The organism is Kitasatospora sp. NPDC057542 (assembly GCF_042801945.1).
Lineage (GTDB): Bacteria > Actinomycetota > Actinomycetes > Streptomycetales > Streptomycetaceae > Kitasatospora.
Genome location: NZ_JBHVFE010000003.1, coordinates 1 through 57,671 on the forward strand (window position 1 = coordinate 1; position 57,671 = coordinate 57,671).

General features: G+C 72.8%; 32 protein-coding genes and 2 pseudogenes (1 of these 34 running past the window's edge). 25 read left to right on the forward strand and 9 right to left on the reverse strand.

Going from position 1 to position 57,671, the window contains the following annotated elements:
* The first annotated feature begins 523 nt into the window (after positions 1–523).
* Entirely contained in the window at positions 524–1,213 is a 690-nt protein-coding gene (locus tag ACFU7Y_RS00805; protein WP_224279167.1) for a pentapeptide repeat-containing protein, read from the forward strand.
* A gap of 99 nt (positions 1,214–1,312) precedes the next feature.
* On the opposite strand, the gene ACFU7Y_RS00810 is transcribed toward ACFU7Y_RS00805, so the two are convergent.
* Complete coding sequence (locus ACFU7Y_RS00810; protein ID WP_224279166.1) at positions 1,313–1,846, reverse strand: hypothetical protein; 534 nt, start codon at positions 1,844–1,846, stop codon at positions 1,313–1,315.
* 298 nt (positions 1,847–2,144) lie between these two features.
* Here ACFU7Y_RS00810 and ACFU7Y_RS00815 point away from each other — a divergent pair, with 298 nt between their 5' ends.
* The 9 genes from ACFU7Y_RS00815 (at position 2,145) to ACFU7Y_RS00855 (ending at position 14,193) form a co-directional block, all read left to right on the forward strand.
* A complete protein-coding gene (locus tag ACFU7Y_RS00815; protein WP_224279164.1) occupies positions 2,145–4,319 on the forward strand; it encodes a UvrD-helicase domain-containing protein in 2,175 nt (724 codons plus the stop codon).
* A gap of 179 nt (positions 4,320–4,498) precedes the next feature.
* The gene (locus ACFU7Y_RS00820; protein WP_224279162.1) at positions 4,499–4,978 is read left to right on the forward strand and encodes a GreA/GreB family elongation factor; all 480 of its coding nucleotides are present in this window, start codon (positions 4,499–4,501) and stop codon (positions 4,976–4,978) included.
* Between the two features lie 349 nt (positions 4,979–5,327).
* Positions 5,328–6,647, forward strand: a complete 1,320-nt coding sequence (locus ACFU7Y_RS00825) for an MFS transporter (protein ID WP_224279160.1) — start codon at positions 5,328–5,330, stop codon at positions 6,645–6,647.
* Entirely contained in the window at positions 6,635–7,471 is an 837-nt protein-coding gene (gene fdhD, locus ACFU7Y_RS00830; RefSeq protein WP_224279151.1) for a formate dehydrogenase accessory sulfurtransferase FdhD, read from the forward strand. Before ACFU7Y_RS00825 ends, fdhD begins: the two co-directional genes overlap by 13 nt.
* Entirely contained in the window at positions 7,472–8,389 is a 918-nt protein-coding gene (locus tag ACFU7Y_RS00835) for a LysR family transcriptional regulator (RefSeq protein WP_224279150.1), read from the forward strand.
* Between the two features lie 461 nt (positions 8,390–8,850).
* Positions 8,851–10,500, forward strand: a complete 1,650-nt coding sequence (locus ACFU7Y_RS00840; RefSeq protein WP_380765820.1) for an NRAMP family divalent metal transporter — start codon at positions 8,851–8,853, stop codon at positions 10,498–10,500.
* Positions 10,501–10,555: 55 nt separating this feature from the next.
* Positions 10,556–10,969 (forward strand): winged helix-turn-helix domain-containing protein, encoded by a 414-nt coding sequence (locus ACFU7Y_RS00845; protein ID WP_380765822.1) that lies wholly within the window; start codon positions 10,556–10,558, stop codon positions 10,967–10,969.
* 90 nt (positions 10,970–11,059) lie between these two features.
* Positions 11,060–12,817 (forward strand): ABC transporter permease subunit, encoded by a 1,758-nt coding sequence (locus ACFU7Y_RS00850; RefSeq protein ID WP_224279146.1) that lies wholly within the window; start codon positions 11,060–11,062, stop codon positions 12,815–12,817.
* Between the two features lie 14 nt (positions 12,818–12,831).
* Positions 12,832–14,193: a nitrate/sulfonate/bicarbonate ABC transporter ATP-binding protein gene (locus tag ACFU7Y_RS00855; protein WP_380765824.1), complete on the forward strand. Its 1,362-nt coding sequence runs from the start codon at positions 12,832–12,834 to the stop codon at positions 14,191–14,193.
* Positions 14,194–14,197: 4 nt separating this feature from the next.
* Here ACFU7Y_RS00855 and ACFU7Y_RS00860 read toward each other — a convergent pair whose 3' ends face one another.
* On the reverse strand, positions 14,198–14,611 hold the full coding sequence (locus tag ACFU7Y_RS00860; protein WP_380765826.1) for an ArsR/SmtB family transcription factor: 414 nt from the start codon (positions 14,609–14,611) through the stop codon (positions 14,198–14,200).
* A 315-nt stretch (positions 14,612–14,926) separates the two neighbouring features.
* Here ACFU7Y_RS00860 and ACFU7Y_RS00865 point away from each other — a divergent pair, with 315 nt between their 5' ends.
* The 3 genes from ACFU7Y_RS00865 (at position 14,927) to ACFU7Y_RS00875 (ending at position 18,007) form a co-directional block, all read left to right on the forward strand.
* On the forward strand, positions 14,927–15,697 hold the full coding sequence (locus ACFU7Y_RS00865; RefSeq protein WP_380765828.1) for a hypothetical protein: 771 nt from the start codon (positions 14,927–14,929) through the stop codon (positions 15,695–15,697).
* A 106-nt stretch (positions 15,698–15,803) separates the two neighbouring features.
* Positions 15,804–17,165 (forward strand): helix-turn-helix domain-containing protein, encoded by a 1,362-nt coding sequence (locus tag ACFU7Y_RS00870; RefSeq protein ID WP_380765830.1) that lies wholly within the window; start codon positions 15,804–15,806, stop codon positions 17,163–17,165.
* 134 nt (positions 17,166–17,299) lie between these two features.
* Positions 17,300–18,007 (forward strand): TetR/AcrR family transcriptional regulator, encoded by a 708-nt coding sequence (locus ACFU7Y_RS00875; RefSeq protein ID WP_224285467.1) that lies wholly within the window; start codon positions 17,300–17,302, stop codon positions 18,005–18,007.
* Between the two features lie 202 nt (positions 18,008–18,209).
* Here the strand turns inward: ACFU7Y_RS00875 and ACFU7Y_RS00880 are convergent, their stop codons facing one another.
* On the reverse strand, positions 18,210–19,847 hold the full coding sequence (locus tag ACFU7Y_RS00880; protein ID WP_224276198.1) for an amidohydrolase: 1,638 nt from the start codon (positions 19,845–19,847) through the stop codon (positions 18,210–18,212).
* A 51-nt stretch (positions 19,848–19,898) separates the two neighbouring features.
* Positions 19,899–21,326: an APC family permease gene (locus ACFU7Y_RS00885; protein WP_224276200.1), complete on the reverse strand. Its 1,428-nt coding sequence runs from the start codon at positions 21,324–21,326 to the stop codon at positions 19,899–19,901.
* Between the two features lie 409 nt (positions 21,327–21,735).
* On the opposite strand from ACFU7Y_RS00885, the gene ACFU7Y_RS00890 reads away from it, so the two are divergent.
* Both ACFU7Y_RS00890 and ACFU7Y_RS00895 read left to right on the forward strand, forming a co-directional pair.
* Entirely contained in the window at positions 21,736–22,212 is a 477-nt protein-coding gene (locus ACFU7Y_RS00890) for a very short patch repair endonuclease (RefSeq protein WP_224276202.1), read from the forward strand.
* Between the two features lie 92 nt (positions 22,213–22,304).
* Positions 22,305–23,477: a DNA cytosine methyltransferase gene (locus tag ACFU7Y_RS00895; RefSeq protein WP_380765833.1), complete on the forward strand. Its 1,173-nt coding sequence runs from the start codon at positions 22,305–22,307 to the stop codon at positions 23,475–23,477.
* Positions 23,478–23,479: 2 nt separating this feature from the next.
* Here the strand turns inward: ACFU7Y_RS00895 and ACFU7Y_RS00900 are convergent, their stop codons facing one another.
* Genes ACFU7Y_RS00900 through ACFU7Y_RS00910 form a run of 3 tightly spaced genes read right to left on the reverse strand, consistent with a single transcriptional unit; the run spans position 23,480 to position 27,524 of the window.
* Complete coding sequence (locus ACFU7Y_RS00900) at positions 23,480–24,382, reverse strand: DUF6339 family protein (RefSeq protein ID WP_224276206.1); 903 nt, start codon at positions 24,380–24,382, stop codon at positions 23,480–23,482.
* Positions 24,379–25,383, reverse strand: a complete 1,005-nt coding sequence (locus ACFU7Y_RS00905) for a hypothetical protein (RefSeq protein ID WP_224276208.1) — start codon at positions 25,381–25,383, stop codon at positions 24,379–24,381. Before ACFU7Y_RS00905 ends, ACFU7Y_RS00900 begins: the two co-directional genes overlap by 4 nt.
* Positions 25,380–27,524, reverse strand: a complete 2,145-nt coding sequence (locus ACFU7Y_RS00910) for a helix-turn-helix transcriptional regulator (protein WP_224276210.1) — start codon at positions 27,522–27,524, stop codon at positions 25,380–25,382. The genes ACFU7Y_RS00905 and ACFU7Y_RS00910 overlap by 4 nt, the downstream gene beginning before the upstream one ends.
* Positions 27,525–28,026: 502 nt before the next feature.
* On the opposite strand from ACFU7Y_RS00910, the gene ACFU7Y_RS00915 reads away from it, so the two are divergent.
* The 5 genes from ACFU7Y_RS00915 (at position 28,027) to drmB (ending at position 40,102) form a co-directional block, all read left to right on the forward strand.
* Positions 28,027–28,236, forward strand: a complete 210-nt coding sequence (locus ACFU7Y_RS00915) for a hypothetical protein (protein ID WP_380765836.1) — start codon at positions 28,027–28,029, stop codon at positions 28,234–28,236.
* Positions 28,237–28,297: 61 nt separating this feature from the next.
* Positions 28,298–33,064, forward strand: coding sequence for a DEAD/DEAH box helicase (locus tag ACFU7Y_RS00920; protein ID WP_380765838.1), 4,767 nt, complete (start codon positions 28,298–28,300; stop codon positions 33,062–33,064).
* A complete protein-coding gene (locus ACFU7Y_RS00925; RefSeq protein ID WP_224276215.1) occupies positions 33,061–34,977 on the forward strand; it encodes a UvrD-helicase domain-containing protein in 1,917 nt (638 codons plus the stop codon). The genes ACFU7Y_RS00920 and ACFU7Y_RS00925 overlap by 4 nt, the downstream gene beginning before the upstream one ends.
* Positions 34,974–38,246 carry a helicase-related protein gene (locus tag ACFU7Y_RS00930; protein WP_224276217.1) on the forward strand — a complete coding sequence of 1,091 codons (3,273 nt, stop codon included), beginning with the start codon at positions 34,974–34,976 and terminating at the stop codon, positions 38,244–38,246. The genes ACFU7Y_RS00925 and ACFU7Y_RS00930 overlap by 4 nt, the downstream gene beginning before the upstream one ends.
* A complete protein-coding gene (gene drmB, locus ACFU7Y_RS00935; RefSeq protein ID WP_380765839.1) occupies positions 38,243–40,102 on the forward strand; it encodes a DrmB family protein in 1,860 nt (619 codons plus the stop codon). The genes ACFU7Y_RS00930 and drmB overlap by 4 nt, the downstream gene beginning before the upstream one ends.
* A gap of 80 nt (positions 40,103–40,182) precedes the next feature.
* Here drmB and ACFU7Y_RS00940 read toward each other — a convergent pair whose 3' ends face one another.
* Together ACFU7Y_RS00940 and ACFU7Y_RS00945 are read right to left on the reverse strand one after the other, a co-directional pair.
* Positions 40,183–41,196 carry a DNA cytosine methyltransferase gene (locus ACFU7Y_RS00940; RefSeq protein WP_224276221.1) on the reverse strand — a complete coding sequence of 338 codons (1,014 nt, stop codon included), beginning with the start codon at positions 41,194–41,196 and terminating at the stop codon, positions 40,183–40,185.
* Between the two features lie 164 nt (positions 41,197–41,360).
* Positions 41,361–42,344: a helix-turn-helix transcriptional regulator gene (locus tag ACFU7Y_RS00945; protein ID WP_224276223.1), complete on the reverse strand. Its 984-nt coding sequence runs from the start codon at positions 42,342–42,344 to the stop codon at positions 41,361–41,363.
* A gap of 336 nt (positions 42,345–42,680) precedes the next feature.
* Here ACFU7Y_RS00945 and ACFU7Y_RS00950 point away from each other — a divergent pair, with 336 nt between their 5' ends.
* The 5 genes and pseudogenes from ACFU7Y_RS00950 to ACFU7Y_RS00970 all read left to right on the forward strand — a co-directional run.
* Positions 42,681–44,006 (forward strand): IS256 family transposase, encoded by a 1,326-nt coding sequence (locus ACFU7Y_RS00950; protein ID WP_380765841.1) that lies wholly within the window; start codon positions 42,681–42,683, stop codon positions 44,004–44,006.
* A 185-nt stretch (positions 44,007–44,191) separates the two neighbouring features.
* A complete protein-coding gene (locus ACFU7Y_RS00955) occupies positions 44,192–44,350 on the forward strand; it encodes a hypothetical protein (protein WP_224276227.1) in 159 nt (52 codons plus the stop codon).
* 69 nt (positions 44,351–44,419) lie between these two features.
* Positions 44,420–44,632 (forward strand): MbtH family protein, encoded by a 213-nt coding sequence (locus ACFU7Y_RS00960; protein ID WP_224276228.1) that lies wholly within the window; start codon positions 44,420–44,422, stop codon positions 44,630–44,632.
* Positions 44,633–45,297: 665 nt separating this feature from the next.
* Positions 45,298–53,223: pseudogene (locus tag ACFU7Y_RS00965) on the forward strand (amino acid adenylation domain-containing protein); the annotation flags it as partial.
* Between the two features lie 6 nt (positions 53,224–53,229).
* A pseudogene (locus ACFU7Y_RS00970) lies at positions 53,230–57,671 on the forward strand (amino acid adenylation domain-containing protein) (its annotated part continues 3,915 nt past the right edge of the window); the annotation flags it as partial.

Genomic DNA, 57,671 nt, shown 5'->3' on the forward strand with positions numbered 1-57,671 from the left:
GCCTCGCTCCGCAGAGCGAGGCGCCGCTTCCGCCTGGTACCACAGCGGCAGTTGAGCCGAGTACGCGCGGAAGACTCGTGGATCCGATCAACCGGTGCCGACACCCTGCACAGCCTGTTCCCAGAGGTCCAGCCCCGCGCGGAGGAGCTTCGCGCACGGCCGCGGCCTCCTCGCCCGTCCAGGCTCCCTCGCCATGCCGGTCCCCCTGACGCCGTGTCGCCGGGCGTTTCGAGCGGTCGGAGCCGCGGGCGACGGCGTTCGCCTTTGTGAGGGCACTGCTGGCGGACATTCCGAGCCCACTGGTACCCCAGCCCATGAAAACGCGGCCCCCGACCATTCCGAAAAACTCAGCGGGCCCCTCACTGGAAGAAGAGATGCGCCGGATCATCACTCGAACGGGTCCGAGAAAATGCGGATCACGCTGCCAGAAAATATAGTTCGCCTAGTAATCGGCGAATTGTTTGAATTTTTGTCGGCTCATCTTTCCAAATTCCTGAAACTCACATGAAGGGATGGGTACCCGATGCTGCGCGGGATCGAGCCCTGGCAGTGGGCTGTCGTCTTCTTGCTGGTCGTCCTGGGGGTCCTGATGGCAGTCATCGCCTGGCGACTGGCATCCGGCGCGCACTCGATCGAGAGCGGCATTCTTTCCGGCATGGGTGGAGGTCTTATCACGGGATTTGCGGTGTCACTGTCCGTCCAGTTTCTTACGAAATCCCTGGAGACGGCCCAGGAAGAGGCAACCTGGCATGCCAGCGTGACGGTAGCCTCCGAACTCTACGGATTCTCTCCGGGGAAGCACTCGATCGAGGGGATCAGCTTCAACGGCAAGGACATGCGTGACGCCGATTTCAAGGGAGTCGATCTGTCGGGATTCCAGTTCCGCGACACCGTTCTGCGCGGGGCCGACTTCACGGACGCCAACCTGACTGGCACGAACTTCATCGGGGCGGATCTCTCCAAAACCGTTTTCAAAGGGGCCACTCTGCAAGAGGCCCTGTTGCTCAGTTCGAATTTGAGTCGGGCCGATCTGACCGGCGTGCGCTCGATGGAGGGGGCGCAGGTGAACGCGCTGACCTGCTGGCCGGCGAAATTCATGTCGGATCCGCTCATGCAACAGGTCCGCCCGATGAAGGTCAAAGACGCGAGCGGCAACTTCGTGGTGAACAGCGGGAAAGAATATCCGTCGTGCGTCACTGCGGAGAATCCGTAGTGAGTCGAGCCCGGCAGGTGAACCGTCCCGGAGAGCCGTGTGCGGTGAGCACCGTGCTCACGACCGCCGGGTCCGGCTTCCCGCACCGCCGGTGCGAGCTCAGCGGCAGCGCCGCACCCAGTAGGCGTAGGTGACGGCCAGCAGCAGCGGACCCCACAGGACCATCAGGGCCTGGCAGCACACTGCCAGCACCCGCCACGAGTCGTTGGTGTAGTGCAGGCCGGGGATGACACCGAGGATCCCGAGCGACCACTCGACCAGTACGCCGGTCAGCACCAGCCCGCCGAGGGTCGCCGGCACGATCGCCGCGGCCGGCGCGACCCGCCGGCCGCCGATCACCGGGACCCAGCCGGGCACGACCTCGCCCCACCCGCGCACCAGGCCGATGGAGAGCAGGGCGAGGCACTCCGAGACCGCGCTCAGGGTGAAGACGTAAGGCGCGATCACCCACCAGCTGTACGTCTGTTCCTGCACCGTCCCCATGGTGAAGCCGAACGCGAACGGCAGCCGCCACAGGCACGCGGGCAGTCCCACCAGGGGGATGGCCCGCGCCGCGGCGGTGGCCCAGCGCGGAACGGGTCGCTCGGTGTCGCCTGCGGGGGGAGCGGCCGAGGGCCGTGTCGTCGTCTTCATGCTCACAGCCTTCGGCGTCAGCCGATTCGCCGGCATCGTCCCGGTGAATGATGCCGGTGCCTCTGGAGGGGGAACCCGTCCGGAACTCCAGTGGTCCGGCGGAAGGAGCGTGCGTCCGACAGCGCTGCCGAACCGGCACGCGGCCGTCCGGACATCCGCGGAAACCGTCCGAAGGGTGTTCGTGTCCCTTCGACCCCCGCCTCAGGGGGCGTTCCAGCTGGTAGCGCGCGCCCGAGTGATCACCAAGGCCAGTACAGTGAGCGCACTGCCCGTCCGAGTGAGGCGCAAGGGGGCCCGTGTGGCGACGCTGGGTATGCACCGGGACTTCCTGCTGGAGTTCGCGGCGCTGGAGAAGTCCGTGCAGCGGCGGGTGTTCGAGACCTTCGAGAAGTTCACCGAGGCCACGCACACCGGCATTCACCTGGAGAAGCTCACCAATCAGCGGGACCCTCGGATCCGGACCATCCGGATCACCGGTTTCTGGCGCGGGGTGGTCCTCAAGGAGGACGAGGGCGACAGCTACCTGCTCCTGAAGGTCCTCCCGCACGACAAGGCCAACGACTGGGCGTGCAAGCACCGCGGCTCGGTCAACACCGCCACCCAGGGCATCGAGATCCGCAACGACGTCGCGCTGGAACGCGCCACCGAGTCGCTGAAGACCCTGGCCTCCGAGGAACCCCGGCGGCTCTTCGCCGGCCGTTCCGACAAGGTCCTGCGCAGCCTGGGCATCGACGAGGAGATCCTGCCGATCATCCGGCTGCTGCCCGACGAAACCCATCTCGAAGCGCTCCACCGGGTCCTGCCGGAGCAGCAGTTCGACGTCCTGATCGGCCTCGCGAGCGGACTGGAGCCGGCCGACATCGACCGTGAGATCGTCCAGGCGTACGCGCGGGCGGCGGCTCCGGCGAGCACCGAGCAGTCCGAGGACGGGCTGGTCTCGGCGATGGCCCACGCGCGCGGCCGGGTCGCCCTGGTGTCCTGCCCCGAGGAACTGCTGGAGATCCTGGAGCGCCCGTTCGACGCATGGCGGATCTTCCTGCACCCGGCCCAGTACCGGATCGCCTACCGGGACTCGTACAACGGGCCCGCCCGCGTCACCGGCGGCCCCGGGACCGGCAAGACCGTGGTGGCCCTGCACCGCGCCTACCACCTGGCGCGCCGGTTGCCGCCGGACGCGCCCGACGGATCGATTCTGCTGACCACCTTCACCAAGGACCTCGCCGCGGAGCTGGAACGCTGCCTCGCGCTGCTCGTCACGGACGAGCGGATCAGGGCGAAGGTCCGGGTGGTCACCGTCGACGCGTTGGCGAACGAGGTCCTCCGCCGCTCGCGCGGCGGCGCTCCACTGAAGATCGTCTTCAACCAGCGTGCGGTCCTCGCCCGTTGGGGCCGGATCGCCGGCCGGCTAGGGGTCGACTTCACCGACGTGTTCCTGGACCAGGAGTGGCGGCAGGTCGTCCTGGCCCAGGCGATCGAGAGCGCGGAGCAGTACCTGAAGGCACCCCGGACCGGCCGGGGTACGGCCCTCGGTCCGCTGAAGAAGGCCCAACTGTGGCGCGCGGTGGCCGCGTTCGAGGAGGACCTGCGGCAGACCGGGGAGTGGACGTTCCTCCAGGTCTGCGCGCAGGCCGCGCGGGTGCTCGACGAACAGGACGACCGCCCGTTCCGACACGTGGTGATCGACGAGGCGCAGGACCTGCACCCCGCGCAGTGGAGGTTCCTCCGCGCGGTCGTCGCGCCCGGGCCGGACGACCTCTTCCTCTCCGGCGACCCGCACCAGCGGATCTACGGGAACAAGGTCTCGCTGCGCTCACTCGGGATCCAGGTGGTCGGGCGGTCCTCCCGGCTGCGAGTCAACTACCGGACCACGCACGAAATCCTCAGCTGGTCCGCGTCCCTGCTCACCGGCGAGCGCCCGGACGACATGGACGGCGGGGAGGAGTCCCTCGTCGGCTACCACTCGACCCTGCACGGGGCGCGCCCCGAGACGCACGGTCACGCCGACAAGGCCGAGGAGATCCGGGCACTCGTCGCCCGCATCGAGGAGTGGACCGCCTCGGGGGTGGCCCCGGAGGACATCGGCGTCGCCGTCCGGACCGTCCAACTCGGCCGCGACGTCGCCCAGACCCTGGAGCAGGCCGGAACACCGGTCTACCTGCTCGGCAACGCTCCGTCCCCCGGTGTGCGGGTCGGCACCATGCACCGGATGAAGGGGCTGGAGTTCCGCTGCGTCGCCGTGGTGGGCGTGAGCGACGGCCTGGTGCCCATGCGCAGCGCGCTCACCCCGGTGGAAACCGACCCGCAGCAGCACCAGGAGGACCTCAACGGCGAGCTGAGCCTGCTCTTCGTGGCGTGCACACGCGCACGCGAGGCCCTGCGCGTGTCCTGGCACGGCACACCCAGCGCCTTCCTCGGGCCGGCCATCCCCGCACAGGCGCCACAGCCCCGGCCGGGCGAGCTGCTCACCGGCTGACCGGCCGCCCCGCCGAGTCGCCGAGGAGGCCGTCCGGGACCAGACCCCCGCGATGCGCCGGCCCGGCGCCGGCCGTTCCGCAGCCGAGGCCGGACACGGAGTTGCCCCGGCCCCGGTGGGGTGGGGTAATGGGAGGCGGCCGGTGTTCGAGTGTTCCGTGAGAGACCCGGGAGCTTGCCATGAGCGGTGGGCCGGAACCGATCAGTGCCGAGGGCCTGCGTGCGGTGCAGGAGGAATTGGCGCAGCTGCGGGAGCAGCGGGGGAAGGTGGCCGCGACGCTGCGCGGGGTGGAGCCGACGGGGGATTCGGCGGACGCGGCGGACGAGTTGCAGCGGGCGTCGGAGGTGACCCGGCTGGACCGGCGGATCGCCGAGCTGGAGACGCGGCTGCGGGAGGCCGAGGTGGCCGGGGAGCCGTCCGCGCGCGTGGTGGGGGTGGGATCGACGGTGACCGTGCGGTTCGGCGACGGCATGGAGGAGACCGTCGAGATCTCGGAGGTGGCGGAGGAGCGGGACCTCACCCTGGTGACCTTCGACAGCCCGCTCGGGAAGGCACTGCTCGGGCGGCATCCCGGGGAGACGGTGAACTACGAGACCCCGGTCGGCGCGGCCAGCGCGGTCGTGCTGTCGATCGGCAGCGACGGCCCGCAGGCGGGTTGAACCTCCGGCGGGTCGAACCACCGCAGCGGAATTCCCGGCGCAATTCCCGGCGCAATTCCCGGCGCAATTCCCGGCGCAATTGCCGGACGACGGTCCGGCCGTACCTGCCGCACGCTTGATAGGCGTCACTTATCGGGCCACAGGGACTGCCTCTTTGACGTGCCACGACGGCATGCCACACACTGGACGAGCGGCCCGGCGGAAGCGCCCGGAATCCCGGAGAGAAGGCGGCCCTCGCCCCTCTTTCCCGCACTGTGCCGGATTCACCGAATTCACCGAATTCATCGAATTCGCGGGTGTTCCCAGCCGCCCGGAAAGTCCCGCGAGAGAAACCGAGCAGAGCGAGCAGATGCCCCCGTCCCGCACCGCCCGCTGGCTCCCGGCGGCGGCCGCCGTCGCCGTCGCCGCCTGGGGCGCCAACCAGTTCACCGCGCTGGCCACCGTGTACCGGGCGCACACCGACTGGTCGGCGCTCTCGCTGGCCGCGATGTTCTCGGTCTACCTGGTCGGCCTGGTGCCCGGCCTGCTGCTGGGCGGGCCCGCCGCCGACCGGTACGGCCGGCGGCGGACGGTGCGCGCCGCGCTGGGCCTGTCCGCCGCCGCCAGCGTCGTCCTGGCCCTGGCGGACGAGCCGTCCGTGTACGCCGCCCGGCTGGCCACCGGCTTCGCGGCCGGGCTGGTCTTCCTGGCCGGCACGGCCTGGCTGCGCGAGCTCTCCGGACCCGCCGTCCCGCCCGAGCAGGGAGCCCGTCGGGCGATGTACGCCACCGGTACGGGCTTCGCGGCGGGCGCGCTGGCCTCCGGGGTGATCGCCGAGTGGCTGCCCGGCCCGATGGTGCTGCCCGGCCTCGCCCATGCGCTGGGCTGCCTGCTGGTCCTGCGGGCCACCCGCGGACTCCCGGAGACCACCCTCGCGGGCGGCGGCACGGCACCGCACCGCACGGCGGCCGTCCGCCACCCCCGGTTCCGCTACGTCGTCCTCCCCGCCAGCCCGGCCGTGCTCGGCGCCGCCACCGTGGCGTACGTGGTGCTGCCGCCACTGGTCGCCGACCGGGTGCCCGGCTACGCGCCGCTGTTCAGCGGCCTGGTCGCGGCGCTGACCCTGGCCACGGGCGTGGTCGCCCAGCCCTTCGCCGCCCGGCTGGACGACGCGGACAGCGCCCGGGCCACCCTCACCGCGATGGCCACCGTGATCGCCGGGCTGCTGCTCGGCGCCCTCGCCGCCGACCGCGACTCGGTGGGCCTGGTGGTGGCCGCCGCCGTCGTCCTCGGCACCGGGTACGGGCTGACGCTCGGCGCGGGGCTGCACGAGGTGGAGCGGCTGACCCCGCGGTCCTCCGGACCGACCTCCGCCTCGCTCTACCAGAGCACCACCTCCAGCGGCTTCCTCACCCCGCTGCTGCTCGCCGGCACCGCCGGCCACGCCTCCTACCCGGCGCTGCTGGCGGGCATGGCGGCCGTCGGACTGCTCTGCCTGGCGGTCACCGCCGTGCACAGCCGCCGCCACCTGCCCGGGCCGGACCACCCCGCGGCACCCCCGGGCCGCCCGACGCGCGAGGATGCATCCACAGAGTCCGCACGGATCGGACCGACACCGTCCAGGACCGGACCGACACCGCTGAGCGTCGGGCCGACACCACCGAGGAGCCGACGACCATGGGCCGAGTGACCGTACCCCGCCGAGTGCTGCGCCTGCGCCAGGGCGCGCCCTCGTACCGGCCCGACACCCTGGCCGCCGAGGAGCCGATGGAGATCCGCGTCGGCGGGCGCCCGCTGACGGTGACCATGCGCACCCCCGGCAGCGACTTCGACCTGGCGGCCGGCTTCCTGGTCAGCGAGGGCGTGGTGCACGCCGCCGAGCAGGTGGCCGGCATCCGCTACTGCGCCGGCGCCACCGCCGACGGCGGCAACACCTACAACGTGGTGGACGTCCTGCTCGCCCCCGGTGTGCCCGCCCCCGACGCCTCGCTGGAGCGCAACTTCTACACCACCTCCTCCTGCGGCCTGTGCGGCAAGGCCAGCCTGGACGCGGTGCGCACCACCGCACCGTGGAGCGTCGCCGAGGACGGGCTGCGCGTCGCCCCCGGGCTGCTCTCCGCGCTGCCCGAGCGACTGCGCGCCGCCCAGAAGGTCTTCGACAGCACCGGGGGCCTGCACGCGGCCGGGCTGTTCGACGCCGACGGGCGGCTGCTGTGCCTGCGCGAGGACGTGGGCCGGCACAACGCCGTGGACAAGGTGGTCGGCCACGCCCTGCGCGAGGGCCTGCTGCCGGCCCGCGGCACGGTGCTGATGGTCAGCGGCCGGGCCTCCTTCGAGCTGGTGCAGAAGGCCGTGATGGCGGGCGTCCCGGTGCTCGCGGCGGTCTCCGCGCCGTCCTCGCTGGCCGTGGACCTCGCCGAGGAGAGCGGGCTGACCCTGGTCGGCTTCCTGCGCGGCGACTCGATGAACGTCTACACCCGCACCGACCGCATCGACACCACCAGGGTCGGGTAGATGCTCTTCCGCCGGCTCGAGTACCTCGTCGCGCTCGCCCGCGAGCGCCACTTCGCCCGCGCCGCCCAGGCCTGCCACGTCTCCCAGCCCGCTCTCTCCGAGGGCCTGCGCAAGCTGGAGGACGAACTCGGGGTGCTGCTGGTGCGGCGCGGCCGCACCTACGAGGGCCTGACCCCCGAGGGCGAGCGGATCGTGCTGTGGGCACAGCGCATCCTGGCCGACCGGGACGCCCTGCGGGACGAGGTGGACGCGCTGCGCACCGGCCTGAGCGGACGGCTGCGGATCGGTTCGGTGCCGACCGCCTCGGGGGCCGTCTCGCTGCTCACCGGGCCGTTCTGCGCCGCGCACCCGCTGGCCGCGGTGGAGCTGTCCACCGACCTGCGCTCCGAGGACCTCCTGCGCCAGGTAAGGAACTTCGAGATCGACGCGGGCATCACCTACCTGTCCGGGCCGGGCACCGACGACCTGCGCACGCTCCCGCTCTACGAGGAGCGGTACGTACTGCTGACCGGCCCGGCCGACGAGCTGGCCCGGCACCCGCGGGCGACCTGGGAGGAGGCCTCCCGGCTGCCGCTGTGCCTGCTGCATCCGGGCATGCAGGGCCGCCGGGTGCTGGACGAGGTGTTCGCGGGCCTCGGGCTGGAGCCGACACCCCGGGTCGAGACGGACTCGGTGGCCTCGCTCTTCGCCCACGTCCGCACCGGGCACTGGGCGAGCATCGTGCCGTACGCCTGGCTGCACGTGTTCGGCGTGCCGCACGGGATGCAGGCCGTTCCGCTGGCCGAGCCGGTGCACAGCGCGCCGATCGGGCTGGTGATCGCCGCCCGGGAGCCCGGCTCGGTGATGGCCCGCGCACTGCTGGAGGTCGCCCGGCGCACCGAGGTGGCCGCCGTCCTCGGCAGCCTGCCGGGCGCGTGACCGCTCGCCGCACCTGCCCTTCCTCCGCGCACCCAAAGGTAAAGATTCTACCAAGTGCGCAAGTATGGCCCTCAGGCGGGGCTAAGCTCTGACGAGTTGGGGTGAACCGGCGGTCGCGTTGCGCGGGCCGGTGAACTCCTTGCCGCGTCGATGACACGCACCACGGGGTGCGCCGGCCGGGAGGAGGCGAGAGACATGGATTGCAGTAGTCCGGGCCACAGTTGCCCCTGCCCCCGCTTGCCCTCGTACACCTCCGGCATGCGGTAACACCTTTCCCTGCACGATGCCCTGACGACCCGTCAGCCATGACGACACGTCACTTCCGCACGCGGCTTCGCCGTGCCCGCACGCCACCCGTACGGGCCGCGCCGCCGCGCGCCGATGCGCCGTGCCCGCTTGCAGGGAGCGCTGCCGCCTGCCTCCGACCCGCCCCGCCCGTCCGGGGCCCAGGGAGGAACCCCATGACCACCCACGCCACTCTCGACTCCACGGTCCCCGAGCCGCGTTCGGCCGTCCTGGACGACGCGCACCTCGGCGACATCAAGGGCGCGCTCGGCACCATCCGGCTCGACGACGACACGCCCCGCCAGGGCCTGTCGGCGCGACTCAAGACCCTGCTCGCGATCGTCGGACCCGGCCTGATCGTGATGGTCGGCGACAACGACGCCGGCGCCTTCTCCACCTACGGGCAGGCCGGCCAGAACTACGGCACCCAGCTGCTGTGGACGCTGCTGATGCTGGTCCCGGTGCTCTACGTCAACCAGGAGATGGTGCTGCGCCTGGGCGCCGTCACCGGCGTCGGGCACGCCCGGCTGATCCTGGAGCGCTTCGGCAGGTTCTGGGGCGCGTTCAGCGTCATCGACCTGTTCCTGCTGAACGCGCTGACGCTGGTCACGGAGTTCATCGGGGTCACGCTCGCGGCCGGGTACCTGGGCCTGCCGAAGGTGGCCTCGGTGGTGCTGGCGGCCGGGATCATCGTCGCCTCGGCCTTCACCGGCTCCTTCCGGCGCTTCGAGCGGGTCGCCGTGACGCTGTGCATGGGCTCCCTGCTGCTGGTGCCGATCTACTTCATGGTCCACCCGAAGACCTCGCAGATGGCGCACGACTTCGTCGTCCCGAGCATGCCGGGCGGGTCCGGCCGGCTCGCGGCCGTGATGCTGGTGATCATCTCCATCGTCGGCACCACCGTCGCCCCGTGGCAGCTGTTCTTCCAGCAGTCCTACGTCATCGACAAGCGGATCACCCCGCGCTTCATGACGTACGAGAAGGCCGACCTGTGGATCGGCATCGTGATCGTGATCGTCGGCGCCGCCGCGATGATGGGCTTCACCGCCGCCGCCTTCGCGGGCACCGACGGCTTCGGCCAGTTCTCCGACGCGGCCGCCGTCGCCCGGGGCATCGAGGACAAGGCCGGCCACCTCGCCGGCGTGCTGTTCGCCATCGCACTGCTGGACGCCTCGATCATCGGCGCCTTCGCGGTGTCCCTGTCCACCGCGTACGCGATCGGCGACGTGTTCGGCATCAAGCACTCGCTGCACCGCGGGGTCAAGGGCGCCAAGGGCTTCTACGGGATCTACGCCGGCCTGGTGGTCACGGCAGCGGCGATCACCCTGCTGTCCACCGACTACACCCAGGGCCTGATGACCCAGTTCGTCCAGGTGCTGGCCGGGGTGCTGCTGCCCTCCGCGACGGTCTTCCTGCTGCTGCTCTGCAACGACAAGGCCGTGCTCGGCCCCTGGGTGAACGGCCCCAGGACCAACGCCTTCACCTCGGCGGTGGTCGGCGTGCTGGTGATGCTCTCGCTGATCCTCACCGCCGCCGTGGTCTGGCCGGACATCAGCTCCGGGGCGATCCTGTGGATCATGGCCGGCTGCGGCATCGCCGGCGTCCTCGTCGCCGGGTACTCCTTCACCTTCGGCCGCCGCGGCACCAAGGAGGACACCGTCGACCGCACCGGCCGGGAGAGCTGGCGGATGCCCCCGCTGGAGACCCTCGACACGCCGGTGATGTCCACCGCCCGCAAGGTCGGCATGGGCGCCCTGCGCGCCTACCTGCTGCTCGCGATGGCCATGGTCGTCGTCAAGATCGTCCAGACCGCGCTGAGCCACTGAGCCGACCGGCTCGCACATTCCCCGTCCGCCCAGACCCCGAAGGAGCCCCTCCGCCATGGCCCTGCGCTACCCCAGGCTCGACGCCCTCTTCCCGGACCACCCCGCCCCGGGCCGGCGCCCGGCCCCGCGGCCCGCTCCCGCGCCCGGCCTGGTGGTGGACACCGAGCAGCGCACCGTCACCGTCGAGGGCCGTCAACTCACCATGCCGTACCTGGAGTTCGAGCTGCTCGCGCACCTGGTCGGCAACCCCCTGCGGGTGCACTCCCGGCGCCAGCTGATGGAGGCCGTCTGGGGCCGCCCGGACTCCGGTGACTCCCGCACCGTCGCCACCCACATCGCCCGGATCCGGCGCAAGCTCGGGCCCGGGCACCGGGAGGCGATCGCCACCGTCCGGCAGATCGGCTACAAGTACGACCCCCGGCTGGCCCCCGCGGACCGGCGACGCTCCGGATCCGTTCCCGCCCGGTAGGCACGGGGCAGCGGCCCCCGGGGCGGTACGGGTTTGCATACGGACGTACCGAGGGAGCAGACTGCCCGGGTTTGCGCCGGAGGTACCGCCATGACCCTGCTGAAGTCCGCCCCGGGCCCGTCCCGAGGGTCGCTGCCCACCCGGACGGCGAGCCGCCTCGGCGGGCGGCTGTGGGTGGACCTCGTCGTCGCGGCCGCCGTCCTGGTGCTGCTCTACCTCGCGCTGCGCCTCGGCCAGGGCGGCACCGTCCGGTTCTCCACCGCCCGGAACGCGGCCGTCGACACCGACCCGGCCCGGCTGCCGTACGACGCGCTGCGCTCGCTGCTGCGGATGTTCGCCGCACTCGCCGTCTCGGTCGTCTTCACCTTCTGCTACGCCTACGCCGCCGCCCGCAGCCGCCGGCTGGAGCGGGTGCTGATCCCGGCGCTGGACATCCTCCAGTCGGTGCCGGTGCTCGCCTTCCTGAGCGTCGCGGTCTCCGGCTTCCTCGCCCTCTTCCCCGGCTCGATGCTCGGCCTCGAATGCGCCGCCGTGTTCGCCATCTTCACCTCCCAGGCGTGGAACATGACCTTCGCCCTCTACCAGGCGCTGGTCTCGCTGCCGCGTGAACTCGACGAACTGTCCCGCTCGTTCGGCTTCAACCGGTGGACGCGGTTCTGGAAGGTCGAACTGCCCTCGGGCATGATCGGCCTGGTCTGGAACGGCATGCTCGGCTTCGGCGGCGGCTGGTTCTTCCTGGTCGCCTCGGAGGCGATCAGCGTCGACAACCAGCGGTACGCGCTGCCCGGGGTCGGCTCGTACGCGGGCGCGGCCGTCGCCGCCGGGGACCTCGGCCGGGTCGGCTGGGCGATCGCCACCATGGTGGTGCTGGTGGTCGGCGTCAACTTCCTGTTCTGGCGGCCGCTCACCGCCTGGGCCGAACGGTTCAAGAACGAGCAGTCCGAGGCCACCGAGGTGCAGCGCTCGATCGTGCTGGACCTGCTGCGCCGCTCCCGCCTGCCCGCCGCGCTCGGCGGGGCGCTGCGCCCCGCCGGACGGGCCCTGAACCGGGCCGGACGGGTGTTCGGCACCGCCGACCGCCCACCGGCCGTCGACCCTGGCCGGCGGCGGGCCGGGGACGTGGCCTTCGCCCTCGTCGCGGGCGGCATCGTGCTGTGGGGCGTCGTCGACCTCGGCGGCTACCTCGCCGACCGCACCGGCCTCGGCGTCTTCGGCGAGCCGCTGCTGCTCGGGCTCGCCACCCTCGCCCGGGTGGTCGTGCTGGTCGCGGTGGCCACCGTGGTCTGGGTGCCGATCGGCGTGAAGATCGGCTTCTCACCCCGGCTCACCAGGATCGCCCAGCCCGTCGTCCAGGTGCTGGCCGGCTTCCCGGCCAACTTCCTCTTCCCGTTCGCGGTCTGGCTGCTGCTGCGCACCGGGGTGTCGATCGACCTCGGCGGCATCCTGCTGATGGCCCTCGGCTCCCAGTGGTACATCCTGTTCAACGCCATCGCCGGCGCCATGGCCGTCCCCGCCGACCTGCGCGAGGCCATGGACGACCTCGGGGTGCGCGGCCTCCAGCGCTGGCGGCGGCTGATCATCCCCGGGATCTTCCCGTCGTACGTCACCGGCGGCATCACCGCCTCCGGCGGCGCCTGGAACGCCTCCATCGTCGCCGAGGTGGTCACCTTCGGCGGCACCACCCTGACCGCGACCGGCCTCGGCGCGTACATCGCCCGCGCCGCCGAGCACGGCGACCACCCGCACCTGCTCGCCGGGGTCGCGGTGATGACCCTGTACGTCGTCGCCCTCAACCGCCTGCTCTGGCGCCGGCTGTACCGGCTGGCCGAGCGCCGCTACTCGCTGTAGTCCGGAGTCCGCCGATGCGCTTCCCGTTCCGTTCCCGTGCCGTCGAGCCCGTCCCCGGTCCCGACCGGGACGACGAGGTGCTGTTGGAGACCGTCGGCCTGACCAAGGCCTACGCCGGGGCCGCCGGCGAACTGCCGGTGCTCTCCGGCATCGACCTCACCGTGCGGGCCGGGGAGATCGTCGCCCTGCTCGGACGCTCGGGCTCCGGCAAGTCCACCCTGCTGCGCTGTCTGGCCGGCCTCATCCCGCCCAGCTCCGGCACCGTCCGTTACCGCGGCACCCCGCTCGCCGGCGCCAACCCCGGCACCGCGCTGGTCTTCCAGACCTTCGCGCTGCTGCCCTGGCTGACCGTCCGGCAGAACGTCGAGCTCGGCCTGGAGGCCCGCGGGGTGCCGCCCCGGGAGCGCGCCCGGGCCGCTGCCCAGGCCGTCGACCTGATCGGCCTGGCCGGCTTCGAGTCCGCCTACCCCAAGGAGCTCTCCGGTGGCATGCGCCAGCGGGTCGGCTTCGCCCGGGCGCTGGTCGTCGAACCGGACGTGCTGATGATGGACGAGCCGTTCTCCGCGCTCGACGTGCTCACCGCCGAGAACCTGCGCGGCGAGCTGATGGAGCTGTGGGACTCCGGCCAGTTCCCCACCCGGGCCGTCGTCCTGGTCACCCACAACATCGAGGAGGCGGTGCTGATGGCCGACCGCATCGTGGTCCTCGGCGCCCGCCCCTACGGGACCATCCGGGAGACCGTCGAGGTCGCCCTGGAGCGGCCGCGCGACCGCGGCTCGGCCCCCTTCGACGAGCTGGTGGACCGGGTGTACCGGATCATGACCGGCCGGCCCAAGGACACCCGCCCGCCCGGCCGCACCGACCCCGACCCCGACCCCGACCGCCGCACCGTCGCCGGCACCCCGCTGCCCCCCGCCGGCGTCGACGGCCTCTCCGGTCTCGCCGAGACGATCGCCCACCGGGGCGGAAGCTGCGACCTGGCCGGCCTCGCCGACGAACTCGGCCTGGACATCGACGACCTGCTCCCCCAGGTCGACGCCCTCGACCTGCTCGGCTTCGCCGAGGTCCACGGCGACGACCTGCTGCTCACCGAGGCCGGCGCCGCCTACACCGGGGCCGACGCCCAGGACTCCCGCGCCGTCTTCGCCGCCGCGGCCCTGGAGGTCCCGCTGATCAAGCTGATCGCCAACAGCCTCGGCGGCCGGCCCGGCGCCACCGTCCGCACCGGCTTCCTGCGCGACCTGCTCGGCCTCCACTACACCGTCGAACAGACCGACCGGCAACTGGAGACCGCGACCGACTGGGGCCGCTACGCCGGGCTCTTCGCGTACGACGCCGACCGGCAGGAGTACCGGACGGAGGCCCCGGGCCGCTGAGGACTCAGCCGGTCGCCGGGCGGCGGCGCACCGCCCGGGCCGCGCGGGCGAAGGGCTGCGGCGTGGTCGCACCGGCCGCGGCGGCACCGCCGTCGTCGCCGCCGTCGCGGCGCGCGGGCAGGTCGTGGGCGATCAGGGCAGCCTCGGTGAGCAGCCCGCTCACCTCCGTGGCCCGGTAGAAGATCCGCGTCCCCTCCCGCCGCGCCACCACCAGCCCGGCCGCCCGCAGCTTCGCCAGGTGCTGCGAGGTCGACGCCACGTGCGCCCCCAGCAGCTCGGCCAGCTCGCTCACCGGCAGCTCCCGGCGGCTCAGCGCCCACAGCAGCCGGTACCGCGACGGGTCCGCCACTGCCTTCAGCACCGCCACCGCCCGCTCCGCCACCTCGGCGTCCCAGGCCTCTTCCCGCGCACCACCCATGGAGGGATCGTACCGAGGTGCGCCGGGCGCGGGTCGGCGCACCTCGACGGAGGACCGGCGCCCGGCCGCAGCGGTCCCAGCACCGGAGGGGAGGGGCGGCGAAGCGGCGAACAGGGCCCCGGATCGTTCCGGAAGGCCGTTCCAGGCAGGCGTGAAACCGCAGGTCAGAGGGGTGGAACCGTTCCAGCGTCCCGGCTTGGCCGGGAAGCCTGGCGGACCGGCCCGACGGCGGACCAGAGTGCTGCTCAGCGGTCGGCGCCGATGGCCCGCCGCCCGGTCCACTCCTTCATCCGCAACCGTTACGGGGGAACCTCCATGTCCGCTCGCCGCGCCGTGTCCGCTCGCCGTGCCCTGTTCGTGCCCGCCGCCCTCGCCCTGGGCGCCGCCCTCACCCTGACCGCCTGTGGGGCCGACAACGGCGACGCGGCCCAGCCCACGAAGCCCGCCCAGTCCGCCTCGCCCGGCACCGCGGCCCCCGCCGCGCCCGCCGCCCAGCCGACCGCCGGCGCTCCCGCCCCGGCCCCCGGGGCCCCCTCCGCCGCCGCGCCCGCCGGCGGCAGCTCCGCCCGCCCCAAGAACCCCGTGGCCCCCGCCACGGGCGGCGGGGGCGCGGCCGGTGGCGATGAGACCTACGCCTACACCCACCCCTGCAAGGCCGACAAGCTGACGGTCAAGGTGACCACCCGGGCCGAGGCTCCCAACCAGCGGGTGATCGAGGTGCACAACCAGGGCACCGCCTACTGCGGCCTGAGCTACTACCCGCTCATCAGCCTCGGCAGCTCGAAGGCCCCCAACCACGGCAACGACCTCACCCCGCTGGTTCCGGGCGGGCTGGGCGGCCCGCCCGCCCACGCACTGGCTCCCGGCAAGAGCACCTACGCGGTGGTCGACCTCAACCCCGGCAGCGGCGCCGTGGCCGACGTGGACGAACTGAACGTCCTGCCCGACGACCAGATGCCCAACGCCGACACCCGCAACTTCCCGCTCGGCGCCGGCGCGAAGGTCGGCAAGCAGCCGAAGCTCGGCCTGTACCGGGAGAGCGTCGCCGACGCGGCCGCCTCCACGGAGACGGCCGGCCGCAGCTGACCTGCCGCCTCGCACGACTCCCCTGCTCAGAGCCCCGCCCGGGCCTGCCGGTACGGTGATCCGCACATCGCCGGCATCCCGGGCCGGGGTGGGAGAAGGGCAGCAGATGAGTGTGGAGACCGAGGAGTTCGCGGCGATGCTGCGCGAACTCAAGGAGCGTTCGGGCCGCAGCTACGGGGCCCTGTCCACTCGGCTGCACGTCAGCACCTCCACCCTGCACCGCTACTGCAACGGCGCCGCCGTACCGACCGAGTACGCGCCGGTGGAACGGCTGGCCCGGGTCTGCGGGGCCGGCGCCGAGGAACTGGTCGAACTGCACCGCCGCTGGATCCTGGCCGACGCGGCCCGCCGGCGGGAGACCTCCGCCGCCGGCACCCCGACCGCCACCCCAGCGGCGACCGCACCGCAGCCGCAACCGCAGCCGCAACCGGAGGCGGAACCGCAACCGGAGCCGGAGCCGCAGCACCGGCCGGCAGCCGCACCCGACCCGCGGTCCGCCGCCGCACCGGAGGAGGAACAGGAGGTGACGACCACCCACCTCGCGTCCCCGCCCGCCGGGCCGCGCCGCTTCGCCCGCACCCGGGTGCTGCTGAGCGCGACCGCCGTGGTCGCGCTGGCCGCCGTGGTCTCCGGCTTCCTCCTGCGCGACACCGGCGGCACCGGCAGCACCGGCGGCACCCCGAACGCGTCCGCCTCCTCGCCCGCCGCACCCTCCGTCGCCGCCACCGCGGCGGCGGCCGGCACCGCACCCACCGATGCCCCGGCGCCACCGGCCCCCGCGGGCTCCGCCGCCGCGGACACCCCGTCCGCGAGCGCCTCGGCGACACCCGACGAGCCCCCCGCGCCCTTCCACGTCAGCGTCCTCAACAACAACTGGGGCAGCCCCTGCGACCAGTGGTTCCTCTCCGCCCGCTCCCCCGCCCAGGTGACCCCGCCCCCGTCGTCCTCCGGCCGGATCGACAGCTGGGCCGCCTCCCAGCGGCTGGTCCCGGCCGGGCACCTGCGCATCGAGTTGACCGCCCTGGGCGACAGCTCGGACACCGTCGTACTGAACACCATGTCCGTGCAGGTGGTCAGCACCCGGCCCGCCCCCAAGTGGAACGCCTACACGCCCGGGTCCGGCTGCGGCGGCGGGCTCGAACCGGCGTCCTTCGCGGTCGACCTCGACGCGGCCACGCCGCGCCTCGTCCCCGTCCCCGGCCGGGAGGGCGAGCGGAAGACCGGCACGAAGGACTTCCCGTACCGGATCTCGGCCACCGACCCGCAGGTCATCGACGTGGACGCCTCCACCCGGTCCCAGGACGTCAGCTGGTTCCTCGAACTGGTGTGGACCGCCAAGGACGGCCGCAAGGGCACGATGCGGGTGGACCTCGGCGACCAGCAGCCGTTCCGCACCGTGGGCAGGCAGGGCGCGCCGAACTACTTCCACAACGGCACCTCCTGGGCCCCGGCCCACAACGAGGGCTGAGTCCGGCCGACGGCGGGGGGCAGGAGGCGGAGGCCGGGAGCGGGAGGGCTGCGGCGGGAGGGCGGGGGCGGGAGATGCCCGTGGAGGCGTCCGCCCCCTGGCCTACGTCAGCGGCATTGACATAGCCTCTGCGCATGACCGACCGCGTAGTCCCCGAACCGCAGCGACGCCGGCGCCGCCCCACCAAGCAGGGCGTGGTGCTGTCCGCCGAGCTGATCGTCGACACCGCGATCCGGCTGATCGGCCAGCACGGCGCCGAGGCACTCACGGTGCGACGGCTCGGCGCCGCGCTGGGCGCCGACCCGAGCGCGGTCTACCGCTACTTCCACAGCACCGATGACCTGCTGATCGCCATCGCCGACGAACTCATCGGCCGCGCCCAGCACGGCTGGCAGCCCACCGGCGACTGGCGCACCGACCTGCGCGCCATCGGCCTGCGCATCCACGCCAGCTACCAGGCCCACCCACAGGCCGCCATCCTCGCCGCCCACCGCACCACCGGCCGCACCCACGAGATCGCCGCCGTCGAGGCGATCCTCGGCGTCCTGCGCACGGCGGGCTTCCCGGACCCGGAGGCCGTCCGGATCTACCACGCCTTCGTCGACCAGAGCCTCGGCTTCGCCGCGCTGGACGCCGCCGCGCTCGCCCTCCCGGCCGCCGCCCAGAACGCCGACCTCCAGGTCTGGCAGGCCTCCTACGCCCGGCTCGACGCCGCCGACCACCCGCACATCGCGGCCACCGCCCACCTGCTCACCGCCGACATGCCCCGCAGCGGCTACCCGTACGCCCTCGACCTGCTGCTGGAGGCGGCCGAGGCCCGGCTGCGGGCGGCGGGCGGCTGAGGCTCGCGGGCCACCGGTGGGCCACGGCCCGCCGGTGGCGAACGCCGCGCCGGAACGCGCCCACGCCGCTCCACGCAGCACCGCACCACCCCGCACCGCACCACCCCGCACCGCACCGCACCGCACCGCCCGGGAACGCGAAAGCCGTCGGTGGTGAGCCCCCGTGCGCTCACGACCGACGGCCAATCCGTCCGTTCCCCGGTCAGTCCGCCGCGTGCACCAGCTCCCCGCCGACGTACGTCCGCAGCACCCGGGCCTGCGCGATCTCCTCCGGCGGCCCGGTGAGGATGTCCCGGTCGAGCACCACCAGGTCCGCGAGCCGTCCGGCCGCCAGCACCCCGGCGTCGTCGTGCCCGTTCAGGTAGGCGGTGCCGGCCGTGTACGCGGCGATGGCCGAGCCCAGGTCGAGCCGCTGCTCGGGCAGGAAGACCCGCCCGTCGGTGGCCTCCGGCTCCATCCGGTTGACCGCCACGTGCAGCCCCTCCAGCGGGCTCGGGCTGCTCACCGGCCAGTCGCTGCCGGCCGCCAGGGTGGCGCCGGCCCGCTGGAGGGCGCCGAACGGGTACTGCCAGGCGGCCCGCTCCGGCCCGAGGAAGGGGATGGTCAGCTCGTCCATCTGCGGCTCGTGCGCGGCCCAGAGCGGCTGGATGTTGGCGACGGCGCCGAGCCGGGCGAAGCGCGGGAGGTCGTCCGGGTGGACCACCTGGAGGTGGGCCAGGTGGTGCCGGGTGGCGCGCCAGCCGTTGGCGGTGCGGGCGGCCTCGACGGCGTCCAGCGCCTCGCGCACGGCCCGGTCGCCGAGCGCGTGGAAGTGCACCTGGAAGTCGAGCGCGTCCAGTTCGGTGACGTAGCCGCGCAGCGCCGCCGGATCGACGAAGCTGAGGCCGGAGTTGGCGGTGGCGCAGCCGCAGCCGTCCAGGTACGGGCTGGTCATCGCGGCGGTGAAGTTCTCCGCGATGCCGTCCTGCATGATCTTCACCGAGCCGGCCCGGAACCGCCCGTGGCTCAACTCCTCGCGCCGCCGAACGAGTTCGGGGATCTGCTCGGCGCCCCGGTCGCGCTCCCACCAGAGCGCGCCGGTCACCCGGGCGGTCAGCGCGCCGGAGCGGGCGGCGGTCAGGTAGGCGTCGGACGGGTCCGGCTGGCCGTTGAACTCGCCGAGCAGCGCGTCCTGCCAGCCGGTGATGCCGAGCGAGTGCAGCAGCCGCTGGGCGCGCAGCAGCCCGTCCAGCCGGTCGGCGGCGGTCGCGGGCGGCAGCAGCCGGGCGACCAGGCCGGTGGCGCCTTCCTGGAGCGTGCCGCTCGGGGTGCCGTCGGGCTCGCGCTCGATCCGGCCGTCGGCCGGGTCGGGGGTGTCGGCGGTGAGGCCGGCCAGCTCCAGTGCCCGGGTGTTGGCCCAGGCGCCGTGGTGGTCCCGGTTGGTCAGGTACACCGGCCGGTCGGGGACGACGGAGTCGAGCAGCTGCCGGGTGGGCAGGCCGCCCTCGAAGCTCTCCATCGACCACCCGCTGCCGGTGATCCACTCCTGCTCCGGGTGGGCCTCGGCGTACGCCCGGATGCGCGCCAGGTAGTCGGCGACGCCGACCGTCCCGGTGAGGTCGCAGGCGGCCAACTCGGCGCCGCCGAACACCGCGTGGATGTGGGCGTCCTGGAAGCCGGGCAGCAGCAGCTTGCCGGTGAGGTCGACGACCTCCGTCTTCGGCCCGATCAGCTCCCGCACCTCGTCGTGCCCGACGGCGGCGATCCGTTCGCCGACGACCGCCAGGCCGCTCGCCCGGGTGCGGGCGGCGTCGCCGGTGTGGACGGGGCCGTGGGTGAAGACCAGATCGGCCTGGGTCATGGGTGGTGCTCCGTTCTCGCGTGCTTCGTGCCTGGCTGTGCTTCGTACGGGCTACTCGGCGGCTCCGGCCTCCCGCAGGAAGTACGGCGAGCGCCGCCGCCAGCGGGCCCAGGCCGCCGCCGGCAGTCCGCTGACGATCATCAGGATCACCACGGACAGCTCGAACCAGCCGTTGTCGGCGGCGAGTTCGAAGTGGTCCGTGGAGTCGTAGAAGGTCCAGGCGAGGTAGCCGCCGACCGCGAGCAGCGCCGCCGCGCCCAGCAGCGGCCCGACCACCGCGCGCAGCCCCTCCACCAGGTCGGTGCGCAGCAGGTGGCGGAACCGGACGGCGGCCGCGACGGCGGTGAGCGCGTAGTAGAGCGCGACGACGATGCCGATCGCGTTGACCGCGGCCGAGATCAGGTCGTTGACGGTCGGGATGGCGATCGAGGCCAGCGCCAGGACGACCGCGACACCGGTGATCAGCAGGGTGCCGACGGCGGGGGTGGCGTGCCGGGGGTGCAGCCGGGTCCAGACCGGGCCGAGCACCCGGTCACGCCCCATCGCGTACATCCCGCGCGCGGTCGGGATCACCGAGGACTGCAGCGAGGCAACCGCGGAGAACATCAGCGCGATCAACGGCAGTGCGGCCAGCGGCTGTTCGGCGAGCTTGGTGCCGAAGTAGGTCAGCCCGTGGGCGCCGTTGTCGGCCAACTCGTCCAGCGGCAGCACCCGCTGGAAGGCCGTGCCGGCGAGCAGGAACAGCAGCAGCATCACCACCAGGGCGATCATGCCACCCCGGGAGGCGTCGCGCGGGTTGCGCACCTCCTCGCCGACGCTGAACACCGACTCGAAGCCCCAGTAGCAGAACACCGCCAGCACCATGCCCTGCGCGACCGCGTCGAAGGAGGGGATGTCGAAGGGGTTGTACCACTGGAGCGAGAACGGCTGGTCGCCGGCGAACAGCCCGTAGCCGCAGAAGCCGAGCAGCACGACGTACTCGAAGACCAGCAGCGCCTTCTGCAGCCGGGCCGCCAGGTCCAGCCCGCGCACCGCGACCAGCGCGGCGCCCACCAGCACCACCAGTCCGATCAGGGTGCACTGGACGGTCGAGTCGGCGTCGAGCCGCAGCCCGGCAACGCTGCGGACGTGGGCCTGGTCGAGCAGCTGGACGATCGAGGAGCCGGTGACGGTCGTGGTGTACGCCATGAAGACCACGGTCCCCACGGTGTTCACCCACCCGGTCAGGAAGCCCAGCCAGGGGCTGAGGGTGCGCCCGACCCACCGGTAGCTGCTGCCCGAGTCCGGTTCGACGGCGTTCAGCCGCCCGTACCCGCCGGCGATGGCGAGCACCGGCAGGAAGGCCAGCAGCATGATCGCCGGAAGGTGCAGGCCGACCACCCCGGCCATCAGGCCCAGGCCGATCCCGATACTGCTGGTGGCGGCCGTGCTGGAGGCGGCGATCGCCACTCCGTCCAGCAGGCCGATCGACTGCCGCATCGCGACGTGGGAGCCTCGCGCGTCCGCTCTCGGGCCGCTGCCCGTGTCCTTCACCGTCGATGCCAACGGATCACCGCCTTGGTCGTGGGGTGCACGTGTGGGGGAACGCCCGCGCCGGTCGGGAGGGTGACGCGGGCGGGAAGTGCGAGCCATGAAACCGGCGGTGCCGCCACACGTCAATGCTGTTGTCGTAACGCCCGCAGCCGCCGCGTTCCCTCCCGGCTCCCCGTGGTCAACCCCGGGTTCACCGGCCGCCGGAACCCGGCCTCCTACTGCGCCAAGACCTCACCGACAAGGTCAAGGCCGCCACCTCCAACCTCGCCCGACCCCCGCCCCACCCGGGGCGGGGGCTGCGCTCCGGACGGACTCCACTCGACGCGATGTCGGTGCCCGGAGCCAGAATGGGATCATGCCCTCCCTGGAGACCACTCCGAAGATCCGCGCCCGGATGAGCAAGCAGCGCAGTCATGACACGGGCATCGAGGTCACCCTCCGCAGGACCCTGCACGCGGCCGGCCTCCGCTACCGCGTCCACCGCAAACCGCTCAAGGGCGTACGCCGCGAGGCCGACGTTCTCTTCGGCCCGGCCCGCGTCGCGGTCTTCGTCGACGGCTGCTTCTGGCACGGTTGCCCGGAGCACGCGACGTGGCCGAAGAACAACGCCGAGTTCTGGCGGGAGAAGATCGAGAAGAACCGCGCGAGGGACGTCGACACGGACGCCCGCCTCGCCGAAGCCGGCTGGCTGTCGGTCCGCGTCTGGGAGCACGAGAGCGCCGCCGAGGCAGCCGAGCGGATCATCGCACTGGTGCGCGAGCGTCGGGTGGGCAGAGGGCGGAAGGTGGCAACGGAGCCGACCGAGTACATCACACAGCCTGTCGCCGGCTAGACTCTGGCCACATGACCAGCTCGGACGCAGCCGCCTCATTCCCTGAAAAACCGCATATTCTGGACCTTTTTGCCGGTCCGGGCGGTCTTGACGTGGCCGCGAAGATGCTCGACGTGCCCTCGCTCGGGATCGAGTGGGACAAGGACGCCTGTGACACGCGTTACGCGGCCGGGCTCAGGACGTGGCACGCGGACGTCAGCGAGGTCCGACGCGAACGATTCCAGAAGCTCGACGCGGACCTGAACGTGCTCGCGGGCGGTCCGCCCTGCCAGACGTACTCGGTGGCCGGAAACGGTGCGGGGCGCAGGGCCCTCGACAAGGTCAAGAAACTCATCCACGAGCTGGTGGACGGGGCAGGCGAGGAGGAGATCGACGAGCGCCTGACGGAGATGGGCGGAGATCCCCGGACCGCTCTGGTCCTGGAGCCGCTCCGGTACGCGATCAAGGCCCTCAGCTGCCCCAACCGAAACGGGCGGCCGTTCGACGTGATCGTCCTGGAGCAGGTCCCCGCGGTCAAGGCGCTTTGGGAGGTCTACAAGGCGGCCCTGGAGAAGGGCCTGCCCCGCGAGGACGGAACACCGGTCCGGTACAACGTCGCCGAGGTCAAGACCCTGCACACCGAGGCGTACGGCGTCCCGCAGACCCGCCGCCGCACGATCCTGATCGCACGACTCGTCGAGCACGGCGTTCCCCAGCTCCCCGCCCCCACTCACCACACTTTCAACCTGCGCAAGCCGGAGGAGGGCGGCCCCAAGGACATCCGGACCGCGCTGCCGGTGGACGGAGGCACGGCGCCGCTCAGGCCGTGGGTCCCGATGGGGGAAGTACTCACGAACCGGGAGCCTCCCTTCGAGATCGTGTCGAACTACGGCAGCGGCGGCGATCCGAAGAACCGAGGCATCCGCACGTACGAGCAGCCGTCGTTCACCGTCACCGGGAAGGTCTCGCGCAACGCCATCCGGCATCCGGGCGGCAGCCCCCTCACTCCGGACCGACTGACCATCCCCGAGGCCGGCATCCTCCAGACCTTCCCGCCCGACTACCCCTGGGACGGCGGCGACCGGTCGCAGCAAGTGGGCAACGCCGTGCCCCCGCTGTTCGGCGTGCATGTCCTGGCGGCGGCACTCGGCAAGCCACTCCCGCCGGAGGAGGGCCTCCGGAAGAGTTGGCGTCGACCCGACCGGGACGGGAAGGAGTACAAGACCCTTCGCATGGAAGGTTGCGAGGCCGAGAACGGCTGCGGCAACAACTGCCCGAAGCCCTAGGCTCAGGCTTCCGCCTCGATCTCCTCCGTTTCCTCCCGCCCCCGGACCGGCGCGTCCGCGAAGAGATCGGCGAAGTAGTCCACCAACGTGCTCACGGACAGCTCCGGCGCGCGCTCTTCCTCGGGGCCCGTCGGAAGCGCGTTCCGTGACACCTGCCGGGCGGTCTCGGCCTCGTCGATCCAGTCGAGCAGCGGCCGGGACTCGCGCTCGGCATCGGGGGCGATCACGTCGTACATCAGTGTCGCCGCGGAGGCGTTGACGGCCCCGGCCAGGGCATTCGCCTCGCGCCCACCGGTGACCGTGCCCTTCGCGACCAGTCGGGCGATCGCCTGGGCAGTCGGCCGGTGGTTGATCACGGACATCCGCAACGCCGTGTTGAGGATGTCCTGGTTGCCGCAGGCCGCGACCACCGGGGCGTAGTCCGGACCGTCGCGGAAGAGTTCGGCCGCCCACCACAGGCGGGAAAAGGCCTGCTTGTGGTACGGCCCTCGGAAGCGGTCGGCCGCCACCTTGGCCGGCTTGCCGTCCTTGGGTTCGGCCAGATGCCGCCAGACCACGTAGTCCGGGGCCACGCCGAGGGCCAGGTAGTTCCAGAAGCCGGGGTCGGCCGCTTCGCGGCGGGTGAGTCGGAGCGCGGCGTGGAGACGGGGTGCCAGCCAGGCGTCCGCCTGGGTGGCCTTGAGCCCGTTGGCCCGGCAGTAGGCCATGGCGTCCTCGACCAGGTCCCGGACGGGACGCAGCTCACCGCGCCGCTCGGCGTGCGGCAGCGGTTCGGTGACCAGGTTGAGCTTGATGCTCGGCACGTTCTCGCGGCCGGTGAGTAGGCCTTCGGTGACGAAGTCCGTCGCCTCGGCGCCGGGAAGCAGGGCGAGCCGCTCCGGGAGGTGATCGGGCCGGTCGGTCATGCGTCGTCCCCCTGCGTGAGGCGTTCCAGGTCGTGGATGGTGGTGGAGAGCGTCCGGGGGACGCCGGCCCGCCGGGAGGCGGCGTAGTGGATCCGGGACTGGAGTTCCCCCCACCCGGCGGCGGACGCTCCGGTGCGAGCCGTGTGGACCGCCCGCAGGGCGGCCTCCGGCTCACGGTCTGCGTACACGTCCGGGAGCATCTCCCGGAGCACCTCGCCCTGCCAACCGTGCGGGAAGACCGGGGTGCCGTCCTCCTCGACCTCCAGGTCGCCGACGGCGGAGTGGAAGACGGCCGTCCAGACCTCGGAGCACATCTGGGCGAGCAGGAGTTCCCGGACGGTCTTCTCCGGGCCGCTGCCGCCGTCGGCGCCGATCAGGTCGCCGAGCCCGTCGAAGTCGGAGTTGACGCGCACGGCCGGGATCCGGCCGGTGGTGTCGACCAGCCAGGGTGAGTCCTTGAACCGCTGGAGCCGGCTCGCTCCGGACCCGAACTTGACCATCTTGACGTCGAGTTCGCGGGCGAGCGAGGGCACAACCTCGATCACGTCGACGAACCATTCCACGTCGGAAGTGGCGATCACCCGACCGGGCACGCCGTCGACAGTGGCCACCACGTGCACCGCGAGGGAGGCGCGGTCGAGGAGGTCGCAACGGTGCAGGTACAGCTCGGCCGTGCGCGCGCGACCGTCCTCGGAGACCGCGGAGAAGTCCGCCGTCGTACGGCTGTTGGTGGCACGCTCGGTGAGGACCGCGACGACCTTGACGTTCTGCCAGGGCCCGGACGGATCCAGGGCCTTGGCCGGGAGTTCGACGGAGAGGCGGAGTCGGGCCTGGGTCCAGTCGGGGCGGTCCTCGTCCGGTCCGAGGGCGACCACTCGCTCGACGGTGGAGAGATACTTGCTCTCCACGTCCTCCCAGGACTCGCCCTCGGCCTTGAGCTGGGCGCTGTGGACGCGCCAGGAGACGTTCCCGGTGAGCCGCCGGTAGGGGTAGACCTTCACGCCTGCTCCCCCTTTCCGCTGCGGAGTTCGACGACGAGTCCGGTGAGTTGGGCCCGGACCGGGTGGCGGGAGACGTCGGTGACGCCCCGGAAGACGGCCTTGCGACTGCCCGGCGACAGCTGCAGGGCCCCGTCCACCACCTCGCAGCCGCTGATGGCGACGAGGTCCTTCCAAGGCGCGGCGGGCCGAGGCCCGGACCGCACGTCGAACTTGGCGACCGGCGTGACCGGACGGTCGGTGTCCACACCCGACGGCACCCGGAGGTCCACGGTGACCGACCAGGCTCCCGTGTCGTCGATCAGCGCGTCCACGTTGTCCAGTTCCGGCAGGGCCGAGGCCGCCGGCTGACGCGTCCGCTTCGTGGGGCCGCCGACCTTGAGCCGGCCGGCGATCTTGGCTTCTCCCCCGTTGCGACGCTTGGCCTTGGGTACGGCGACGAGGTCGCGCACCGCGGTGTTCGCCGCGGTGGTCAGGGCGGCGATGCGCCGGTAGGCGGAGGGCGAGTAGGACAGGCACAGTTCCTCCGTCTGCCCCCACTTGTTGTGCTCCGGCGGCTCGGAGGCGCGGAGGAACTCCTCGGCGGCCTCGGCGCCGAGGGCGTCCGGGCCCGCCGCGCGGCCGGTGAGGAGAATGGCCTGGAAGGGGTTGGTGCCGATCGGCAGGTTGGGGACGGCACCGTCCTTGACGGTCATGCGGTTGCCCCGCATGGACACCAACCGGTTGGACCGGCCGTCGCCGTCCTCCGCGTCGGTGACCAGGACCACCGCATCGTGCGGCACACCGCCGCGCACCTGGCCGCCGTGGAGCGGCACATGGAGCGGCACGGTCGCGCGGGCGACCTGGCCGCGTCCGGTGAGCCGGTCGACGGTGGTCCCCTCCAGGAAGGCCCGCAGCGCGCGGGTGCGGGAGGGCTGGGCCACGGCCGGGTCCACGCGCTCCTCGGGGATGAGCACCTCGCCGTTGCGATAGGTACGGACGGACGCCTCCAGGTGCGGCTTGTGGTCGCCGCCGCCGGTCATCGCGGCCCAGAAGTTGCGCCCGAGCGCGTCGACCAGTCGGGCGTGCATGCGGTGGACGGAGTCGTCGTCATCGGTGGTCTCCTCCTCGTCTGCGGCACCGTTGAGGGCCAGCAGACTGGCCACGTCGTGGGCACCGACGATGAGGAAGGACGTGCCGGGAGCCGCGCTCTCGCGGGTGAGGTGGAGCTTCTCGACGGTCTCCTCGTCGGCCCACCAGGAACGGACCACGTCCGCGGACGGGCTGGTCGGGTCGGGACGTCCGAACCAGGCCGGACCGGCGCACGCCCGGCCGTTCACCTCGCGCCAGGGCAGGTCGAGCCGGCCGATGAGGCGCCGCTCGGTGCGGCCCTCGTGGGGCTCGGAGAGGGTGGAGTTGATCAGCACCAGGCCGAGTCGGCTGGTCGCCCACAGAGTGGCCTTGCCCAGGCCATAGGAGCCGCCGGCCCCGAGGTCCCGTTTGTGGCTGTCGAGTTGACGACGGACGACCGCGGCGAAGAGCCCGTCCGCGTAGTCGTCGCCGGTCAGACCGGTGGCGTTGTAGTCGTCGACCCGGAGGAGCACCAGACGGTCATGTTGGTACATGTCACGCAACCCGGCGGCGATCGTGCGCGACACCTTGCTCTGCTTCCCGCCGTCGGCGGTGAGCGCCTCGTAGTGCGGGAGCAGGCGATCCCATCGGATGGCCTCTCGGAACCGCGCCAAGGCCTCCCCGGTGAGCTCGTGCAGGGTGTACCGTACGCGGACCGGCTCGACCGGATCGAGGCGTGCGTCGAGACTGTTCTGGGTGGCCTCGCGGGCGAGCACCGAGACATCGGCCTCGAAGGCGAACGCGGCGGCGTTGCCGTACTCGCGGCCGCCGTCGACGTGGGCCGGCCGGTGGTACCAGTCGACGGGCAGGCCGAGTTGGGCGTCGGAGCTGCGGGTGTGGATGGTCTCCAGGTCGGTGTTGAGCAGCGCGGCGATGTCCCGGATGGTCTCGTCCCGGGGTACGGAACGGCCGACGATCCAGGCGGACACGGCGGCCCGGGTCTTGCCCAGCTCCTGCGCCAGATCGGTCTGGGTCTTCCCGGCGTTCTTGAGCTGGCGCGCCAGCCAGGGGCCGAATTCCTCAGCCGCCTTCACGTCCCACCTGCTTCCGCATGGCTTGTTTCACGAGGTGGGAGCCACGCTACCGCACCGCTGTTGACAGCGACACCCCCATTGTCAACTGACACTTGACAGTGGTCGCGCTCGACGGGAGCAGACGTCGAACGCAATCGAAAAAGGGCATCCGACCACTCCTTCCGTTTGCCCGAATTTCCCCGAAAACCCCGAGGAAATCCCTTTGATTCGAGGCCCGCCAGCCTCTCGCAGGCCCCTTGACACGCCGACCGGATCCATGGCAAAGTGATCGCCAATTCCCCGGCGGGCGCCGCGGAATTGGCCCCGACCTGGGGCCCGGTTCGCTTTGTTTTCCTTGGGGGGAATTCATCACGGCCGCCTCCGGAATCAATTGCGGATTCCGCGGATTCTTGCGCGACCCGTTCCCCTCCTGCACCACTTCGCACCATTTCATCGTGTAAGTCCACGAACAGCGAAAGCGCAGGTTACCCCGGTGTCCCCGCAGAACTCCCCGCTCCACCGCATGCGTTCGATCGTCTCCACGTACGACCGGATCGCCCACGAGGCCCCGCAGGACCTGGGTGCCTACCTCTACCTGTACGGCATCGACCACGACATGGTCGCCACTTACCGGAATGCCATCCGCGACGCCGACGCCCGTACCCGCCGCCCGCGCCGGAACCCGGGCAACTGTCAGCGCATCGTCAGTTTCACCATCCGCCACGGTCGCTGACGACACGTCCGACATTCCGCACCGCTCACCCCCTCCCTCCGAACCCGAAGTGGAACCATCCGTGGCCGACCCGCAGTCCCCCGTGATCCGCACCGTCGTCGAGCAGTCCCTCCGCGTCCTGGAGACCTACGCCGTCGACCCGGGCCTGATCCCCGAACACGCCAACGGCGAACGCCGCATCACCCAGGGCGGGTACGGCGACCGGCAGCTCTTCGAGCTCGTCCAGAACGCGGCCGACGAGCTGCGCGACGAGCCCGGCGGCCGGATCCACGTCGTCCTCACCGGCACCCACCTGTACTGCGCCAACCAGGGCAACCCGGTGACGCCCGAGGGCGCGGAGACCATCCTGCGCATGAGCATGTCCCGCAAGCGCGGTGGGCAGATCGGCCGCTTCGGTGTGGGGGTGAAGTCGGTCCTGGTGGTGACCGACGCGCCCGAATTCTTCAGCAGCGAGGGCAGTTTCGGCTTCGATCGGGCCTGGTCGTACGAGTCGATCCGGAACGTGCCCGGGGTGCGCGAGCGGCTCGGCGAGGAGTTCGAGGCGCCCGTGCTGCGCATGGCCCGCGAGCTGGACATGGCGGCCGAGCGCCTCAAGGACCAGGTGCTGGACGAACTGCTGGCGTGGGCCACCACGGTGGTCCGCCTCCCGCTGCTGCCCGGCGCCGCCGACCGGCTGGGCAAGGACATGCACGGCCACCAGGGCGCGGCCGGTCACGACACCCGCGAGGAATTCCCTTCCGGTTTCCACCTGTTCTCCCCGCACGTGGGCCACGTGGTCCTGGAGGACCGCCGGCCCCGCCCGATCGCGCGCCGGGCGCTGCGTTCCGAGCGGGCCGGCAGCCTGCACACGATCCACGAGGAGCGGGTCGGCAAGCCGCCGGCGACTTCGCAGTGGCGGGTCTTCACCCGCACCCACGAGCCCACCGAGGTCGCCCGGCGCGACGCCGGCGAGCTGCACGACCGACTGACCGTCGACCTGGCCTGGGCGGTACCGGCCTACAGCGCGGACGAGCGAACCGGGCTGCTCGGCGCCGCCGACGCCCGGGGACGCGGCCGGTTCTGGTCGTTCTTCCCGACCAAATACGAGATGACCCTCAGCGGCATCCTGAACGGGGCGTGGAAGACCAACGAGGACAGGCAGAACTTGCTGGACTCCTCACCGTTCAACGTCGAGATGATCCGGACCGCCGCCGGCCTGGTGATCGACTCGCTGCCCGAACTCGCGCCGGCGGAGGACCCCGGTGCGTACCTCCCGCTGCTGCCGGGTCGTTCCAAGGGCGTGGAGACGATCAGTTGGGCCGACCGGCTGCTCACCGAGCAGATCTGGGCCGCCGCCGCGGTGCGTCCGTCGCTGCCCGACCAGGACGGTGTCCTGCGCGTCCCCGGCGGCCTGAACATCCACCCGGACCTGGGGAAGGACAGCACCGCGGTCAACCGTTGGCTGCGGTCCTGGCACGCGTACCCCGGGCGCCCGCGCGACTGGGTGCACCCCTCGGTCGAGGCCACCGACCTACGGACGGGCAAGGTCCAGCACATCCTGGCCGCGGCCCGCCGGCAGCGGGCCTCGATCGTCGAGTGGCTGGAGGCGCTGGTCTCCGACGGCACGGCGGAGGCTTCGGCGGCCGCCATCCGGATTGTCGCCGACATGATCGGTTCGAACGCCGGCTGCGCCGCGGAGGCCCGCACGGCCAGGATCGTGCTCACCGAGGAGGACGGCCTGGTCGCCCCGCGGGGAAGCGAGGTGTACCGCCGCACCGAGGAGGACGGCCTGCGGGAGTCGCTGGTCTACGTGGATCACGCCCTGTCCGACGACCCGTCGCTGCACTCCGCCCTCACCGCCCTCGGCATCCAGGAAGCCGACGTCCGGGGGCGCTTCGTGAGCGTTCTCGACCAGGGCTTCGGCTCGTACGGCCCGCAGGAGTGGAACCGGTTCTGGGAGCTCTTCCACCGGGCGGGCGCCGCTGTGGTGGGCCACGAGGTGACCAAGCGGGTGGACTCCCCGCTGGAGACGCTGATGGTGCGGACTGCGGACGGCCGCTTCCACACCATGCGCGACTGCATGCTGCCCGGTGTCGTCGTCACCGCGGAGAGCGACCCCGCGATCGCGGTGGACATGCGCTTCCACTCCGACGACGCGGGATTCTTCCGCGAGTTGGGCCTGCGGGACCGCCCGACCGGCAAGCACAGGCCCGAGGAGGAGGCCTGGTTCGAGGAGTATCGGGTGGCCGTGCACGCGGCGTACTGCCGCACGCTGGACGACCGGGCGAGTCGACCGACCCTGGCCAGGATCAGGATCGAAGGCTCGCCCGTCGGTGGGCCGCTGCACCTGCTGCCCCGTCTCTCGGAGCCGGCACGCGCGGCCTTCCTCCGGGCGCTGCCGGAAGACGCGCTGGTCGAGCACTGGACCCGGCAGATCGGGGCTCAGGTCGACTCCCGCCGATCGGTGTCGTCCCCCATCCGGTGGATGCTCTCCCGACACGGCCTGGTCGACACCTCCCAGGGTCTCAAGTCCCTCAAGGAAGCCGTGGGGCCGCAGCTCGACGCCTATCGTGACGTGCTTCCGGTGGCGTCGATCAGCGGGGAGAAGGCCCGCAAGCTGGGGCTCGCCGACAGCGTCGAGAAGGTCCGTCCGAAGCAGTGGGAGCAGCTCCTGGAGAAGCTCCAGGAGAGCGAGGACGACGCCTTCGTCGGGTCCACCTACGCCCTGCTGACCCGCTTGGAGATCCCCTTCCCCGAGGACTCCCTGACCCGGTGCCGGGTCGGCGACGCCTGGGACACCCGGGCAGACAGCGAGATCGCCGTTGCAGCGAACCCGGAGGAGTACCGCTCCTTGCAGGCCGAGCGGGTGCCCGCGCTGCTGATGCCGAACCAGGAGTCCGCGGACCTCATGGTCGAACAGTGGGGCATGTTGCGCCACGACGACGTCATCACCCGGGAGACCCGACACGAGTCGAACGTGGAACCCGTTCCGCTGGTCGAGGAGTTCCCGACGCTGAGACAGAAGATGGGCACCGCGGTCGGCACGTACTCGCTGCTGCGCTGCTCCACGTTGGAGGAGGTCCTGCGCACCCCGAGCGGCCCGAAGCCGAAGTCCCTGGAGAGCGCCCGCCAGGGCAACGTGATCAAGGTCCTGGACTCGCTGGACCGGCTGGGCACGCTCCGGGCGGTGGACCGTGAGTTGGGTCTGCGGATGGGAGAGGCCGGCTGCCGGGCGCTCCTGGAGGCCCAGGCCCGCCAGGAGCAGGACGAGAAGGTGCGGTCCGCGCTCAAGGCGATCCGCGAGGCCGCGGACGTGACGACCAAGCTGGAACTGCTGATCGGCCCGGAGGCCCTGCGCGACCGGCTCCCCTCCGGCCTCATGGATGCCGAGCGCCAGGAACCGGACGGGCAGGAGCCCACCGGCCGCCGGATCGCACAGATGGCGTTCAACGCGCACGGAGACGCCGTGCTCAAGACCCACGCGCGCGACATCCAGGAGCGCTTCCCGAGCGCCCCGTCCTCCTACAGCGGGGGGCCGGCGGCAGTCTCCTTCGTCGCCGAACTCGGCCTGCCCGCGCCCTTCGCCGGCCACCGGGCCCCCACCCTCGAACAGAGCCTGACCGTGGAGGGCCCCCGGGACTTCCCGCGCCTGCACGACTACCAGGAGCGCCTCGCCCTCAACATCTTCGAGATGCTGGACCGACTGGCCCCGCAGCGGGCCATGCTCTCGCTGCCTACCGGTGCCGGCAAGACGCGCGTCACCGCCGAGGCCGTCATCCGCTGGGTCAAGCAGGCAGGCACGCTCAGGGGCCCGATCCTGTGGATCGCCCAGACCGAGGAACTCTGCGAGCAGGCCGTGCAGAGCTGGCAGTTCGTCTGGAGCAAGGCCGGCGCGCAGGAGCGGCTGACGATCAACCGACTGTGGACCTCGAACGAGGCCGCCCCGGTCACGGACGGTCCGCAGCTCGTGGTGGCCACCGACGCCAAGCTGCGGGTGTGCCTCGACACCGACCGCTACGCCTGGTTGCGCGAGGCCGCTCTGGTGGTGGTGGACGAGGCCCACGTGGCGACCAGCCCGAGCTACACCGAGATCCTGAGCCTGCTCGGACTGACCCAGCACCGGACCGATCGGCACCTGCTCGGTCTCACCGCCACCCCGTTCCGCGGCCACAACGAGGAGGAGACCCGCCGGCTGGTCAACAGGTTCGGCGCACGTCGGCTGGACGAGGGGGTCTTCCCCTCCGACGACGCCTACGGTCACCTCCAGGACATCGGCGTGCTGGCACGCGTCGAGCACAAAGAGCTGACCGGCGGAACCATCTTGCTGTCCCGCCAGGAGCGTGAGAGCGCCGAGCAGTTCAGCCTGCTGTCCAAGGCCGCCGAGCAGCGACTGGCGGAGGACCACGACCGTAGCCGCCGCATCGTCGAGGAGGTCGCGGCGATGGACGAGAACTGGCCCGTGCTGGTGTTCGCCACCTCCGTGGAACACGCCAAGCTCCTGGCGGCCATGCTGATGGACCAGGAGATCTCCGCGTCCTCGGTGGACGCCACCACCTCCGACGCCGACCGCCGGGCCCGCATCCGGGACTTCCGCGATGGTCGGGTACGGGTACTGACCAACTACGGCGTGCTCACCCAGGGCTTCGACGCCCCGGCCACCCGCGCGGTGGTCGTCGCCCGCCCCGTCTACAGCCCGAACGTGTACCAGCAGATGATCGGACGAGGCCTGCGCGGCCCGCGCAACGGCGGCAAGGACACCTGCCTCATCCTCAACGTCCGCGACAACATCCGGAACTTCGACACCGCCCTCGCCTTCACGCAGTTCGAGCACCTGTGGAGCAACCGATGACCATCCAGCCCGAGGGCGGCCCCGTCCTCACCGCCGAACAGCAGGCCGTCGTGGACCGGCCGTGGGACACCCGGCTGCTGGTCACCGCGGGGGCGGGGACGGGCAAGACCCACACCCTGGTGCGCCGGATGGACGCGCTCGTCGGACACGTCGACCCGGACGAGGCGCTGGAGGCCTCCGAGTTGCTGGTCCTCAGCTTCTCCCGCGCCGCCGTCCGGGAACTGCGTGACCGGATCGCCCGGCACGGGGAGCACGCGCGGAGGGTACGGGTACAGACCTTCGACTCCTGGGCTTACTCCCTGCTGTTCCAGGCGTACCCGGACGAGGGGTGGTCCGCGCTCTCCTTCGACGAGCGGATCCGGGCGGCCACCGACGCGATCGAGAAGGGCGCACTGGAGTCCCTGGAGGCCGGTCCGCCGACGCACGTGATCATCGACGAGGTGCAGGACCTGGTGGGCGCCCGCCGGGAGATGGTGGAATCGTTGCTCGACCGGCTCCAGGACTCCAGCGGATTCACCCTCGTCGGCGACTCCGCCCAGGCGATCTACGACTTCCAGATCGAGGACCCGCAGGAGTACGCCGATCGCGCCGACCTCTTCCTCCGCTGGGTGCGGATCTCCTACGCCGACGATCTGGAGGAGCTGCGGCTGACCCGGAACTTCCGGGCCGTCACCCCCGAGGCACGCACCGCGCTCCCGCTCGGCCCCGCCGTCCAGGCCGTCGGCAGCGCCCCCGAGGGCGCGGACGCGGCCGCCGAACGCCTTCACGGAGAGCTGCGCGAGCTGCTGCTCGACCTGCCCGGCCTGGGCTCGTTCACCGACTCGTTCACGCTGGACACCCTGCGATCTTTCCCTGGTACCTGCGCGATCCTGTGCCGCGACAACCGACAGGCGCTGGTCGTCTCGGAGTTGCTGCACGCCCAGGGGATCCAGCACGCCCTGCGTCGCTCGCTCCGGGACCGGCCGGTGCCGTACTGGGTCGCCGAGGTACTGCGTCGGACCACGGCCGCCACCCTGACCGAGGAGCGCCTGCGCGACCTGCTTGCCGCGGTCCCGCTGCCCGAGGGCACCGACCTCGACCGAGTGTGGCAGTCCCTGCGGTCGGCGGCACGCGGCACCGGCCGGGGCACCCTCGACGTGGTGCGGCTGCGCCGCCTGGTGGCGGAGCGCCGCTTCCCGGACGAGCTGGCCGATCCGGAACCGGCCGGGCTCGTGGTGTCCACGGTGCACCGCTCCAAGGGCCTGGAGTTCGACCGGGTGATCGTGCTCAATCCACCGACCGTCGCCGAGCTGCGTCGGCGCACCGAGGAACCCGACGTGCCCGCCGAGGCCCGGGCCCTCTACGTGGCGATGACCCGGGCTCGGGAGGATCTGTACCGGGTCGCCCCGCCCGACACGGTGACGGTGCTCAGGCACAAGCCGACCGGACGGCTGTACCGAGGAGTCCCGAACCAGCGCCTGCAGTGGCGGCGCGACGGCATCGAAGTCCGGGCCGGGGACGTGGGCGCCCTGGAACCGGCCGACGCCCAGGTCGACGCCCCCGGCGCCCAGGCGTACCTGCTGGAGCGGGTGCGGCCGGGGGACGCGGTGACGTTCCGGCTCTGCGACGCCTTCCCCATGGGCCCCGAACAAAGCCCTCGGTACGCCCTGCTGCACGAGGGACGGGAGATCGGCGACGCCTCCGAGGCCTTCCGGAGCCAGTTGCACTCCGTTCTGAAGGTCGGCCCGAAGTGGGAGATCCGCTGGCCCCAGGAGATCTCCGGTCTGCGGATCGACTGCTTGGAGTCGGTGGCGGGCAGTCCGGCTGCCGGGGCCAACGCGGGCCTCGGTGACCACGGGGTGTGGATCGCCCCTCACATCAGCGGAATCGGACGGTTCCGGCACACCGCCGGGACCGAGGAGGAGCAGGAATGACCATCCATGCTGGGCGGCACGCCGGGCACTACGAGGTCCGCGAGAACCTGGTGGCCCGGCTCCGCCGGGAGCTGCTGGGCCCCGATGTCGACGCCTCCCCCGAGGAGCGCGCCGAGGTCCTGGACCAGGACGCCCCGATCACCCGCTACCCCGTCGGGGTACTCTACCCGCGACCGGCGAACGCCGAGGCCGGCGCTCGGCTCCTGGAGGACGTGGCCGAGCACGAGGGCCTGGACGAGGAAGCCGTGACCAGGGCGGACAGCCTCGACGAATCCGGGGCGGCGGCCGAACGCCCGGGCTCCGGCGACCGCCGCCCGGCCAGCGTCGGCCTGACCTTCGCGGTCGACGTCGCCGTCTGCCAGGAGATCGTGGTCTCGGCCCGCGCCGCCGTGTACGAGCCCGAGGACGCCGAGGGACGCAAGGTCTCGGCCCGCCGCAGCGAGGCCCGGACCACGTCCGACCAGAGGGAACGCTGGCGGCGCGTGGAGCTGGACCTGCCGGACACCACGGTCGACGTCCGCCACCCGGGCCGCGGCGCCTCCCGCGACCTGGTCGACGGCACGGCGCGGCTGGAGGTGCATGTGCGACGCCCGTCTCCGGAGACCGGCACGGTCACCGTCACGGTCACCCTGGTCAACATCCAGAAGGTGGGCGAACGGGAACTGCAGGACGCCTTCGCCCTCTTCCAGACCGGGCTGACGGTCCGTGCCGCCAACGGGTCGAGCGCGTTCGTGGAGCGCCCGACCGCTCTGTCCGCAGTCGATGCCGAGCTGGAGACCAGCCGACTGCTGCACCGGCACGCCCCCACCTTCGCCGCCGGGCACGGCTGCGCGGCGGTCTGGGACTGGACCCCGCCTCCGGTCGGCCTCACCGACGTGGTGCGGGCGGGTGTGACCGAGGTGCGCACGGACTTCGTGCCCACCCACGAGGTGCTGCTCACCGACTCCAACCCGACGATCGACGCCAAGACCCTCACCATGCTCGGCCTCGCCGAGGCCGGCGACCGCGAGGTGATCGCCGCCCTGGAGGGTCTGGCCGAGGGCTACGAGCGGTGGATCGAGCGGAAGCGGGACGAGGCCGCCGCGCTCGTGGGCACCTCGTACGAGCAGGCCGCGGCCGATCAGGTCAGCGCCTGCGGCGAAGCCCTGGAGCGGATCCGCGGGGGCATCGCGCTGCTGCGCGACCAGCCCGACCTGATGTGGGCGTTCCGCCTGGCCAACCGGGCGATGGCGACTCAGCGGGCCAGGGCCGCCTGGGTCAAGGAGGGCCGGTTCGGTGAGCCGGACCCGGCCTCCGCGTGCTGGCGTCCGTTCCAGATCGCCTTCATCCTGCTGTGCCTGGCCGGGGTGGACGACCCCGAGCACCCCGACCGGGGCGTGTCCGACCTGCTGTGGTTCCCCACCGGTGGTGGCAAGACCGAGGCGTACCTGGGTCTGATCGCGCTGACCACGTTCCTGCGCCGCAAGCGCCGCGGGTCGGCCGGCGGCGGCGTCACCGTTCTGATGCGCTACACGCTGCGTCTCCTGACCCTGCAGCAGTTCGAGCGTGCCGCGATCCTGATCTGCGCGATGGAGCGGATGCGCCGGGAGAACCAGGAGGAGCTCGGCCACGAGGAGATCTCCATCGGCATGTGGGTGGGCAGGTCCGCCACGCCGAACAGACTGGACGTGGCCTCCCGACAGCTCGACGCCGCCCGAGCGGGGCGGCTGCTCCAGACGGAGAACCCCGTCCAGCTGCACGCCTGCCCGTGGTGCGGAACCGCGCTCGACGCCCACCACTACGCGGTGGACGAGGAGGCTGAGCGGATGGACGTGCGCTGCCCCGGCACGGACTGCGAGTTCTCCGACGGGCTGCCCGTGCACCTGGTCGACCAGGCCGTGTACGCGGCCAGGCCCACCCTGGTGATCGCCACCGTCGACAAGTTCGCCTCGATGCCGTGGCGCGAGCAGACGGCCGCCCTCTTCAATCGCGACCGTCAGGACGCCACACCTCCGCCGGAGTTGATCGTCCAGGACGAACTCCATCTGATTTCCGGGCCGTTGGGTACCCTGACCGGCCTGTACGAGACGGCCGTCGACGTCCTGGCCGACCGCCCCAAGGTGATCGCCTCCACCGCGACCATCCGCCGCGCCGCCGACCAGGGCAGGGCGCTGTTCTCCCGCGAGGTCCGGCAGTTCCCGCCCGCCGGCCTGGACGCCCGCGATTCCTGGTTCGCCGTGGAGACCCCCGCGAGCGAGAAGGCGTCCCGCCGCTACGTGGGCCTGTTCGCCCCGGGCACCAGCCAGTCCACCCTGCTGATCCGCACCTACGCCACCCTGCTCCACCAGGCGATGCGAGCCGACACCCCGGAGGAGGTGCGTGACGCCTACTGGACACTGGTCGGCTACTTCAACAGCCTTCGGCTGCTGTCCGCCGCGGAACTCCAGGTCCACGACGACGTCGTGGCCTACCTTGAGCACCTCGCCGAGCGCGACGGCTGCGAGCCGCGCTCCGTCGGCAACAACTCCGAGCTGACCAGCCGGGTGGACGCCAGCGACATCCCGGCACGCCTGAAGCAGATCGAGCGCAGGCTCACGGACGGTGACCCGGCGGACGTCGTGGACGTGCTCCTCGCCACGAACATGATCGCCGTCGGTGTGGACGTGGACCGGCTCGGCCTGATGGCCGTCATGGGCCAGCCGCAGACCACCGCCGAGTACATCCAGGCCACCAGCCGGGTGGGTCGCGCGCACCCCGGTCTGGTCGCGGTGATGCTCAACGCCGCACGATCCCGCGACCGTTCGCACTACGAGAACTTCCAGCACTTCCACTCCGCGCTCTACCGCGAGGTCGAGTCGACCTCGGTCACGCCCTTCTCCGCCCGTGCCCGCGACCGGGGCCTGCACGCGGTGATCGTCGCCCTGGCTCGCATCGCGATCCCCGCGGCCCGCAGGGACGAGGACGCGGGGAGGATCGACCTCTTCCGGGACGAGCTGCGGGAGACGATCCGTCCGCTGATCCTCGAACGGGTCGGGAGCGTCTCGCCGAAGGAGACCGCCGCCAAGGAGGTCGCCCACGTCGCCGCGGCCTTCGACGAGTTCGTGGACTGGTGGCACGCCGAGGCCGAGGCACACAACGGTCTGTACTACGAACCCAAGCGCGGACGCTCCGTCCCCTCGCTGCTCAAGCCCTACGACGACGCCCTGGAGGACGTCGAGGCGTGGGAGACCCTGTGGTCCCTGCGCGACGTCGACGCCGAGTCCGCCCTGTTCATGGAGGCATCCCGATGACCCCGCCCCCGTCCCGTCGCCGGCGCGGCGCCGCCGGTTCCGGCGCACCGGCCCGTAACCTGCCCCGCCGTGGGGCGGTCCGCCGGGCCCAGGCCATCACCACCTACGGCGTGGGGTCGCTGGTCGCCGTCGACCAGGAGTCCTTCATCGTTGCGGGCATCGACGGCGCCGCCGAACAGTGGCCCCTCGACGAGGCTCCGGTGATCCGCGAGCCCCGCCTCGCCCGGGTGTTGGGCGTGCGGCACTTCCGCCTCCCGCCGGCCTCCGGCGACGACAGCCGGGACGGCATCCGGGTGCGCCGGTTCCCGCTCTGGCACCACTGCCCCGAGTGCCACGCGCTCGACCACGTGCGGAAGTTCAACTCTCCGCCCGGACGCAACGAGTGCGGCGAGTGCGGCGAGCCGCTGGTGCCCTCCCGTTTCGTGGTCGCCTGCGAGGACGGACACATCTCCGACTTCCCGTACTGGGGGTGGCTGCACCGGGGGCGGCGTGGCGAAAGCGGGTTCTGCGGCGGCCGGATGAGCCTGACGTCCTCCGGACGCACCGCCTCGCTCCGTTCGGTCGTGATCTCGTGCTCCTGCGGGGTACCGGAGGTGTCCATGGAAGGCTCCTTCCGGGCCGGCGCCCTCAAGGAGCTGCGCATCGACTGCCCGGGCGAGCGTCCCTGGCTGAAGGGTGCCGACAAGGCTTCCTGCTCCCGGACGCCCCGTACGCTCCAGCGCGGTTCCTCCTCCGTCTGGCAGCCGGTGCTGCGCTCGGCCCTGTCCATCCCGCCGTGGAGCGACACCCGGGTGAACGCCCTGGACAAGCACTGGGACAAGCTCCGCGGCTGCACCAGCCTCGTCGAGATGGAGATCCATCTCAAGCACATCTTCGACGGGATGCCTTCCCCCGTCAGTGCCCAGGAGGCCCTGGCCCTGGTCGCCGCGATGGAGGCGGAGGACCACTCCGGAGAGGACGCTCCCGATCGCGACCAGGAGCAGCGCTACCGAGCCCTGCGCGACCTGGAGTACCAGCGCCTGTGCGCCGGCAATCCGGAGGAATCCGGCCATCACACCGAGCAGTTCGTCTGTGAGCCGCCGATCGGCGACGAGAAGCCCCTGATCGACCTGGGCCTGGTCACCCCGATGCTGGTGAAGAAGCTCCGCGAGGTCCGCGCCCTCAAGGCCTTCACCCGGGTCATCGATCCCGAGACCTCCTCCGAGGGCCACGAGGCGGAGTTGTCGCTCGCTCGTACCGACTGGCTGCCCGCCATGGAGGTCCACGGTGAAGGGGTGTTCCTCCGGTTCGACGAGGAGCGACTGGACGCCTGGGCCGAACTGCCCGCCGTCGCCGACCGCGTGGCACGCATGCGAATCCGCCACCAGCGGGTCCTCACCGAGCGGGCCTCCGACCCGGCTCGGGTCCCGGACTCCCCCGCCACCCCGCGCATGGCCCTGCTGCACACCTTCGCGCACGTGATGATCAACGAGTGGAGCCTGGAGTCGGGCTACCCGGCCGCCTCGCTGCGCGAACGGATCTACTCCGGCGACGAGATGGCCGGTGTGTTGATCTACACCGCCACCAGCGACTCGGCCGGCAGTCTCGGCGGCCTGGTCGCTCAGGGCGAGATCGACCGCCTCGCCCAGGCCGTGCGCTCGGCCGTCCACCGTGCCGAGTGGTGCTCCGCCGATCCGCTCTGCATCGAGACCGAGGTGTCCGGGACGGGCGGCACCAACCTGGCCGCCTGCCACGCCTGTGTGATGCTCCCGGAAACCAGTTGCGAGCACAACAACGGCCTGCTGGACCGGGCCTTGCTCGTCGGTACGCCGGAGGACCCGTCGATCGGCTTCCTCTCGCACCTGCTCACCCGCTGAGCGCCGGGCGGTGAAACCGGGGCGGGACGACGCACACCGCGCCGTCCCGCCCCGGCGTCACCGAGTCCGCGCTGCTCGGGTCACCGGCGACTCCACGGCGCGGGTACGGGCTGCCCCAACGCGGCCCGGATCGCCAGCCCGAGGGCCCGACCCACCGGGGGCGGCGTCGCATGGCCCACCTGACGGTAGCGGGCGGTCTTTCGACCGGCGAAGGACCAGTCGGCGGGGAACCCCTGCAACCGTGCCGCCTGTTCCACGGTCAGCGCCACCAGGCCCGTCCCATCGGGTGCGGGGTCCCAGGGATGATCCGGCCCGGGGACCGCGTCGGCGACGGTACCGCCGTTCACCCGCATGCGGGCCCAGGAACGCTTCGACCCACTGGGCCCGAGGTCCGCCCCGCCCCGGTTCCAGGAACCCCCGACCAGGGTCGGCGCGACCCGGGTGGCCTGTACCGCCCATGCGGCGGCGTGCGGCCAACCGCCCTCGGCCATCGAGGCCCCCAGCGCCTCGCCTACCGTGAGCGGCGGTTCGGCACCGCCGGCCGGAGGGACGAAGTCACGGATGGCGTCCCCCTTCAAGGCCACCAGGACCCCCTGCTTGCGGTCCTGGGGCACACCGTGTTCCATCGCGTTGACGACGAACCAGCGGTGCCGGTACCCAAGGTGTTCGAGCTCGGTCTCGACCTCCGAGCGGATGGATTCGTACGCGGGCTTGGAGGCCAACTCGGAGAGGTTCTCGATGAGCAGGGCACGCGGCTGCACGCCGTGCAGGAGCATGACCGTCGCATCGAGCAGCCGGAGTTCCTCCACGCTGTCCTCGCGCCTCACCGCGGCGCTCGCCTTCACCCGGGGCAGGCCGGCGGCCAGGAGGTCCACGTCGTAGCACTCCCGGTGCTCCTCCGGAACGAAGTCGAGGAGGTCGGCTTCGAGGACGTGCCAATCGGGGCGGTTCAGCCTCAGCGTCTCGCACGCCACCGGACGGTTGTCCAGGAGCAACACGGGGTCGAAACCCGCCTGTTCGAGACCGAGCACGAGGCCACCCGCACCGGCGCACACGGCGAGGCAGGTCAGACGGTCGAGATGGGACGTTTCCATGATCACCATTTGTGCTCGTCGGAAAACTCGGCAACGGCCGGGCCCTGAACACCGATGGCCGCATCTCCCCCCGATGGGAGTCGGCGGTCAGAATACGCACGGCACGGTGTCCGGGCCACGCTGCTGTCGCGCTCGGGCCGACGGGCCCCGGAGCGTCGGGGCCGTCAGAGTTCGTCGAGGGGTTCGTCGAGGACGCCCTGGCGGGCGATGATGTAGCCGAGGTGGCCTCGGCTGCGGCTGCCGAGGAGTTCGCTGGCCTTCTGGATGTGGCTGGAGACGGTGCGGGTGCTCATGCCGAGGCGGGAGGCGATGGCCTCGTCGGTGTAGCCGTTGACCATCAGGCGCAGGACGCTCTGGCGGGTTCGGGCGGTCAGCAGCCGGGGGCGGTGGTGGCCCTGCTGGTAGGTGACGGGCTCGGCGCGTTCCCACATCAGCTCGAAGATCTTGAGCAGGTACTCGACCAGCGGCGGGAACTGGATGAGCATCGCCGCGGCCTCGCGGTCGGCGCCGGCCGGGATGAAGGCGGTGGAGCGGTCGCAGATGATCACCCGGTCGAAGACCTCGTTCAGGGTGCGCACCTGGGCGCCCTGGGCGGTGACCTGCTCGATGTAGGCCAGCGTCGGGCCGTGCGAGCGCACGGTGTGCTGGTAGAGGGTGCGTTGGCGCACGCCGCGGCCGGCCAGGGCGAGGTCGCGCGGGAGCGCGCCGGCCAGTTGCTCGGGGGCGCGGCCGCCGCCCGGCTGGGCGGTGAGCAGCTCCTCGGAGCAGTCGGCGACGGCCTTCTCCAGCGCGGGGTTGATCTCCTCGCCGGCCAGCAGCCGGATCGGCAGCTTGGCCCGCCGCATGACGTCCCGGTAGGCGTGCTCGGCGGCGGTGAAGGAGGTGTGCAGCTCGGCGAGCCGCTCCTGGTGGGCCAGTACGGCGAGTTCGAGCGGCCGGGCCAGACCGGTGGCGGCGATGTCGGGCGGGACGGGGGCCAGTCGCTCGCCGGCGCCGGGCAGCGGGCGCAGCAGGCCCATCGCGAGCAGGCACTCCGGAGCCTCGCCCGTCGCCTCCCCCTCGGCCAGTGCCGTCCGGTAGAACTCGATGCCCCGGTCGCAGAGCTGCGGCGTTCCCCTTTCTGCGCAGTTGTCCTGGGTTGGGCACATCTGGGCATCCTTCTGGCTTCGGCATTGCGGTTTCACGAATGCTCGTACCGACTACCGCCAGGCATCCGAACCGGCAAGATGGAAGTGACTGCCTTTCGGAAGCCGCCCCCCAGGCTTCGACAGCCGTGAGTGTACGCCCAATGGACGCGGAAATCATCGGCTGACGGTAGTCGGACGTGCACGCAAGTGGGGGAGCCGATGGTGACGGTCACGAAAACCACGCACCCGGCAGCGGTGACCGGGGGGTTGCCGGCGCATCTCACCTGGCGTCCCGTCGGGACGTCCGGAGCGGGCGATCGGTGAATGGAACGGCCTACAGACGGAAGGCACCCCCAGTTGCGAGCTGATTCCGACCCGGCGGCACCATCCGCCGCCCTCGCCGGCCTGGTGGACCAGCGCCTGGTACGACAGTTGGCGGAGGCCGCCGCCGCGCAGGTCGGCTCCGGCGCGGTACGGCTGCTGGGCGACGGCGGGATCCTCCAGGCCTTCGCCAAGCAGCTGATCGAGGGCGCCCTGGAGCTCGAACTCCAGGAGCACCTGAGCGGTTCCGGCTCCGGTTCCGGTTCCGACGCCGGTTCCGGCTCCGGTTCCGGCACCAACAGCCGTAACGGCGCCCGGGCCAGACGGCTGCTCACCGAGATCGGTCCGGTCGAGGTGCGGGTGCCCCGGGACCGCGAGGGCAGCTTCACCCCCAAGGCCGTCCTCCCCCGGGCCCGTCGGCTGCCCGGGCTCGACCGGCTGGTGATCTCGCTGACCGCGCGGGGCCTCAGCTCGGGCGAGCTGGTGGCGCACCTGGCCGAGGTGTACGGCGTGGAGCTCAGCCGGGAGACCGTCTCGGCCATCACCGACCAGGTGCTCGACGAGCTCGCCGAGCGGCGCGGGCGGCATCTCGACCCGGTCTACCCGGTGGTCTTCGTCGACTCGGTGCGCAGCGGCCGTTCGGGCGGGCCGCTGGTGCACCTGGCGCTCGGGATCTCCGCCGAGGGCCGGCGCGAGGTGCTGGGCCTGTGGCCGGCCACGGACGGGGAGCAGTGGCCGCAGGTGCTGGCCGGGCTCGCCGAGCGCGGGGTGCGGGAGGTCTGGGTGCTGGTCGGCGGCACCGGTTCGGTGCTGGCCGAGGCGGCGGCCGAGCAGTGGCCGCACACGGTCGTGCACGGTTCGGTGGCACATCTGCTGCACGCTGCGCTGCGGCACGCGCCGGGCGAGGACTGGGGCGCGCTCTCCCGGGCGCTGCGCGAGACCTGTACGGCGCCCACCGAGGCCGCGGCGCTGGAGCGGCTGTCCCGGGCCGAGCGGGAGTGGGGGCCGAGCCACCGTGAGGTGTTCCGGGTGTGGCGGTCGGCCTGGCCGCTGCTGGCCCCCGGCTTCCGGTTCGGCCCCGAGGCGCGGCGGCTGCTGACGGGCGGGGGCGCGCTGGAGCGGCTGCACGCCCGGCTGCGCCGGATCGAGCAGGCCGCGGGCCGGGTGCAGGACGAACGGGCCGCGCTCAAGCGCGCCTATCTGGCGACGCTCGCCCTGGAGTCGCCGGCCGGGGCGGACCGGTCATGGGTCGAGGACTGGCCCGCCGTCCGGGAGGAGCTGCGCAGGGGCTCGTTCCGGCGTACCGGGGTGCCCGCCTCCTCGCTGCGATGTCCCCCGCGCCCGAGGAGTTCCCACCACTGATCTGACAGCGCCAGGTGCGGCTTGGATCATGTCTGTCTGCTTTTGACACGATCTGCCCAGGCTTCCGGTTCCCGCATTGCGTGTTCACGATCACAGCCAGAGCTTCCACGCGCGTTTGGGCCTTCGGCAGGATGCATTTCAGAGCGAAGAGGGCAGACCGCCCTCCTCAGGAAGAGGATTTCGCGATGCCAAGCCTTGCCGTCCGCGTCCACAAGACGCTCGGGATGCTCGCCGTTCTGCTGGTCGCCCTGGTGGGCCTCCAACTCCATGCCCAGCCGCACTTGTCCACGGTTTCCATCACCGCCCGCAACGCGCCCCTCGAAGACTCCGGCTGGGGTCCGTGAGCCGCGACTCCGGTTGCTCCCCGCTCCTCCCCCTCCTCGCATTGCCCTGACAACAGAGAGGAACCGACGATGGCGAACCCCTTCGAGGATGCCGAGGCCAGCTACCTCGTCCTGGTGAACGACGAGGGCCAGCACTCGCTGTGGCCGGCCTTCAGCCCGGTGCCCGCCGGCTGGCAGCAGGTGTTCGGTGCCGCCGGGCGGCAGGACTGCCTCGACTACGTCGAGCAGAACTGGCAGGACCTGCGGCCGAAGAGCCTGATCGCCCACCTGGCCGAGAGCTGACCGCCGCCACCGCACCCCGACCGTCGGACCGCTGACACCACCGCTTCCGCGCCGGCGTCCGCACCGGGCGGCCCCCACCCGGGCCGCACCTCCTCGGCATCGGACCGACCCGCGGCACGGAACGCAACAGCACCGAACCGACGCAACACGGCAGCTCAGCAGCACCGCGGCACAGCGGCACCGAACTGACGCAGCAGCAGCACAGCAGCACCGAACGCGACAGCGGGGATCCGCCGCTCGCCCGGCGCACCACCCGCCCGCCCGGCCGCCGCTCACCCGGCCGCCCCCGGTCGTCGACACACCGCACCACGGAGCCCGCCGACACCGCGTCACCACCCCATCGCAGCACCCCACCGCCGCGCGGCCGCACCGTCACGCCGCCGGCGCAGTCCCATGTCCGCCGTCTACGCGCGTGCATCGAACGGCACCGGCGCGCCACCACCCCCGGCACCGCAGCACCGCACCCACGCGCCGCACGGCCGTCACACGAAGCACACCACAGCACCACAGGACCGCAGCACCGCAGCACCGCAGCACCGCAGCACCGCAGCACCGCAAGACGACCGCAACATCGCTCCGCCGACCGCCGGGCTGACCGCCCCGAGGTCAACCCAGCAAGCCGCTCCCGCCACCGCGGGAGCCAGCCGCACGAGGGAGAGAGTCACATGTCCGGGGTCCAGCAGACGCACAGAGCCGAGCAGCGGCCGGAAGCGGCCGAGGTCCTGTGCCGACTGTTCGCGGAGGTGCTCGGCCGGGAGTCGGTCGACCCCGCGGCGGGCTTCTACGACCTGGGCGGCGACCAGCCCGCCGCCGAGCGGCTGCTGGCCCGCGTGCACGCCGAGTTCGGCGTCCGCCTGGAGCTGCCCGCCCTGTCCGACGCCCCCACCCCGGCAGCGCTGGCCGCCCGGCTGGCCGACTTGGCGCAGGCCCGTCCCGACGCCCGTCCGACCCTCACCGAGCTGGTCGACGCCCAGGTCGCCCGCACCCCGGACGCCCCCGCGCTGTACGCCGAGGGCACCACCCTCACGTACGCCGAGCTGGACGCCCGCGCCAACCGGCTGGCCCGGGTGCTGGCCGCCCGCGGCCTGGGCACCGAGGACGTCGTGGCACTGGCCCTGCCGAAGTCCCCCGAGGCGATCACCGCGATCCTCGCCGTCGCCAAGACCGGCGCCGCCTGGCTGCCCGCCGACCCGGCCTACCCGGCCGAGCGCCTGCGCCACATGCTGACCGACTCCCGCGCCGCCCTGGTGCTCACCACCGCCGAGGCCGCCGGACAGCTGCCCGGCACCGGCGCCCCCCGGCTGCTGCTCGACTCCGCCGAGCACCGGGCCGAGCTGGCCGCGCAGTCCGGGGACCGCTTCACCGCCGCCGAGCGGGTCCGCCCGGTGAGCGCCCTGAACACCGCGTACGTCATCTACACCTCCGGCTCCACCGGCGTGCCCAAGGGCGTGGCCGTCACCCACACCGGGCTGCCCAGCATGGTCGGCACCCAGGTCGCCGCCACCGGGGTCGGCCCCGGCAGCCGGGTGCTCCAGGCCTCCTCGCTCAGCTTCGACGTCTCGGTCTCCGACCTGTCCGTGGCGCTCACCACCGGCGCCGCCCTGGTGCTGCCGCGCGAGCAGAGCCAGCTGGTCGGCGAAGCGCTGGCCGCCCTGATCGACCAGTACGGCGTCACCCACGCCGATGTCGCCACCGCGATGATCTCCACCCTGCCCGACCTGCCGATGCCCTCGCTGCGCACCCTGATCGGCGGCGGCGAGGCGGTCTCCCGCGAGCTGGCCGCCCGCTGCGGCCGCGGCCGGCTGATGCTCAACAGCTACGGGCCCACCGAGGCCACCGTCATCGTCAGCATGAGCGGGCCGCTCACCGGCGAGGAGCAGCCCCCGATCGGCCGCCCCTGCCAGGACGTGCGCATCCACGTGCTGGACGAGCGGCTGCGCCCGGTCGAGCCGGGCACCGTGGGCGAGCTGTACCTCGCCGGCCCGCACCTGGCCCGCGGCTACCTGAACCGCCCGGGCCTGACCGCCGAGCGCTTCGTGGCCGACCCGTACGGTGCCCCCGGCGAGCGGATGTACCGCACCGGCGACCTCGGCAGCTACCGCCCGGACGGCCAGCTGGACTTCCTCGGCCGGGCCGACGACCAGGTGAAGATCCGCGGCTTCCGGGTGGAGCTCGGCGAGATCGAGCAGACCCTCTCCGCCCACCCCGAGGTGCGCCAGGCCGTGGTGCTGGTCCGCGAGGACCGCCCGGGCGAGCGCCGCCTGGTCGGCTACACCGTCGGCGCCGCCGACCCGGCCGAGCTGCGGGCGTACTGCGCGGAGCGGCTGCCCGACCACATGGTGCCCACCGTCGTGGTGCTCGACCGGCTGCCGCTCACGCCCAACGGCAAGGTGGACAAGCGCGCCCTGCCGGCGCCGGTGTTCGGCGCCGGCGAGGAGGACGGCCGGGCCCCCGCCGGGGAGCTGGAGCACACCCTGGTCCGGCTGTTCGGCGAGGTGCTGGGCCTGCCCCGGGTGGGCGTCACGGACTCCTTCTTCGAGCTCGGCGGCGACTCCATCGTGGCCATCCAGCTGGTCTCCCGGGCCCGGCACGCGGGCCTCCAGCTCACCCCGCGCGAGGTGTTCCTCGCCCCGACCGTCGAGGCGCTGGCGCAGATCGCCCGTCCGCTGGAGGGTCCGGTCGTCGTCGAGCCCGCCGGAGCCGGTCTCGGCGAGGTGCCCCCGACGCCCATCGTGCACTGGCTGGCCGCGCAGCACGGCACGGTCGAGAGCTTCTACCAGTCCACCCTGCTCACCCTGCCCGCCGGCACGACGCAGGAGCACCTGACCACCGCCGTCCAGGCCCTGCTCGACCACCACGACCTGTTCCGCGCCCGCACCTCCCCGCTCGCCGAGCGCCCCTGGACGCTGCACGTGCCCGAGCCCGGCACCGTCCCCGCCGACGGCGTGCTGCGCCGGGTCGAGGGCCGGGCCACCGCGGAGGCGCTGCGCGCCGAGACCGGGGCCGCCCGCGAGCGCCTGTCGCCCGAGGACGGCCGGATGCTCCAGGCCGTGCGTTTCGACGCCGGGCCCGAACTGCCCTCGCAGCTGCTGCTGGTGATCCACCACCTGGTGGTGGACGGCGTCACCTGGCGCATCGTCGAGGAGGACCTGCTCGGCGCGCTCGCCGCGCTGCGCGAGGGCCGCGCCGTCGGGCTCGCGCCGGTGCCGACCTCCTTCCGCCGCTGGGCCCAGCGCCTCACCGCCGAGGCGCAGACCGACCGCCGGGCCGCCGAACTCCCGCTCTGGGAGGCCGCGTTGGCCACCCCGGACCCGCTGCTCGGCGACCGCCCGCTGGACCCGGCGCAGGACACCTACGCCACCGAGGGCCTGCTGCGGCTGGTGCTGCCCGCCGAGACCACCCGGGCGCTGCTCACCAAGGTCACCGCCGCCTACCACGCCCAGGTCAACGACGTGCTGCTGACCGGGCTGGCGCTGGCCCTCGGCCACTGGCGCGGCCAGGAGACCACCGGGCCCGACGGCGCCGTGCTGGTCACCGTGGAGGGCCACGGCCGCGAGGAGATCGTCGAAGGCGTCGACCTGCACCGCACCGCCGGCTGGTTCACCTCCGTCTACCCCGTCCGGCTCGCCCCCGGGGCGCCGGCCTGGTCCGAGGTCACCGCGGCCGGCGCCGAACTCGGCCGGGCCCTCGGCCGGGTGAAGGAGCAGCTGCGCGCCGTCCCGGACAACGGCATCGGCTTCGGCCTGCTGCGCCACCTCAACCCGGACACAGCCGCCGTCCTCGACGGCTACGCGGACCCGCAGATCGAGTTCAACTACCTGGGCCGCTTCGCGCCCGAGGGCGTCACCGCCGAGGACGTGCTCGCCGGGACGGAGGCGATGACCGAGGGCGCCGCGACCGGCCTCGCGCTCGGCCGGGTGCTCGGCCTGGACGCCACCACCGTGGACACCCCGCAGGGCCCGCTGCTGGTCGCCCAGTGGTCCTACGCCACCGGGCTGCTCTCCGAGGAGCGGGTGCGCGCCTTCGCCGAGGCCTGGTTCGCCGCGCTGGGCGCGCTCGCCGAGCACGCCGAGCGGCCGGACGCGGGCGGGCACACCCCCTCCGACTTCCCGCTGGTCGCCGTCACCCAGGACGAGCTGGACGAGCTCGCCGCCCACCACGCCCCCGCCCGTCTGGTGGACGTCTGGCCCACCTCGCCGCTCCAGCAGGGCATGGCCTTCCACTCGGCGTACGACGCCGACGGCGCCGACGTCTACACCTCGGTCGTGACCTTCGACGTCACCGGCCCGCTGGACGCCGACCGGCTGCGCTCCGCCGCCGAGGCGCTGCTGACCCGCCAGCCGAACCTCAGGGCCGCGTTCCACCAGCGGCACGACGGCCCGCCCGTACAGGTCGTCCCGGACGGCGTCGACCTGCCCTTCACCGTCGTCGACCTGACCTCCCACGCCGACCCGCGGGCCCAGGCCGCGCGGATCGCCGCCGCCGAGTACGGCCGCCGCTTCGACCTCGACCGCCCGCCGCTGCTGCGCTACACCCTGCTCCGGCTCGCCCCCGAGCGCCACCAGCTGATCGCCTCCGCGCACCACATCCTGCTGGACGGCTGGTCCACCCCGCTGTTCGCCGAGGAACTGTGGGACCTGTACTTCGAACAGCCGATGGCCCCGGCGGCCCCGTACCGCGAGTACCTGCGCTGGATCACCCGGCGCGACGGCGCGGCCGCCCGCGCCGCCTGGGCCCAGGCGCTGGCCGGCGCCGACGAGCCCACCCTGCTCGCCCCCGGCCGCTCCGCCGCCACCCCGCAGCTGCCGCTGCGCCTGCACACCGGGCTCACCCCGGAGACCACCGAGGCGCTGTCCCGCACCGCCCGCCGCTACGGCGTCACCCTCAACACCCTGGTCCAGGCGGCCTGGGGCGTGCTGCTGGCCCGGCTCACCGGACGCGAGGACGTGCTGTTCGGCACCACCGTCTCCGGCCGGCCGCACGACCTGCCGGGCGTGGAGCGGATGATGGGCCTGCTCATCAACACCGTGCCGGTACGGGTGCGCCTGGACCAGGCGGAGAGCTGGGGCCGGCTGCTGCTGCGCCTGCAGCACGAGCAGTCCGCGCTGCTGGACCACCAGCACCTCAGCCTCACCGAGATCCAGCAACTCGCCGGAATGGGCAGCCTGTTCGACACCGTCACGGTGTACGGCAACTACCCGGACCCGTCCGCCCTGGACGACGCCGACCCGAGCGGCGCCACCCACGTCACCCTGGTCGAGGACGTCGACAGCGCCCACTACCCGCTGGTGCTGGCCCTCACCCCCGGCGACGGCCTCCAGCTGCGGCTGGACCACCAGCCGGACGCCTTCACCGCCGGCGAGGCCCGCGCCCTGCTGGACCGCTTCCTGGCCCTGCTCGACCGGATCGTCGCCGACCCGGCCGAACTCATCGGCACCGTCGAGGTGTTGACCGCGGCCGAGCGCGCCGAGCTGACCACAGAGTGGAGCGGCACCAGCACCCCGCTGCCGGAGGGCTCACTGCCCGAGCTGTTCGAGGCGCGGGCCGCCGCGACCCCGGACGCGGTCGCGCTCACCGCCGACGACGCCGAGCTGACCTACGCCCAGCTCAACGCCCGGGCCAACGGCCTGGCGCTGCGGCTGGTCGAGGCCGGGGTCGTCCGGGAGACGCCGGTCGCGCTGATGATCGACCGCTCGGCCGCCCAGGTGGTGGCGATCCTGGCCGTGCTCAAGGCCGGCGGCCTCTACGTGCCGCTGGACGACGCCCAGCCGACGGACCGGCTGCGGACCGTCCTCGCGGACGCCGGAGCCGAGCTGGTGCTGGCCGACGCCGCGCACCGCGAGCACCCCGCGCTGGACGGGCTGACGGTGCTCGCCCCGCAGGCCGAGGAGCACCCCGAGAACCTCGGACTGCCGCAGCACGCCGACCAGTTGGTGTACGTGATGCACACCTCCGGCTCGACCGGCGTGCCCAAGGGCATCGCCATCACCCACCGCGGGGTGGTGGACCTCGCGCTCGGTGGCCAGTTCACCGGCGGCGGCCACGAGCGGCTGCCCGTGCACGCGCCCTCCGCCTTCGACGCCTCCACCTACGAGATCTGGACCCCGCTGCTCTCCGGCGGCCAGCTGGTGATCGCCCCGGCCGGCCGGCTCGGCATCGCGGAGCTGGCGGCGGTGATCGGCCACGAGCGGACCACCTCCGCCTGGATCAGCGTCGGCCTCTTCAACGTGCTGGCCGCCGAGGCCCCGGAGACGTTCACCGGGCTGCACGAGGTGTGGACGGGCGGGGACATCGCCTCGCCGGTCGCCATGCGGCGGGTGCTGGACAGCTGCCCCGGGCTGCGGCTGATCAACGTCTACGGGCCGACCGAGACGACCACCTTCGCGACGCACTTCCCGATGACCTCGGCCGCCGAGGTGCCGAACATCGTGCCGATCGGCCGCCCGCTGCCCAACAACCGGCTGTACGTGCTGGACTCCGGGCTGCGCCCGGTGCCGGTCGGTGTGCCCGGCGAGCTGTACATCGGCGGCTCCGGCCTGGCCCGCGGCTACGTCCGCCGTCCCGGCCTGACCTCCGAGCGCTTCGTGGCCTGCCCGTTCGGCGAGCCCGGCGGCCGGATGTACCGCACCGGCGACGTGGTGCGCTGGACCCCCAGCGGCGAACTGGAGTTCGTCGGCCGAGCGGACGACCAGGTCAAGCTGCGCGGCTTCCGGATCGAACTCGGCGAGGTGGAGGCGGCGTTCACCGCCCACCCGGCGGTCGGCCAGGTCTGCGTGGCGGTCCGCCAGGACCAGCCGGGCGACAAGCGCCTGGTCGCGTACGTCACCGGCGAGGTACGGGCCGACGAGCTGCGCGGCTTCGTCACCGACCGGCTGCCCGGCTACATGCTGCCGGCCGCCATCGTCGTCCTCGACGAGCTGCCGGTGAACCCCAACGGCAAGGTGGACCGCAAGGCCCTGCCCGCGCCCGACTACAACGGCGCCGACGGCGGGCGCGAGCCGCGCAACGCCACCGAGCAGGCCCTGTGCGAGCTGTTCGCCGAGGTCCTCGGGCTCACCCGGATCAGCATCGACGACAACTTCTTCGACCGCGGCGGGCACTCGCTGCTCGCCACCAGGCTGGTCAGCCGCATCCGCGCCGGCCTCGGCGCCGAGCTGCCGATCCGCACGCTCTTCGACAACCCGACGGTGGCCCTGCTCACCGCCGCACTGCCCGACTCCACGGCGGCCCGCCCGGCCCTGCGCCCGGCCGAGCGGCCGGAGCGCTTGCCGCTCTCCTCCGCCCAGCAGCGCCTGTGGTTCATCGAGCAGTTCGAGGGGCCGAGCGCGCTCTACAACACCCCCGTCGCGGTCCGGCTCACCGGCGCCGTCGACGTCCCCGCCCTGGAGCAGGCGGTCCGGGACGTGGTGCGGCGGCACGAGGTGCTGCGCACCGTCTTCCCGACCACCGACGGACAGCCGCACCAGGTGGTCGCCGAGGCCGAGGAGTCGTCCCTGCGCCAGGTGTGGGTGGCCGACGAGGCGCAGCTGCGGACCGCGCTGGTCGCGGCCGGCGAGGAGGTCTTCGACCTCGCCCACGACCTGCCGGTGCGCGCCACCCTGCTGTCGCTGCCGCACGACGAGCACGTCCTGCTGGTCCTGATGCACCACATCGCCAGCGACGGCTGGTCGGTCGCCCCGCTCTTCCGCGACCTCGCCGAGGCGTACGAGGCCCGCCGCACCGGCACCACGCCCACCCGGGCACCGCTGCCGGTGCAGTACGCCGACTACACCCTCTGGCAGCGCGAACTGCTCGGCACCGACGAGCGGCCCAGCGCCCTGCTGACCGACCAACTCGCCTACTGGCAGCGCACCCTGGCCGACGCCCCGGAGGAGCTGGCGCTGCCCTACGACCGTCCGCGCCCGGCCGTACCAGGGCACCGGGGCGGCCTGGTGGAGGTCGCCGTCGGCGCCGAACTTCACGGCAGGCTCGGCGAGTTGGCGGCAGCGCAGAACGCCAGCCTGTTCATGGCGCTGCAGGCCGCGGTCGCCACCCTCTACACCCGCCTCGGCGCCGGCACCGACCTGCCGCTCGGCACCCCCGTCGCCGGCCGCACCGACGAGGCCCTCGACGACCTGGTCGGCTTCTTCGTCAACACCCTGCTGCTGCGCACCGACACCTCCGGCGACCCCACCTTCCGGGAGCTGCTCGACCGGGTCCGGCGCACCGACCTGGACGCCTACGACCACCAGGACATCCCCTTCGAGCGCCTGGTCGAACACCTCAACCCGACCCGCACCCCCGCCCGCCACCCGCTCTTCCAGACCCTGGTGGCGCTGGAGAGCCGGGTCACGGTGCCGGCCGCGTTCGGCGACCTGGGCTGCGCGGAGCACCCCTTCGAGCTGGACGTGGCCAAGTTCGACCTGTCCTTCCGCTTCACCGAGCAGGGCCCGCAGGCGGGCCTGACGGTGGCGGTCGAGTACGCGGCCGACCTCTTCGACCACGCCACCGTGGCCGCCCTCGGCGAGCGCCTGCTGCGGGTGCTGCGCGCCGCCGTGGCCGCCCCGGACGCGCCGATCGGCGGCATCGAGATCCTCGACCCGGCCGAGCGCGAGCAGCTGCTCACCGGCTGGAACGACACCGCCGCGCCCGTCCCGGACGCGACCCTGCCGGAGCTGTTCGAGGCGCAGGCCGCCGCCACCCCCGACGCGCCGGCCGTGGTCTCCGAGGACGGCACCCTCAGCTACGCCGAACTGGACTCCCGGGCCGAGCACCTGGCGGCCCACCTGACCGGCGCCGGGGTCGGCCCCGAGACGCCGGTGGTCCTGCTGATGGACCGCTGCGCCGACCTGCTGGTGGCGATCCTCGCGGTCGCCAAGGCGGGCGGCAGCTACGTCCCGCTGGACGACCGGCACCCGGCCGAGCGGCTGCGCCGGATCACCGCGGAGACGGCCGCGGCGCTCGTCCTGGTCGACCCGGCGCACCGCGACCACCCGCTGGCCACCGACGCCCCCTGCCCCGTCCTGCCGCTCACCGAGGGCTGGTTCGACGGGCCGCGCGAGCGGCGCGCCCACCGGACCGCGCCCCACCCGGAACAGCTCGCGTACGTGATGTTCACCTCCGGCTCCACCGGGGAGCCCAAGGGCATCGCGATCAGCCACCGGGACGTGGTGCAGCTCGCCACCGACCCGTGCTGGCGGCACGACGAGGGCCTGCGGGTGCTGTTCCACGCACCGCACGCCTTCGACGCCTCGACCTACGAGATCTGGGTACCGCTGCTCTCCGGCGGCCAGGTGGTCGTCGCGCCCCAGGGCGACCTGGACGCGGCCGCCATCCGCGAGCTGGTCCGGGTCCACGCGCTCACCCACGTGCACGTCACCGCCGGCCTGTTCCGGGTCATCGCGGAGGAGGACCCGGGCATCTTCGCCGGCGTGCGCGAGGTGCTGACCGGCGGTGACGTGGTCTCCGCCCCGGCCGTGCGCCGGGTGCTGGAGGCCGTCCCGGGCATCGCGGTGCGGGCCCTGTACGGGCCGACCGAGACCACCCTGTGCGCCACCCAGTATCCGATGCCCGACGCCACGGCGGTGCCGAGCACGGTGCCGATCGGGCGCCCGCTGGCCAACACCCGGCTGTACGTGCTGGACGCCGGACTGCAGCCGGTGCCGGCCGGAGTGGCGGGCGAACTGTACATCGCCGGGGCCGGCCTGGCCCGCGGCTACGTCGGCCGCCCGGCACTCAGCGCCGAGCGCTTCGTCGCCTGTCCCTTCGACGGACGGGGCAACCGGATGTACCGCACCGGCGACCTCGCCCGCTGGACGGCGGACGGCGTCCTGGAGTTCCTCGGCCGGGCCGACGACCAGGTGAAGATCCGCGGCTTCCGGATCGAACTCGGCGAGGTGGAGGCCGCGTTCACCGCCCACGAGAGCGTCGGCCAGGCGCTCGCGGTGGTCCGCGAGGACCAGCCGGGCGACAAGCGCCTGGTGGTGTACGCCACCGGCAAGGCCACCGACGGCGAACTGCGCGCCTTCGTCGCGGACCGCCTCGCCGGCTACATGCTCCCGGCCGCCGTGGTCGTCCTGGACAGCCTGCCGGTCACGGCCAACGGCAAGGTCGACCGCCGGGCCCTGCCCGCGCCCGAGTACGCCGGGGCGGCCGAGGGCCGCGCCCCGCGCACCGAGCGCGAGCGGGAACTCTGCGCCCTGTTCGCCGAGGTGCTGGGCGTGCCGGTGGTCAGCATCGACGACCGGTTCTTCGACCTCGGCGGCCACTCCCTGCTCGCCACCCGGCTGGTCAGCCGCATCCGCGCCACCCTCGGCGTGGAGCTGCCGATCCGCGCGCTGTTCGACGCACCCACGGTCGCCGCCCTCGCCGCCGTCCTGCCCGGGGGCGAAGAGGCGCCCGCCCCGAAGAAGGCCCGCCCGGCCCTGCGGCCGATGCGCCGCCCCGGCGCCCAAGCCTGACCCGCGACGGGACGCGGGCCCGCCCACCGGTCCCACCGGTGGCGCGGCCCGCCCCGCCGCACGACCGCCGCCCCCTCACCTGTCACAGCAGCCACCAGCCACAACAGCCGTACGTCGCCAGTCGGAGGCAGACCTTGATCCCGTTGTCGTTCGCCCAGCAGCGACTCTGGTTCATCGAACAGTTCGAGGGCCCGAGCGCCCTCTACAACACTCCGTTCGCCCTCCGGCTGACCGGCGAGCTCGACGCCGCCGCCCTCGAAGGCGCGCTCGGGGACGTGGTGGACCGGCACGAGGTGCTGCGCACCGTCTTCCCCACCACCGACGGCCAGCCCTACCAGCGCATCCTCACCGAGGGGCGCCCGCCGCTGCACCGGGTGCCGGTGGCGGACGAGGCCGAGCTGCACGCACGGATGCGCGAGGCCGCCGGGCAGGTCTTCGACCTGAGCTCCGACCTGCCCGTCCGGGCCTGGCTGTACGCCCTGCCCGCGAAGGACGAGCACGTCCTGCTGCTGCTCACCCACCACATCGCCAGCGACGGCTGGTCGGTCGCCCCGCTCTTCCGCGACCTCGCCGAGGCGTACCGCGCCCGGCTGGCCGGCACCGAGCCGCAGTGGGAGCCGTTGCCGGTGCAGTACGCCGACTACACCCTCTGGCAGCGCGAACTGCTCGGCGAGGAGGACGACCCGGAGAGCGTCGTCTGCCTGCAACTCGCCCACTGGCAGCAGGAGTTGTCCGGAATGCCGGAGGAGCTGGCGCTCCCCTACGACCGTCCGCGCCCGGCCGCGGCGAGCCGCCGCGGCGGCGCCGCCGACTTCGAGATCGACGCCGAACTGCACTCCGCACTCACCGAGTTGGCCTCCAGCCGGCACGCCAGCCTGTTCATGGCGCTGCAGGCCGCGGTCGCCACCCTCTACACCCGCCTCGGCGCCGGCACCGACCTGCCGCTCGGCACCCCCGTCGCCGGCCGCACCGACGAGGCCCTCGACGACCTGGTCGGCTTCTTCGTCAACACCCTGCTGCTGCGCACCGACACCTCCGGCGACCCCACCTTCCACGAGCTGCTCGACCGGGTCCGGCGCGCCGACCTGGACGCCTACGACCACCAGGACATCCCCTTCGAGCGCCTGGTGGAACACCTCAACCCGACCCGCACCCCCGCCCGCCACCCGCTCTTCCAGACCGTCGTCACCCTGAACGCGGAGCGGGACGGCGACCTCGCCTTCGGCGCCGCGGTGGGTACCCCGATCGAGGTCGGCGAGGCCCAGGCCCAGTTCGACCTCAACTTCAACTTCGTCGAGCGGCTCGCCGCCGACGGCACCTGCCTGGGCGTCCGCGCCGCCGTCGACTACGCGGCCGACCTCTTCGACCACGCCACCGCCGTCTCCCTCGCCGAGCGGCTGGTGCGCGTCCTGCGCGCCGCCGTGGCCACCCCGGACGCGCCGATCGGCGGCATCGAGATCCTCGACCCGGCCGAGCGCGAGCAGCTGCTCACCGGCTGGAACGGACCGGCCGCGCCGGTCGCCGAGCAGAGCCTGCCCCGGCTGTTCGAGGCGCAGGCCGCCGCCACCCCCGAGGCCCTCGCCCTGGTCTCCGGCACCGAGCGGCTCGACTACGCCGAACTGAACGACCGCGCCAACCGGCTCGCCGCCCTGCTGCTGGAGCGCGGCCTGACCACCGAACAGCCGGTCGCGGTGCTGATGGAGCGCTCCGCCGGGCTGCTCACCGCCGTCCTCGCGATCGCCAAGGCGGGCGGCACCTACGTCCCGCTGGACGACCGCTACCCGCTGGACCGGCTCCAGCACATCCTCGCCGACACCCGCACCGGCCTGCTGCTCGTCGACCCGGCCCACCAGGGCCACCCGGTGCTCGCCACCGAGGGCTTCGCCACCGTCGAGGTCACCGGGGCGCTGCTCGCCGAGGCCCCCGCGGCGGGCAACCCGGCCGTGCCGGTCCTGCCCGGCCAGCTGGTCTACGTGATGTACACCTCGGGCTCGACCGGGGTGCCCAAGGGCGTCGCCGTCACCCACCGCAACGTGGTGGACCTGCTGGGAAACCCGCACTTCCGGGCCGGCCACCACGAGCGCGTGCTGCTGCACTCGCCCACCGCCTTCGACGCCTCCACCACCGAGATCTGGGCGCCGCTGGTCACCGGCGGGGCGATCGTGCTCGCCGAGCCCGGCGAGCTGGACATCCGCCGCCTCGCCGAGACCATCACCGCCCACCGGGTGACCCTGGTCCAGGCCCCGTCCGGCCTGCTGCGGCTGATGGCCGACGAGGACCCGGCCGCCTTCCGGAACGTCCGGCAGGTGTGGACCGGCGGCGACGTCGTCCCGCCGGAGTCCGTCCGCCGCCTCCACCGGGCCTGCCCGGACACCTCCGTGGTCGCGGTGTACGCACCCACCGAGACCACCGCCATCAAGACCACCTTCACCATGAACCCGGGCGAGCCCGTCCCCGCCGTGGTGCCGATCGGCCGCCCGCTGGCCAACACCCGGCCGTACGTGCTGGACACCGCGCTGCGCCCGGTGCCGGCCGGCGTGGCCGGCGAGCTGTACATCGCCGGCGCCGGCCTGGCCCGCGGCTACGTCGGCCGCCCCGGC

What these genes read in the sequence shown, in the direction of transcription:
- ACFU7Y_RS00880 (WP_224276198.1), bottom strand. Translation starts at nt 19,847, where the DNA reads ATGACCCAGGCCGATCTGGTCTTCACCCACGGCCCCGTCCACACCGGC.
- ACFU7Y_RS00890 (WP_224276202.1), top strand. Translation starts at nt 21,736, where the DNA reads ATGCCCTCCCTGGAGACCACTCCGAAGATCCGCGCCCGGATGAGCAAG.
- ACFU7Y_RS00850 (WP_224279146.1), top strand. Translation starts at nt 11,060, where the DNA reads ATGACCCTGCTGAAGTCCGCCCCGGGCCCGTCCCGAGGGTCGCTGCCC.
- ACFU7Y_RS00810 (WP_224279166.1), bottom strand. Translation starts at nt 1,846, where the DNA reads ATGAAGACGACGACACGGCCCTCGGCCGCTCCCCCCGCAGGCGACACC.
- ACFU7Y_RS00845 (WP_380765822.1), top strand. Translation starts at nt 10,556, where the DNA reads ATGGCCCTGCGCTACCCCAGGCTCGACGCCCTCTTCCCGGACCACCCC.
- ACFU7Y_RS00825 (WP_224279160.1), top strand. Translation starts at nt 5,328, where the DNA reads ATGCCCCCGTCCCGCACCGCCCGCTGGCTCCCGGCGGCGGCCGCCGTC.
- ACFU7Y_RS00865 (WP_380765828.1), top strand. Translation starts at nt 14,927, where the DNA reads ATGTCCGCTCGCCGCGCCGTGTCCGCTCGCCGTGCCCTGTTCGTGCCC.
- ACFU7Y_RS00900 (WP_224276206.1), bottom strand. Translation starts at nt 24,382, where the DNA reads ATGACCGACCGGCCCGATCACCTCCCGGAGCGGCTCGCCCTGCTTCCC.
- ACFU7Y_RS00945 (WP_224276223.1), bottom strand. Translation starts at nt 42,344, where the DNA reads ATGTGCCCAACCCAGGACAACTGCGCAGAAAGGGGAACGCCGCAGCTC.
- ACFU7Y_RS00915 (WP_380765836.1), top strand. Translation starts at nt 28,027, where the DNA reads ATGCGTTCGATCGTCTCCACGTACGACCGGATCGCCCACGAGGCCCCG.
- fdhD (WP_224279151.1), top strand. Translation starts at nt 6,635, where the DNA reads ATGGGCCGAGTGACCGTACCCCGCCGAGTGCTGCGCCTGCGCCAGGGC.
- ACFU7Y_RS00930 (WP_224276217.1), top strand. Translation starts at nt 34,974, where the DNA reads ATGACCATCCATGCTGGGCGGCACGCCGGGCACTACGAGGTCCGCGAG.
- ACFU7Y_RS00885 (WP_224276200.1), bottom strand. Translation starts at nt 21,326, where the DNA reads ATGCGGCAGTCGATCGGCCTGCTGGACGGAGTGGCGATCGCCGCCTCC.
- drmB (WP_380765839.1), top strand. Translation starts at nt 38,243, where the DNA reads ATGACCCCGCCCCCGTCCCGTCGCCGGCGCGGCGCCGCCGGTTCCGGC.
- ACFU7Y_RS00870 (WP_380765830.1), top strand. Translation starts at nt 15,804, where the DNA reads ATGAGTGTGGAGACCGAGGAGTTCGCGGCGATGCTGCGCGAACTCAAG.
- ACFU7Y_RS00805 (WP_224279167.1), top strand. Translation starts at nt 524, where the DNA reads ATGCTGCGCGGGATCGAGCCCTGGCAGTGGGCTGTCGTCTTCTTGCTG.
- ACFU7Y_RS00925 (WP_224276215.1), top strand. Translation starts at nt 33,061, where the DNA reads ATGACCATCCAGCCCGAGGGCGGCCCCGTCCTCACCGCCGAACAGCAG.
- ACFU7Y_RS00855 (WP_380765824.1), top strand. Translation starts at nt 12,832, where the DNA reads ATGCGCTTCCCGTTCCGTTCCCGTGCCGTCGAGCCCGTCCCCGGTCCC.
- ACFU7Y_RS00940 (WP_224276221.1), bottom strand. Translation starts at nt 41,196, where the DNA reads ATGGAAACGTCCCATCTCGACCGTCTGACCTGCCTCGCCGTGTGCGCC.
- ACFU7Y_RS00820 (WP_224279162.1), top strand. Translation starts at nt 4,499, where the DNA reads ATGAGCGGTGGGCCGGAACCGATCAGTGCCGAGGGCCTGCGTGCGGTG.
- ACFU7Y_RS00955 (WP_224276227.1), top strand. Translation starts at nt 44,192, where the DNA reads ATGCCAAGCCTTGCCGTCCGCGTCCACAAGACGCTCGGGATGCTCGCC.
- ACFU7Y_RS00835 (WP_224279150.1), top strand. Translation starts at nt 7,472, where the DNA reads ATGCTCTTCCGCCGGCTCGAGTACCTCGTCGCGCTCGCCCGCGAGCGC.
- ACFU7Y_RS00840 (WP_380765820.1), top strand. Translation starts at nt 8,851, where the DNA reads ATGACCACCCACGCCACTCTCGACTCCACGGTCCCCGAGCCGCGTTCG.
- ACFU7Y_RS00960 (WP_224276228.1), top strand. Translation starts at nt 44,420, where the DNA reads ATGGCGAACCCCTTCGAGGATGCCGAGGCCAGCTACCTCGTCCTGGTG.
- ACFU7Y_RS00860 (WP_380765826.1), bottom strand. Translation starts at nt 14,611, where the DNA reads ATGGGTGGTGCGCGGGAAGAGGCCTGGGACGCCGAGGTGGCGGAGCGG.
- ACFU7Y_RS00875 (WP_224285467.1), top strand. Translation starts at nt 17,300, where the DNA reads ATGACCGACCGCGTAGTCCCCGAACCGCAGCGACGCCGGCGCCGCCCC.